Origin of the sequence: Variovorax endophyticus (genome assembly GCF_025376855.1) — a bacterium.
Taxonomy (GTDB): Bacteria; Pseudomonadota; Gammaproteobacteria; order Burkholderiales; family Burkholderiaceae_C; genus Variovorax.
Genome location: NZ_JAHUTH010000044.1, coordinates 1 through 54,454, shown reverse-complemented (window position 1 = coordinate 54,454; position 54,454 = coordinate 1). Strand labels below are relative to the sequence as shown.

Here is a 54,454-nt window from a genome sequence, read left to right as displayed (position 1 = left end):
GCGCCTTGCGCGTGCTCGCGCAGCGCCGCATCACGATGTGCCCCGACCGCCGTCTCGACGCCGCGACGCCCGTGGTCTGGTATGGCCGCGCGGGTGTGTTCGCCTGGAATCCCGAGGTCAAGGAAGCCGTGGCTCTGGTCGCGTCCAAAGTCGATGCGATGACGCGCAAGGACGAGTTCCCGGCCGACACGCTGGTGTGGAAGGCCGACGGCAGCGAGGCCCGGGGCGTGACGGTGCCGATGTTCGAGCGTCGGCCTCGGCCCGCGGGCGGCTGAGGCGCCGGACCACCTACGTCTGCACGTAGCCCGTGCCCTTCGCGTTGGGCATCGGCAGCGTCTCGCCCATCATCTCGCGCACGCTCGCCTCGATGGTGTGCGACATCGCATCGAGCGCGAGGTCGTTGGGCTCCATGCCGAAGGGCTCCTCGATCTCCGCGCCGAGCGCCTCGAGCGCGAAGAAGGTGTAGGCGATGAAGGCCACCACCACCGGCGTCATGGCGCCGATCGCATCGACCAGCCCGAAGGGCAACAGCACGCAGTAGAGGTAGATGGTGCGGTGGATGATGACTGCGTAGGTGAACGGGATCGGCGTGCCCGCGATGCGCTCGCAGCCGCCCAGCGCCTCGGTGAGCCGGCCCAGCGGCAGCTCGACGGCCGGTGCGAGTTCGGGCGCGAGCCGGCCCTGCAGGCGCTGCGCCTGCAGCCATTCGCCGACCATCAGCAGCAGCACCGCAGGCTTGAAGCGCACGGACCGAAGCCGCGCGCAGTCCTCGTCCGGCAGCAGGCGCGCGAGGTCGGCCGTGGCATCGGTGCCGCGCAGTTGATGCCGCAGCGCATGCACGAAGGCGATGAGCCGTGCGACCGGCAGTTCGGTGCCCTCGCGCGAGGGCAGCAGCGTGATCAGCTGGCGCACCAGCGTGCGCGTCTCGTTGAGCAGCGTGCCCCAGAGCGTGCGCGCCTCCCAGTAGCGCGCATAGCTCGTGCCGTTGCGAAAGCCCAGGAAGATCGCGAGCGTGAGGCCGATCAGCGAGAAGGGCACGAAGTTCAGCGGCACCTTCCACTGGAACAGCCGGCCATGCAGCACGGTCACGAGGATCGCGAAGCCGGTGGTCCACAACAGCTGCGGCACGATCGACGACAGCACCGAACCGTGCCAGACGAACAGCATGCGCAGCCAGTGGGGACGAGGGCGGACGATCATGGGGCGGCCATTATCCCTGGGGCCGCTCCGGCCCGCGGGCGCTTCGCGCGTGCTTTCCGGCCCGCGTGGCCAGCATGCGCATCCTCCTTTTGGAGGAGCCGAAACCGCCAGTCCGAGGGTTCGATCCTCTGTGTTGCGCTTTAGTATTACGAGGCAAGCGAAATGCGCTTGCACCCGCGAGCACGAACGAGCAAAGGAGACCGCGATGGCCCGATTCGACGAGGATCTCTACGCTGCCTGGGCTGCGTCCGAGACAGCCCTGTACGACACCTTGCGCGAGCTCGGGCCCGGTGCCCCGGTGAGCGCACTCGACGCGCTGGCTGAGCTCAAGCTCGAGGCGAATCGACGCTTCATGGACCTGTGGACCGCGGGCGCCGCGCCTCTTTCGGCGCCGGGCGCCTCGGCCCCCAGATAGTTTTCTCTCTCCGGCACATCGCCGCGAGTGCACGAGCTAGCGCGCGATCAGGTCGCGCCGCAGGCTCCAGATGCATGCGCCCAGCTTGAGCAGGCGCTCCACCTTCCGGTCATAGAAATCGGAGGCGGGATTTTCCTCGGCGATGAGTTCCGCGATGAACTCGAACGCATCGGACGGTTGGAGGGCAAGTCCTTCTCTTGCCAGGGCCATGGAAGTTGCCAGGACGTCAGTCTTTTTCATTAATTGCTAACGCAGCCTACCTTGGGGTTGGATGCACTCCGCGAGGCATGACCGGGCAAAAAGCGTGAAAAAAGTCCGAAAAAATGGGCGGCGATGCCCCGGTTTCGGCGCCGGGGCGTCCGCGCGGGCGCGCGCACGCCGGTCCAGGCGTTGACGTCGGCGCAGGCAGACATGTCGATGGAGGCCATCGACGCCGCCCCCGTGGTCACCCGCCGCGGATCCAGCCGCCGCAAGCGGGGTCGGGAGCAGCCACCTCACCATCGACCCACAACTGCTCGGCGTCGAGCCGCGCTGCCGTTTCGGGATCGACATCGAAGCGGATGTCCAGCACTCGGGCCAGCGCCTCGTGCTCGATCGGCAGTTCCCAGGTCAGGAACCACTGCGTGCTGTCGCGCTGCGTTTCGAAGTCCGCCGCATCGAAGCCTTCGGCCGTGCGCCGGATCACGGCATGGGGCTGGCAGGTGTCGAACAGCATGACCGTGCCGCGCGCGAGCGGAAGGCGCACGTTGGCCGATGGAAAGTGCACGTCGAGGCCGAGGTCCTCGCCGAGGAAGAGGTTGCAGAAGGCCGCGCCGCCGTATTGCGCGCCGTCGTGGTGGTAGCGCGCGCCGCGGCAGGCCATCAGCGCCACCTCGGCGTCGCCCGGCAGGCCGGGCAGTCCCTGCGCACGCGCCCAGTCGGCCACCGCCTGAACGCAGCGTCCGTAATCGGGCCAGCGCGTTCTCGCGCGCGCCAGCGACAGGGGCTCGACGTCGCCGGGCTCGAGCATCAGTTGCGTACTCGCATCGCGCCGCCAGTCGGCCACCAGGCGCGCCGGTGGTTCGGGGATCTCCAGCGTCGAAGAGAGCACGACCTCGCTCACGCTGCGGCTGCGCAGGGCATCGCCGTGCCAGAAGTATGAGGTCAGGCGCTCGGGCATGGCGATGCGTGAAAAGGGTCGGGAACCATCGGCTGGCAGTGTAGGGCTCGCGCAACTCGCGCTCGATGGAGTGCGGCGCTGGTGTATTCAAGGCCGCTCGGCGCGCCACCAGGCCAGCACGGCACCGAGCAGCACCAGCACGGCCAGCACCGCGGGCACGGCCGCGATCGCGCCGCGAAACGCCTCGGCCGCCGCCGCGCCGCCCGAGGCCAGCGCGCCGAACTGTCCGGCCGCCACGGCGTTGAGCATCTCGCGCGTCACGGGCTCGCCGCTGGCGGCCGCGAGCCGCGGCGCCAGGGCCTGCACCAGCACCGCGCCCGGCACGATGGCGCCGAGCGCATCGCCGAGCAGCCGCAGCACGTTGAAGGTGGCCGATCCGGTGCCGGCCAGCGCGTTCGGCAGGCTGGCCATCGCGAGATAGTCGAGCAGGCCGTAGAGGCAGCCGGCGCCGCTGCCGCAGAGCGCCAGTGCCAGCCATTCGAGCGCGGCGGGACGCGAAAGATCGGCCCACGCCAGATACAACAGGCCCAGGCCGGCCGCCATCGCGAGGCAGCCGCCGACCAGCACGGCCCGCGTGCCGATGCGCACGGCCAGGCGCGAGGCGAGTGCCGGCATCACCATCGCGGGCATCAGCAGCGCGAGCAGGGTGCGTCCCGCATGGTCCGCGTCGTGGCCGCGCGCGGCCTGCTGGTGCAGCGGCACGTAGATGAACATCGCGACCCACACCGTGGTGAACAGCAACGTGAGCAGGCAGGCGAACACGAAGCCGCGGTTGCGCAGCAGGGCGGGTGACAGCAGCGGTGCCGGGTGCCGACGCTGCGAGCGCGCGAACAGCGATCCCGCGACGAGCGCGATCGCCAGGCAGGCGAGCACGGCGCTCGCGCCCCAGCCACGCTCGGCGCCGAGGATGCCGAAGGCCATCGCGGCCGCGATGGTCACGAAGCCCAGCACGGCGCCCACGAGATCGAAGCGCGCGCCCGCCGGCCGGGCCGCATGGCCGCGGAAATTCCACAGCGCCAGCGCGAGCGCGGCCAGCACCAGCGGCAGGTGGATCGCGAGCGCCGCGCGCCAGCCGCCTTGCGCGGCCGCGGCGCCCGAGAACAGCGCGCCCAGCGTGAGCCCGACACCGCCGCAACTGCCGAGCCAGCCGAAGGCGCGCTTGCGTTCGGCCTCGCCATGGAACACGGCCGTGAGCGCGGCCGGACCGCTGGCCGCGAGCAGCGCACCGCCGGCACCCTGCAGGAAGCGCGCGGCCAGCAGCCATTCGGTGCGCGTGGCCAGCACGGCCATCAGCGTGAAGGCGCTGAAGATCGCGCAGCCAGCGATGAAGCTTCGGCGTTGTCCGATGCGGTCGGCGAGCGCGCCGGCCGGCAGCAGGAAGGCGGCGAAGCTCAGCACGAAGAGGTTGAGCACCCATTGCAGCGCGCCGAAGCCGATGCCGAATGCCGCGCCGATCGGCACCAGCGCCACGCCCGCGGCGGTGATCGACATCGCGATCGCGGCCATCGAGAGGCAGGCGGCGGCCAGGGTGGCGCCGCGCGTGGCGGCATCGGCCGGGGCCGGTGTCGGGGTGGTGAGAATGGAGGTCGGCATCGGCGGGCGGATCGTCAAGCCGCGCAGGCTACGCATTCGTGGCGGCAGCCGCGATACCGGCGCTGGCACGCCGCGTTGCAGCCGTGGAACGCGGCGCCGCGCCACGCTCGAGGGAAACGCAAGAAAGGCATCGACAGCATGGTGGAAGACCTCAACGACCTGCTCCTGTTCGCGCGCGTGGTCGAGGCGGGCGGCTTCTCGGCGGCCGAGCGCGAGACCGGCACGCCCAAGTCGCGGCTGAGCCGGCGCGTGGGCGCGCTCGAGAAGCAGCTCGGCGTGCGGCTGATCCAGCGCTCGGCGCACCGCTTCCAGGTCACCGACGTGGGCGAGCGCGTCTACCGCCACGCGCGCAGCATGGCCGATGAGGCGCAGGCGGTGCGCGCCACCGTCGACGAGACGCTGGGCGAACCCGCGGGGCCCGTGCGCATCAGCGCCTCCCCGGTGTCGGGCGAGCTGCTGCTCGGCGGCTGGCTCGGCGAATTCAGCCTGCGGCATCCGAAGGTGCGCATCACGCTCGACCTGTCGAACCGCTTCGTCGACCTGCTGGGCGAACGCATCGACCTCGCGATCCGCTATGCGAGCCAGCCGCTGGCCTCGGCCGACATCGTCGCGCGGCCGATCGGCGTGGGGCGCATGGAACTGGTGGGCGCGCCCGCGCTGCTGGCGGCGCATGGCGAACCCACCGAGCCGGCCGACCTGCATCGCTTTCCCGCGCTGGGCCAGGGCGGCGGGCCCGACAGCGTGCGACCGTGGGCGCTGGTCGATGGCGACGGCCGGACGCTGCTGCACCATCCGCAGCCGCTCTTGATCAGCGACAACTACCAGGCCCTGCGCGAGGCCGCATTGCGCGGCGCGGGCCTGGTGCAGCTGCCGCTCGAGGCCTGCCGCGATGCGCTGGCCGATGGCCGGCTGCGCCGCGTGCTGCCGGCCTGGCCCTCGCTGGCCACGCAGGCCTACGTGCTGTACCCGAGCCGCAAGGGCATGAGCTCCGCGGTGCGCGCGGTGCTGGCCCTGCTCGAGACCAGGTACCGCGAACTCGAGCCGCCCGGCGCGGGTTGACGAGGGCGCGCGCCGCCGCTGGCGTTGCAGCGGCGGCAACGCCCCGTTGCGCCCGCACGGCTCGTGCAATGCGCCGCGCGGCCCTACCTTCGAAGCTTCCTTGTCATCTCCTTTTTGCAGAGAAAGAAGCTTCCTCATGAACACACTGAACCAGAAGATCGCCGTCGTTTCCGGCGGCTCGCGCGGCATCGGCGCCGCCGTGGCGCGCCGCCTCGCGCGCGACGGCATCACCGTCGCGCTGCTGCACCGGAGCAACGCCGCCGCGGCCGAGGCCGTGGTGCGCGGCATCGTCGCCGAGGGCGGGCGCGCATCCGCGTTCCAGGCCGACGTCACCGACGAGGCCGCGGCGAACGCGGCCGTGGCCGCCATCGCCGAGGCCTACGGCCGCATCGACATCCTCGTGCATGCGGCCGGTACCTTCGTCGCGGCGCCGGTGGGCGAGCTCACGCGCGCGATGTTCGTCGAGCAGATGGACACCCATGCCTGGAGCACCATCGTGCTGACGCAGGCCGTGCTGCCGCACATCCCGAAGGCGGGCGGCGCCATCGTCAACGTGTCGACCGACCTAGTCCACATCCCCGGCGGCGGCACCGCGCTGTATTCCGCGGCCAAGGGCGCGGTCGAGGTGCTGACCAAGGGTTTCGCGATGGAGCTCGGCGCGCGCAACATCCGCGTCAACGCGGTGGCGCCCGCCATCACGCGCACCGACATGACCTCGGGCATCCCGGCCGATCACCTGCGCGAGGAGACCGCGCTCACGCCGCTGGGCCGGCTGGCCGAACCCGAGGACATCGCCGACGTGGTGGCGTTCCTCGCATCGAACGATGCGCGCTGGGTGACGGGGCGCACGGTGCTGACGGACGGCGGGCGGATCTAGGCTTCAGCGCTCCAGCAGCAACCGGTCGAGCCTGGGCGGCGGCGTGCTGTCCAGCGAGGCCGACCAGGCCTCGAGCTGGTCGAGCACGCGCTTGAGGCGCTGCCCCGCCTCGCTGAGGCCGTACAGCGCATGCGCACCGCCCGTCTCGTCGTCATGCCGCTGCACCAGCCGCGCCGCCGCGAGCTCGGCGAGCCGCTCGCCGAGCACCTTGGCGGACACGCCCGGCAGCCTGCGCGCGAGCTCGCCATGCCGCAGCGGCGCCGCGGCCAGGTGCCAGAGGACCAGCGCACTCCAGCGATGGCCCAGCAGCGCGAGCCAGTGCTCGACCGGGCATTCGGCGGGCAGGCGCGGCTGCGGTGGCGTCGGGGCGCGGGCGCCGTGGATCTCTTCGACGACGGGTGCGGTTTCCATTTGGTAAGTCTCGCCGGGCAATGCTCGAATGATGCCCGTCATCGAGGAGCATCGACATGCCTGCCGTCACCCATCCCGCCGAACTCAACCCGCGCTTCGCCGCGCTCTACAACGCACGCGACCTGGCGGGCCTGCTGTCGCTTTATGAGCGGGACGCCGCGCATCACAACGCGCAGACCGCCGCCACCGACCATGGCCTTGCGGCCATCGAGGCTTCGCTGCGGGCGCTGCTCGCGCTCGGCGGCACCATGACCTCGGTCAACAACTTCTGCGTGCTCAGCGGCGAGCTCGCGCTGCTGCGCGCGGACTGGACCCTTCGCGCGGCGGACGGCGACGTGATCGCGCAGGGCAGCTCGGCCGAGATCGCGCGGCGGCAGGACGATGGGGGCTGGAAGAGCGTGATCGACCACGCGATCGGCGCGAGCCTGGCGCGCGTGGCCTGAGCCGGCACCACCGCGCATCCTCGCATCGATGGCGCGGGCCGCGCATGCATGGCCCGTGCGGCGCAAGGCTGTCATCCCCGCTTCATCCGAGCTTCACACGATCCCGTTTTTCACAAGAGGGGATCAGTCTTGAAACGCATTCTGAGCGCGTCCGCATTGGCGGCCGCGATGTTGCTCGCTGCCTGCGGCGGCGGTGGTGGTGGTTCTTCGGTGGCCTTCATTCCGCCGCCCGCATCGGGTGGCGGTGGTGGCGATACGCCCGGCACGCCCACGGCCCAGCCGATGGATCTGACGATCCTGCACATCAACGACCACCACTCGAACCTCGACAGCAAGACCAGGACCCTGCAGCTGCGCAGCGCCAGCGGCGGCGCGCCCGGTCCGGTGCAGGTCGACGCGGGCGGCTTCCCGCGCGTCACGGCCGCCATCGAGGCACTGGCCGCGAAGTCCACCAACGTGCTCAAGCTGCACGCGGGCGACGCCCAGACCGGCACGCTCTACTTCAACCGCGCGGGCGCCGACGGCGAGGCCGATGCCGCGCTGATGAACACCGTCTGCTTCGATGCCTTCACGCTCGGCAACCACGAGTTCGACAAGGGCGACAGCGGCCTGAAGAAGTTCATCGACTTCCTGCACAAGGGTGCGTGCAAGACGCCGGTGCTGAGCGCCAACGTCAACTTCGGCGCGAGCTCCGCGCTCCACCCCTCGCGCGCGCCGGGCTACGTCAACAAGTCCATCGTCGTGCAGCGCGGCGGCCAGTCGATCGGCCTCGTGGGCCTGACGATCGCGGCCAAGACCAAGGCCTCGTCGAGCCCCGACCCCGACACCACCTTCGACGACGAAGCCGTCGCGGCCCAGCGCGAGATCGATGCGCTGAAGGCGCGCGGCGTGAACAAGATCATCGTGATGAGCCACATCGGCTACGAGTACGACAAGACCGTGATCGCCAAGCTCAGCGGCGTGGACGTCGTGGTCGGCGGCGATTCGCACACGCTGGTCGGCCCCACCGGGCTGAGCACCTATGGCGTGGGCTCGCCCGCGGGTGCCTATCCCACGCGCGCGACCGACAAGGACGGCAAGCCCGTCTGCCTGGTGCAGGCCTGGGAATACAGCCAGGTGGTGGGCGAGCTCAAGGTCTCCTTCGATGCGCAGGGCAACGTGACGAACTGCGCCGGCACGCCGCACGTGCTGATCGGCGACGAATTCAAGGTCGGCAGTGCTTCCAACGCGCCGGCCGCCACGCCCGAGCAGAAGACGGCGATCCTGGCGGACGTCGCGGCCAGCGGCTTCCTGCGCGTGACCACGCCCAGCGTGGCGGCGGCAGCGGTGCTCAAGCCCTTCAAGGACAAGGTGGACGCGTTCACGAAGAGCGAGGTGGCCCTGGTGCCGACCGAACTCTGCTCGCGCCGCGTGCCCGGCGGCGTGGGAACGGTCGACTACAGCCGCTCGAGCGTGGCCTGCAATGCGCTGGGCGAGGTCAGCCTGCGCGGCGGCGACATCCAGCAGCTCGTGGCCCAGGCCTATGTCGACGTGGCCAATGCCGAGTACGGTGGTGCCGACATCTCGCTGCAGAGCGGCGGCGGCGTGCGCGTGCCGCTCAACGGCCGCGTGACCGCCGCGAACGTGATCGAGGTGCTGCCCTTCGGCAACATGCTGTTTCGCCTCGACGTGACCGGCCAGGAGGTCAAGAACATGCTCGAGGACGGCATGCAGGCGGTCTACGGTCCCGGCGGCTCGACCGGCCCGTACCCCTACACCGGCAACCTGCGCTTCGACGTGGACGCGACCAAGGCCGAGGGCAGCCGCGTCACCAGCATCGAGGTGCGCAATGCCGCGGCCAACACCTGGGGCCCGCTGGACCTGACGAAGACCTACAAGCTCTTCGTGCTGAGCTTCAACGCCACCGGCGGCGACGGCTACAAGACCCTGGCCGCCGTGCCCGCCGCGCGCCGCCTCGACATCGGCGTGCTCGACGCGGACGTGTTCCAGACCTACATCGACCGCCAGGCCAAGGACGTGGGGACGGGGCTGCCGCTGCTGCGCAAGCTCGATGGGGCGCTGTACAGCACGAAGTCGTATGTGAAGCCCTGAGGGGCCGAACCGGCGGGTCGCGGGGCGCGGCTCGCCTCCCCAGCTTCGCCGCCAGCGGATGAACATCCGCTGGCGGCGAACTCGTTTTCAATCCAAGTTGGTGCGAATTCGAACCTTATCCCTACGAGTTTCATTACTTTGGTGCATAACCTTGAGCCATTCGTGCATGAGAATGCACGATTTTGGCCAGAACGCACCTTTTTGGAGATAGAGGAATGAAGCACGCCAGCGCTCAAGACTTCCTGGCCCACGTGGCCCAGCGCAATCCCGGGCAGCCCGAATACCTGCAGGCCGTGACGGAGGTCATCCAGAGCCTGTGGCCCTTCATCGCACAGCATCCGCGCTACCAGACGCAGGCGCTGCTGGAACGGCTGGTCGAGCCCGAGCGCGTGATCACCTTCCGTGTCTGCTGGACCGACGACCACGGCGACGTGCAGGTCAACCGCGGCTACCGCATCCAGCACAGCCTGGCCATCGGCCCGTACAAGGGCGGCCTGCGTTTCCATCCGTCGGTGAACCTGTCGATCCTCAAGTTCCTGGCCTTCGAGCAGACCTTCAAGAACGCGCTGACCACGCTGCCGATGGGCGGCGGCAAGGGCGGCTCCGACTTCGATCCCAAGGGCCGCAGCCAGGGCGAGGTCATGCGCTTCTGCCAGGCCTTCGCCACCGAGCTGTTCCGCCACGTGGGCGCCTACACCGACGTGCCCGCGGGCGACATCGGCGTGGGCGGCCGCGAGGTGGGCTACCTCACCGGCATGGTCAAGAAGCTCACCAACCGTGCCGACTGCGTGTTCACCGGCAAGGGCCTCTCGTTCGGCGGCTCGCTGATCCGGCCCGAGGCCACGGGCTACGGCAACGTCTATTTCGCGCAGGAGATGCTGCAGACGCGCGGGCTCGGCTTCGAGGGGCTGCGCGTGTCGGTCTCGGGTGCGGGCAACGTCGCCCAGTACACGATCGAGAAGGCCATGGCGCTCGGGGCCAAGGTGGTCACGGTGTCCGACTCCAGCGGCACGGTGGTCGACGAGTCGGGCTTCACCGCCGAGAAGCTCGCGGTGCTGATGGACGTGAAGAACCACCACTACGGCCGCGTGAGCGACTACGCCGAGCGCGTCGGTGCGAAGTTCGTCGCCGGTGCCACGCCGTGGCATGTGCCGGTCGACGTCGCGCTGCCCAGCGCGACCCAGAACGAGCTCGACGTCGAGGATGCGAAGACGCTGGTGAAGAACGGCGTGGTCTGCGTGGCCGAGGGCGCGAACATGCCGTCCACCATCGAGGCGGTCAAGGTGTTCGAGGCGGCCGACGTGCTCTATGCGCCGGGCAAGGCCAGCAATGCCGGCGGCGTCGCCACCTCGGGCCTGGAGATGAGCCAGAACGCCGCGCGCCTGTCGTGGCCGCGCGAGGAGGTCGATGCGCGCCTGCTGCAGATCATGCGCAGCATCCATGAGGCCTGTCTGGCCCACGGGCGCCGCGAGGGTGGGCGCGTGAGCTATGTCGATGGGGCGAACGTGGCGGGGTTCGTCAAGGTGGCGGATGCGATGTTGGCGCAGGGTGTGGTTTGAGCGACAGGGTCGAGAGACTTCATCCAGTTCAGAATGGATCCTTCGTGTTCATGGAAGGGCCACTCCGATGAAGTTGTCGACCCAAGTCAAACCCATCAGCTATCTCAAGGACCACGCGACGGATATCGTCAAGGACATCTCGGAGAGTCGCGAACCGCTGCTGATCACGCAAGACGGGGAAGCGAAGCTCGTGGTGATGGATGTCCGCAGCTATGAGGAGCGCGAAAAGACGATCGCGTTGCTGAAGCTCCTGGCATTGGGACATCGCGAGATCGAGCAAGGGCGGTTTCGCGATGCTGACGAAGTGTTCGCTGATCTGGCTGGAGACAACCAAGGACAAGGCCTCTTTTCGTGAGCCCTCGAAGTTTGGCCGTCCTTGTCGATCGGAACGCCGCGCCGCTTGACCATCAAGTCTTCAAAGCACCAGCGAACCTGTAGCTGCCGAGCACCAGCCCCGACGGCGTCGTCTTGCTTCTGACCAGCTCGAAGGCGCGCGCCGGCAATCCCTGCGCGAACAGGCGCTTGCCTGTGCCCAGCAGCACCGGATAGACGATCAGCATCATCTCGTCGACCAGCCCGTGCTCGAGCAGCGTCGATGTCAGCGTGGAGCTGCCCCAGAGCACGAGGTCCGGGCCGGCGCTCGACTTGAGGCGGCCGACGCTCTCGGCGATGTTCGGCCCGAGGCCTTCGAACGGACCCCAGGCCAGGCTGTCGGGGCGATGCGTCACGACGTACTTGGTCGCCGCATTCAGGCCGTCCGCCATCGGCCCGCCCGGCGCCTTGGGCCAGTAGTCCGACCACAGGTCGTAGGTGCGACGGCCCAGCAGCAGGTCGAAGCGTTCGCCATGCGCGGTGAGGACTTGATCGCGGCCCTCGGGCGTGCGGTAGGGCGCGGTCCAGTCGCCGTGCGGGAAGCCGTCCTCGCTGGAGGACTGGATCACGCCGTCTAGCGATACGTGCTCCATGATCTTGAGCTTTCTCATGCGGGTCTCCTTGCTGGTGTGGGTGGTTTGGGAGTGGCGGGATCGTTCGGGTGTGCGGTGCGGAGGCTCGTGATCGAGGAGGGATGCGCCGCCTTCCAGAACGCCTCGACCGCCGTGCCCATCGGCTCGCGCCCGCGATAAAGCCGCACTTGCAGCGGCACGACCCATTCCTCGCCACCGGCCGGCATCAGCGTCCCCGCCGCGATGTCCTCGTCGACCAGGGTCCTCGGCAGCCACGCAATCCCCCGCCCATCGAGCGCCATGGTCCGCAGCACCGAGGCCAGGTGCGCGGTGAACACCACCTTCGGCGCCAGCGCATCGAGCCGGCGGCCAAGCACCGCTTGCGCGATCCGTCCCAGCCCCGATTCCTGGCTGTAGGCGAGCAGCGGCACGGGCGCGGCGGCGCTCTTGCCCAGCACATGCCGCGCGCGGCCCCTGGCACCGCGCGCGCTTACTGGCACCAGCGCATCGGCGCCAACCTGCGTCGACAGCGCTCCCGAGTTATCGAGAGAGTTCGCGGCCTCGGGATGCGCATGGCTCAGCACGAACTGCACCTTGCCCTGCGACAGCAGCAGCTCGCAGCGCGGCAACAGGTCCGACATGAGCTGCACCGGGCCCAGTGCCACGCGCGATTCGAGCGTGCGCAGCCAGCGCGGCAGGAAGGTGAACGAGAGCGCATGCGTGGCGGCGAGCCGCAGGGTCGCGGCATCGGCTTCGTTGACGGCGCGCGCATCGGCGGGAATGCGGTCGACTCGCGCGCGCAGTTCACGCGCGACCGTGCCGAACCATTCGCCCGCGGGCGTGAGCGTGGCGGGCTGGCCGCTGCGGTCGAACAGCTCGGTGCCCAGCCATTCCTCGAGCGCGCGCACGCGGCGGCTGAAGGCCGGCTGGGTCAGGTGGCGCTCCTCGGCCGCGCGCGAGAAGTTGCCCGTTTCGGCCAGCACCAGGAAGTCGTCGAGCCAGAGGAAATTCATGGCGGTGCTTTCAAGGCATCGAAGTCTAGAAAAAGGGCATTGGCCGGATCGGCGCCGCGCGGCCACCATCGGGTCTTCCTCAGCTCCTGGAGACCTCCCGTGAAGATCGTCGAGATCCGCGAACAGACCCTTCCGATCAGTTCGCCCATCCGCAATGCGTACATCGACTTTAGCAAGATGACCCTGAGCCTCGTGGCGGTGATCACCGACGTGGTCCGCGACGGCAAGCCGGTGGTCGGCTACGGCTTCAATTCCAATGGCCGCTACGGCCAGGGCACGCTGATGCGCGAGCGCTTCATTCCGCGCATCCTCGAAGCCGAGCCCGACACGCTGCTCGACGCGAGCGGCCGCAACCTCGATCCGCACAAGGTGTGGGACGCGATGTTCAAGAACGAGAAGCCCGGCGGCCATGGCGAGCGCTCGGTCGCCATCGGCACCATCGACATGGCGGTGTGGGACGCGGTGGCGAAGATCGAGGGCAAGCCGCTGTTCCAGCTGCTGGCCGAGCGCTACGGCAACGGCACGCCGAACCCGAAGGTCTTCGTCTATGCGGCCGGCGGCTACTACTACCCGGGCCAGGACCACGGCAAGCTCAAGGACGAGATGCGCAGCTACATCGACCGCGGCTACACCGTGGTCAAGAAGAAGATCGGCGGCGACTCGCTCGACGAGGACCTGCGCCGCATCGACTCGATCTTGAGCGTGCTGCAGGACGGCCAGAAGCTGTGCGTGGACGCGAACGGCCGCTTCGACCTCGACACGGCGATCGCTTATGCCAAGGCGCTGTCGCAATACGACCTGTTCTGGTACGAGGAAGCCGGCGATCCGCTCGACTTCGAGCTGCAGGCCACGCTGCGCAACTACTACGCCAAGCCGATGGCCACGGGCGAGAACCTGTTCTCGATGCAGGACGCGCGCAACCTGATCCGCCACGGCGGCATGCGGCCCGACCGCGACTGGCTGCAGTTCGACTGCGCGCTCAGCTACGGCCTGGTCGAGTACCTGCGCACGCTCGACATGCTCAAGCAGCACGGCTGGTCCGCGAGCCGCTGCATCCCGCATGGCGGCCACCAGATGTCGCTCAACATCGCGGCCGGCCTGGGGCTCGGCGGCAACGAGTCCTACCCCGACCTGTTCCAGCCCTTTGGCGGCTTTCCCGACGGCGTGCAGGTGGAGAACGGCCACGTCACGCTGCCGCCGCTGCCGGGCATCGGCTTCGAGGGCAAGGCCGGCCTGTACGCGCGGATGCGGGCGCTGTCGGACTGAAGGGGCGATCGAGCGCGCGACCCGTGCGTCCGCTATATTCCGCCGGCCCCATCGTGGCCGGCGGGAGCGCAAGCCGTTGCGTCTCGCAACCCCTCAGGAGATCGAAGTGCATCCAAAGTTTTGCGGCCTCGTGGCCATCGTCGTGGCGCTGTCGGGCTGCAGCCTGTGGCCGAAGTCCGGCCCGTCCAAGGATGCGCCGAAGGCCGCGGCACCTAGCGAGACCTACCACTCGGACCGGCCCAAGTCCTTCACCAACGCGGCGGGCGTGTCGGTGCCCGAGAACCTGATGCTGCTGTGCCAGTACCGCGTGGGCAAGACGCTGGCGGAACAGGACGAGAAGAACCGGCAGTCGACCACGCCGCAGCGGCTCGAGTACGGCACGGGCGCGAGCGCGCCGCTGAAGGCTTGTTTGTCGGCCTACGGTTACCTCGAGCGCTGAGCGCGGGACTCATCCCGCGCCGGGGCGCAGTTCGGCCGGTGAATCGGACAGCTCGCCGACCAGGAAGTCCCTGAAGCTCTCGGCCGCCGGCGACAGTGCGCGGGCCCGCGCGCAGAACAGCGACAGGTGGCGATCCACCGTCGGTGAGGTCAGCGGCCGCGACACCAGGCCGAAGGATTCGAGCATCGGCAGCACGCGGCTGGGCTGGGCCGTGATGCCGAAGCCGCCGCGCACCATGCCGAGCGCGGTGGTGATGAACGACACCTCGTGCGCCGGATGCAGCGCCAGCGCATCCGAGTGCTTGAACAGATCGGCCTGCAGCCGGTTCGTGAAGTCGGGCGTGAGGCTCACGAACGGATGCTGCAGCGCCTGCGCCCAGCTCACGCGGGCGCGCGCGGCCAGCGCATGGTCGCCCGGGCACACCAGCCGGATGCGATCGCGCATCAGGCTTTGCTGCAGCAATTCGGGCGGCGTCGGGCGCTGCGGCGCGATGCAGAGGTCGGCCTCGCCGCTCACGACCCGCGCGGTCGCCTGCTGGTTCAGCGAATCGAGCACGTAGACCGCGATCGCGGGATACCGGCGGCGGTAGCGATGGATCATTTCGGGCAGCGTCGTCGCCGCATAGAGCGGCGTGCAGGCGATGCGCACTGTGCCGCGCTTCTTCTGCTCGAGGTCCTGCGTGCTCTCGAGCGCGCGCGAGAGATCGTCGAGCACCTGCCGCGCGAGCGGATAGAACTCGCTGCCCGCCAGCGCGAGGGCGGTCGACCGCGTCGTGCGGTCGAACAGTCGCACCCCCACGTTGCGTTCGAGATCGCGGATCAAGAGGCTCAGCGCAGAAGGCGTGAGATGGAGCCGGCGCGCCGCCGCGGCAAAGCTGCCGGCATCGGCGATGGCGACGAAGGCGCGCAACTGGCGCAGGGACACGTTTCCGATATTCATAAGACAAGCTCAACAGGGCCTAAAAAAGTCTAGCTTGTCTTAGCAATACCCGCTACCTACGATGCCCTTCATCCGAGACCAACACGAAGCGATTCCACGATGCTGCGATTCGATCCCAACCTGCGGTGGCTGTTCACCGAATACCCGATGCTCGAGCGTTACGAGGCAGCCGCCAGGGCCGGCTTCCGCGGCGTGGAGGTGGCCTTTCCCTACGAGTACCCGGCACGCGAGATCGCGGCCCGGCTCGAGGCCAACGGGCTTGCGCTGGTGCAGATCCTCTCGCCCTTCGACTGGGACGCCGGCGAGCGCGGCTACGCGGCGCTGCCGGGACTCGAGGCGCGCTTCCGGCAGAGCATCCACACCGCGATCGACTACGCGGCGCAGGTGGGCGGTCCGATGATCCACGTGATGCCCGGCAACATCGGGCCGGACATGGACCGCGCCCGCTGCATGGACCTGTTCGAGGAGAACATCGCCTGGGCCGCCGACCAGGCCCGCGCCAGCGGGCTCACGCTGATCCTCGAGCCCTGCTGCCGCGCGCGCTTTCCCGACTTCCTCTATCACCGCATCGAGGAGGGCGTGGCGGTGGTCGAGGCGCTGGGCCGCGGGAACGTGAAGCTGTGCTTCGACACCTTCCACATCCAGACGGAGCAAGGTGCCATCGCCGAACGTCTGAAGGCCGCATGGCCTCACATCGGTCACATCCAGGTCGGCAGCGTGCCGGGCCGCAACCAACCGGGCACCGGCGAGATCCGTTTCCCCTACCTGTTCGAACTGATCGAGCAGATGGGTTGGGAGGGATGGATCGGCTGCGAGTACGCGCCTTCGGGCCACACGCTCGACACGCTGCAATGGGCCGCCGATCACGGCATCCGCGATCCGCGCACGCCAGCGGCCGCGCACTGAACACAACCACGAGGAGACGACCGCGATGCTCAGCGCCGCCGACAACGACATGCTCACCCGCACCGGGGCCCAGACACCGATGGGCCAGTTCTTCCGCCGCTTCTGGCAGCCCGTGGCGCTGTCGCGCGAACTGCCGGAGCGCGACGGCGCGCCGATGCGCGTGAACATCATGGGCGAGAGGCTGGTGGCCTTCCGCAACAGCGAGGGCGTGGTCGGACTGGTCGACGCACGCTGCCCGCACCGCGGCGCGGACTTGTACTTCGGACGCAACGAGAACTGCGCGATCCGCTGCGTGTTCCATGGCTGGCAGTTCGACCTGCAGGGGCGCCCGGTGGAGCTGCCCAACGTGCCGCCCGGCGCGAGCTACCACCAGACGCTGCGGCTCAAGGCCTACCCGACGCGCGAGCACGGCGGCGTGGTCTGGGCCTACATGGGACCCGATCCTTGGGAGCGCGAACTGCCCGAACTGCCGCAGCTCGAGTTCGCGGCCTTGCCGGAGTCGCACCGCTACGTCACCAAGAAGCTGCAGGAATGCAATTGGGCGCAATCGATCGAGGGCGCGCTCGATACCTCGCACTTCTCGTTCCTGCACATGCCGGCGCCGGGCGTGCCCTCGAACGCGAACCCCGATGCGCCGGCCGACGAGAAGCGCCTGCGCTGGATCCGCGAGGATCCGTTGCCGCTGTTCTCGATCCTCGAGCACGAGGTCGGCTTCGTCGTGGGTGGCGCGCGCCGCGCCGACGATGGCGTGCGCTACTGGCGCAGCGCGCAGTTCGCGCTGCCCTCGCACAGCACCACGCCCTCCACGCTGCCCGGCGAGACCCACTTCGGCTACACCTGGGTGCCGATCGACGACGAGAACTGCTGGATCTACACCTATGCGTGGAACCCGGATCGCCCGCTCGGCGAGGAGGAGGTCGCGAAGTTCAAGGAAGGCCACGGCGTGATCGCGGAGGTGGACGCGGACTTCATTCCGATCCGCAACCGCTCCAACGAATACCTGATCGATCGCGTCCACCAGAAGCACATCAGCTTTACCGGCGTGCGCGGCGTGGCCGAGCAGGACGCGATGATCCAGGACAGCCAGGGCCGCATCGCGGATCGCACGCAGGAGCACCTCTCGGCCTCCGATGCCGCCGTGGTGCGCTTTCGCCGCACCGTGCTCACGGGTGCGAAGGCACTGGCGCGCGGCATCGAGCCCAAGGCGCCGCTGCGGCACGAGGCCTACCGGCTGCGCTCGGGAAGCTGGTTCGCTTCCGAGGGCGTGTCCTTCGAGCAGGTGATGCTCGAGCGCTTCGGCGACACCGTCGGCCGCATCGCGGCGGCGCCGGGCGCATCGAGCGCCGAGGAGGCCGCCAGCGCTCGCTAGCTTTTTCCGCTTCCCCGTTCCCGACAAGAAATCCTGGAGACAAGACACGATGAACCCCCTGAAGAAGTTCCGCTGGTCCGCCGCGCTGGCGTTCGCGGCCTGCGCGCTGGTCGGTGCCGCCACCGTCCATGCGAGCACCTACCCGTCCAAACCCATCAAGCTGATCATTCCCTACGCGGTCGGCGGCTCGACCGACCAGACGGGGCGGCTCATGGCCAAGTCGCTGTCCGAACGGCTCGGGCAGGCCGTGGTGGTCGAGAACCGCGCGGGCGCCGGGGGCACCCTGGGCCAGGACTTCGTGGCCAAGGCATCGGCCGATGGCTACACGCTGCTGTTCAGCGCCGCGGGTCCGCTCACGGTGACGCCGCACACCTATGCGAAGCTGAGCTACGACCCGGTTAAGTCCTTCGAGCCGATCGCGCTGGTGGCCACGCAACCGCTGCTGCTGGCCGTGAAGCCGGGCCTCAAGGCCGACAGCGTGGCCGAGTTGATCGCGCAGGCCAAGGCCAACCCCGGCAAGCTGTCGTACGGATCCTTCGGCAACGGCAGTGCCGCGCACCTGGCCGGCGAATACTTCAAGACGCTGGCCGGCGTGGACATGGTGCACGTGCCCTACAAGGGCAGCGGGCCCGCGCTGGTCGACCTGGTGGCGGGGCAGATCGACCTGATGTTCGACGTCTTCAGCACCTCGGCGCCGCTGGTCAAGGCCGGCAAGCTGCGCGCGCTCGCGATCACTTCCACCGAGCGCTCGCCGCAGTTCCCGCAGGTGCCGACCATGCAGCAGGCCGGCGTCGCGGGCTTCGAGGCCGGCACCTGGTTCGGGCTGCTGGCGCCGGCCGGCACGCCGCGGCCCGTCATCGACAAGCTCTCGGCCGCGGTCAACGCGGCGCTCGGCGAGAAGGAGCTGCAGGAGACGCTGGCCTCGCAGGGCGCGAGCGTGCGCGGCGGCACGCCCGAGCAGTTCAGGAGCTACTTCCTGGCCGAGTACGACAAGTGGGGGCGCATCGTGAAGTCGGCCGGCGTCACGGCCGACTGAGCGCGACGCCTCTTCCGTTTTTTCTTCCACCCGCCCCTCGTCAGGGGGCCGTCTTCCGTCATGAAACTTCTGAGCTATTCCCACCAGGGACGGGCGCGCTGGGGCGCGCTCGTCGATGAACGCATCGTCGACCTGCAGGCCGCGTCGCAGGGGCGCTGTCCCACGCTGCGCAGCGCGCTCGCCCAACTGGACCTGCCCGCGATCGAGGCCTTGGCCAGGAGCGCCGTCCCCGGCGTCGCGCTCGGCGAGGTGACGCTGCTGCCGGTCGTGCCCGACGCGCCGCGCATCTTCTGCATCGGCCTCAACTACGAGGAGCACCGCGTCGAGGCGCGGCGCGAGAAGACCGGCCAGCCGACCGTGTTCCTGCGCGTGGCGTCCTCCCAGGTCGGCCACGGCCAGCCGATCGTGCTGCCGCGCGAATCCACCTGCCTCGACTACGAGGGCGAGATCGCGATCGTCATCGGCCGCGGCGGCCGGCGCATCCGCGAGCAGGATGCCTGGACGCACGTGGCCGGCTATGCGCCCTACAACGATGCCTCGGTGCGCGACTGGCAGGCCCACACCACGCAGTGGACGCCGGGCAAGAACTTTCCCGCCACGGGAGGCTTCGGGCCCTGGATGGTCACGCGCGGCGAGATCGCCGATGGGCAGGAACTGGGACTGGCCACGCGGCTCAACGGCGAGGTGGTGCAGCAGGCGACGACCGCGCAGCTGATCTTCCCGATGCCCACCCTGATCGCCTACATCTCGACCTTCACCGCGCTCGAGCCGGGCGACGTGATCGTGACCGGCACGCCCGGCGGCGTGGGCTTCAAGCGCCAGCCGCCGCTGTACCTGCGCGCCGGCGACGTGGTGGAGATCGAGGTGGACGGCGTGGGCATCCTGTCGAACGCCGTGCAAGCCGAATGACCGGCACGCGGCCGATCGAGGCGCGCATCGCCGCGCGCGCGAGCGTGGCGCCGGACATCTGCGCCCTCGAGATCGAGGCGCGCGACGGCACGCCGCTGCCGGCCTTCGATGCCGGGGCCCACATCGACGTGCATGTCGATGGCTTCGTGCGGCAGTACTCGCTGCTCGGCGCGCCGTGCGCGGCGCCCGCGCGCTATCGCATCGCGGTGCTGAAGACCGCCGCCTCGCGCGGCGGCTCCGAGGCGGTGCACGCGCGGCTGCAGGCGGGCAGCGCGCTGCGGATCTCGGTACCGAGGAACCTGTTCCCGCTGCAGCCGCAAAGCCCATGGTCGCTGCTCGTCGCGGGCGGCATCGGCATCACGCCGCTGCTGAGCATGGCGGCGGCACTGCATGCGGCCGGCTCGCCATTCGAGCTGCACTACTGCGCGCGCTCGCGCGGCGCCATGGCCTTCGTCGACGAGCTGCTGCGTTCGCCGTTCGCGCACGCAGTGCACTTGCATCCGGACGACGAGAGGGCGTTCGATGCCGCGCGGCTGCTGGCCGGCCGGCCCGGCGACGCGCGGCTCTATGTCTGCGGCCCGCGGGGCTTCATGGATCATGTGCTGCGTACCGCGAAGGCCGCGGGCTGGGACGAGCGCAGGTTGCACCACGAGTCCTTCCAGCCCGTGGCGGCAGCCCAAGGCGATCGCGGCTTCGAACTGGTCGCGGCACGCAGCGGCAGGCGCATCGCCGTCGCGGCCAACGAGACGGCGCTGCAGGCGCTGCGGCGCGAGGGCATCGGGATCGCATCGTCCTGCGAGCAAGGGGTCTGCGGAAGCTGCCTCACACCGGTGCTCGAGGGCCGGGTCGAGCACCGCGATGCCTTTCTCACGGCGCAGGAGCAGGCGCTGCACGACCAGTTCCTGCCGTGCTGTTCGCGCGCGCTCGGCGAGGTGTTGACGCTCGATCTCTGAGGCCGTCGCGGGCCGGGCTGCGAGGGGCGGCGCGTCGGCACGCCATCCTAGAATCGCCGCATGGCATCTCCAGCGGCTTCTTCATGATCGGTTCCGGCGGCAGGCCCACCAGCAGGGACGTCGCGCGGCTCGCGGGGGTGTCGCAGGCGACGGTGTCGCGCGTGCTGCAGAACTCGCCGCTGGTGCAGCCGGCCACGCGCCAGGCGGTGCTCGATGCGATCGCGCAATCGGGCTATGCGCCCAACGCGGCCGCGCGCTGGATGCGCACCAGGCGCACCGGCATCATCGCGCTGGTGGTCGCCAATCTCGCGGTCAATCCGCTCTACCCGGCGATGCTGCAGCTGCTCTCGGCGGCGCTGCGCAAGCGCGGCCTCTCGGCCTCGGTCTACGAGGAAGAAGACTTCAGCGACGCGACCATGCGCGTGATGGTCGAGAGCGGCGTGGACGGCGTCATCACCACCACGGCCACCGAGGCCTCGCTGCCGCTGCTCGAGCGCATCGCGCAGAAGGTGCCGCTGGTGCTGCTGCACCGCACCGTGGGCTCGGATGCCTTCGACCAGTTCTCGAGCGACAACCGCGCGAGCGGCGCCTCGACCGCGGGCTTCTTCGTGGACCATGGGCGCACGCGTATCGGCCTGATCTCGGGCCACGACCTGCCGAGCACCTTGCGCGAGCGCGAGCAGGGCTTCGTCGAGGAGCTCGCGCGGCGCGGCGTCGCGTTGAGCCCGGGCGCGGTGGCGCGGGTGCCGAAGTTCTCCTATGCCGCGGGCCAGGATGCGGCGCGTGCGATCCTGCAGTCGGGCCGCGTCGATGCGATCTTCGGCGTCAACGACATCGTGGCGATCGGCGCGCTCGACGGCGTGCGCTCGCGGGGGCTCGCGGTGCCGCGCGACGTCTGGGTGGTGGGCCACGACGACGTGCCGATGGCCGCCTGGGACAGCATCGCGCTCACGACGGTCTCGCAGTCGCGCGAGGCGATGGTGGAGGCCGCCGTCGCGCGGCTGTGCGCGCGGCTCGACAACCAGCAGATGGAGCCAGCACGCGTGGTGCTGCCGCACGCGTTCATCGTGCGGGGCACGGCCGGCTGATCGACGCCTCGCGGCTCAGTCCAACGTGATGTTGTTCTCGTGGGCCACCTTGCCCCACTTCGCGACCTCGTTCTTCAGGTAGCTCGCGAACTCCTCGGGCGTCGAGCCGACGATGTCGGCGCCCATCGACGTGAGCTTGGCGGCCGTCTCGGGCTGCTTGAGGATCTTCACGATCTCGGTGTTGAGCCGCGCGACGATCTCGGGCGGCAGGTTGGCCGGACCCATCACGCCGCCCCACGAGTTGGCCTCGAAGTTCGGGATGCCGCCTTCGGCCACCGTGGGCACGGAGCTCAGCGCCGACGAGCGCTTGGCGCCGGTCACCGCGATCGGCTTGAGCAGCCCGCTCTTGATCTGCGACATGCCGCCGATCACGGTCGGGAAGATCACGCTCACGTTGCCCGCGATGGTGTCTTGCAGGCCGGGCGCATCGCCCTTGTAGGGCACGTGGACCATCTTGAAGTTCGCCATCGACTTCATCATCTCGCCCGCGAGATGGTTGGCCGATCCGTTGCCGGCCGAGGCATAGGTCAGCTTGTCGGGATGCGCCTTGGCATAGGCGATCAGCTCCTTCATCGAGTTCACCGGCATCGAGGGCTGCACCAGCACCACCAGCGGCACCACCGAGGTCAGCGTGATCGGCGTGAAGTCCTTGATCGCGTCGTAGGGCAGCTTGCGGTAGACGGCCGGGTTGATCGCGTTGGGTCCGAGGTTGGCCATCAGGATGGTGTAGCCGTCGGGCGCCGACTTGGCGACGTACTCGAGCGCGATCAGGCCGTTGGCACCGGGCCGGTTCTCGACCACGAAGGCCTGGCCCAGCGCCTCGGTGAGCTTCACGCTGAGCAGGCGCGCGGTCACGTCGGAGGCGCCGCCGGGCGGGTAGGGCACGACGAAGCGCACGGGCTGCTTGGCCGGCCAGGCCTGGGCCAGCGCGGCGGCCGAGAACGCGAGCGAGGCCACGCACAGGCCCGCGGCGCGCCACAGGGAGCGGGCCTTCATGCGGCCACCGCCGAGGGCGAGGCCGCGGGCAGCGGCAGGTCCAGCGTCGTGGTGCGCCGCAGCTCGCGCCGGTACTTCTTGTCGTCGAAGGGCCGCGCGCGGTGCATGGTGGTGCGGTTGTCCCAGATCACGAAGTCGTGCACCCGCCATTCGTGTCGGTAGATGAACTGCGGTTGCGTCGCATGCTCGCTGAGGTCGCGCAGGATCAGCCGGCCCTCGGGCACGGCCATGTCGACGATGTGCGAGGCATGCGAGGCGAGGTAGAGCGAGCGTCGCCCGGTGCGCGGCAGGGTGCGCGCCAGCGGATGCACCGCGCCCTTGAGCCGCTGCTTCTCTTCCTCGGAGAACTCGAAGCCCATGATCTGGCGCGAGTAGGCGATCGAATGGAAGACCTGCAGCCCTTCGATGGCGGCCTTCGTCGCGTCGTCGAGCGCGTCGTAGGCGGCGCGCATGTCGGCGAACTCGGTGTCGGCCCGCACCGGCGGCACCACGCGCGCCGACAGCATCGAGTAGCGCCCGGGCGGGTTCTCGAACGAGGCGTCGGTGTGCCACAGCCGATTGCTGATGGTGCTCATGCGCAGCCGGTGGTCGGCCGGCAGGATCTGGCCGTCGGCGCCGACGTTGGAGATGTCGGTCAGGGCCTCGTTGCCGAAGCGGTTCTTGGCGAGCACGGCGACCGAGGTCTTGCTGTGCAGCGTGCCGTCGAAGCGCTCGGCGAAGGCGAGCTGCTCCTCGTTCTCGAGCGGCTGGTCGCGAAAGACCAGCACCGCGTGTTCGTCCATGCCGGCGCGCAGCTGCGCGAGCGTGTCGGGGTCGGTCAGGGTGCGCAGGCTGATGCCGGTCACCTCGGCGCCCAGCACCGAAGGGAGTTTCTGGATGTGTAGTGTCATGGTGGAGTCGTCTTTGGGTACGTATTCATGAATACGTAGTCATTTTTGGCCGCATGGCCGCCGCGGCGCATCGGGGAAAGCCCGCGGCCCGGTCGGAACCCTTGTTTCAGCCTTCGGCGGCCGCCACTTCCTCGGCCATCCAGTGCTCGAAGTCGCGCACCCGCTGCGGCACCGGCCGGTCGGCGCGCCAGGCCATGAAGTAGCCGCCCTCGGTCGGCAGCCGCAGCGCGAGCGGCGCCACCAGCCGGCCGCTCGCGAGGTCGTCGCGCACGAAGGCCAGCAGACCCATCATCACGCCCAGCCCCTCGGCCGCCGCCTGGTAGGCCATTGCGGCGTTCTCGAACTTGAGGCCGCGGTGGGTATCGACGCCGCTCAGGCCCGCGGCCTCGAGCCAGGCCGGCCAGTCCTGCGGCCGGTTCAGCGAACTCAGCAGCGCGTGCTGCGCGAGGTCGGCCGGTTGCGCCAGCGGCGGATCGCGCTGCAGCAGAGCCGGCGCGCACACCGGCAGCAGCGTCTCGCGAAACAGCAGCCGGTAGCCCGGCCCCTCGGGCGGGCTGGGCTCGGAGTGGATGCTCACGTCCACGTCGTCGCGCTCGAAGTCGGTGGGCTTGTGCGAGGTGGTGATCTGCACGTCGATGCGCGGATGCCTGGCGTGGAAGCGCGCCAGCCGCGGAATCAGCCAGCGGATCGCGAAGGTGGGCGGCAGCTTGATGCGCAGCAGCCATTCGTCGGGGCTCTGCTGAAGCTGCCGCGTGCCGAGCTCGATCTGGTCGAAGGCCACCCGCATGCTCGCGTGGTAGCTCTGGCCCGCGGGCGTGAGCCGGATGCCGTGGCGCCCGCGCTCGAACAGCTGCACCTTGAGCCAGTCCTCCAGCGTGGCGATGTGCCGGCTCACCGCGCCCTGGGTCACGCAGAGCTCGTGCGCGGCGCGCGTGAAGTTGCCGCAGCGCGCGGCGGCCTCGAAGGCGCGCAAGGCATTGAGCGGTGGCAGGCGGCGTGTCATGGGGTCTGACTTTAGCTCATGCCTGCATGCGTTAATTGTGATTGCGGCGCCTTCCTCTGCGGGCCTAGGATGCGGCCACTACAAGACAGGAGACGCGCAATGATGAAGAAACTGCATGCCTGCACGATGGCCGCGGTGCTGTTCGCGGGTTTCGGCCCCACGCTGGCGCCGGCCCAGGACGCGGCCGCCAACTACCCCAGCCAGCCGATCAAGCTCATGGTGCCCTGGCCCGCGGGCGGCGGCGTCGACACCACGGCACGCATCGTGTCCGACATGCTCGGCCACCGGCTCGGCCATCCCTTCGTGATCGACAACCGCGCGGGCGCCGGCGGCAACATCGGCACCGAGCTCGCGGCGCGGCAGAAACCCGATGGCTACAACCTGCTGATGTCCTCGATCAGCCCGAACGCGGTCAATGCCAGCCTCTACAGCAAGCTCGGTTTCGATCCGGTCAAGGACTTCGAACCGGTGATCTACGTGTCGGCGGTGCCGAACATCCTGGTGGTGCCCGGCGACTCGCCGTTCAAGACCGCCAAGGACGTGATCGACGCCGCGCGCGCCAATCCCGGCAAGCTCAACTACGCCTCGGGCGGCATCGGTTCCTCGCAGCACCTGGCGGCGGTGCAGTTCGCCAGCGCGGCCAAGATCGACATCGTGCACGTGCCCTACAAGGGCACGGCGCCGGCCGAGGCCGACCTCGCGGCGGGCCATGTCTCGCTGATGCTCGACACCACCACCTGCCTGCCCTTCGTCGCCAGCGGCAAGATGCGCGCGCTCGCGGTGGCCTCGAAGAAGCGCAACCCCGCGCTGCCCGACGTGCCCACCTTCGACGAGGTGGGGCTGCCCGGCGTCTATGCCTCCTCGTGGTATGGCCTGTCGGCGCCGGCCGGCACGCCCAAGGCCATCATCGCCAAGCTCAATGCCGAGGCCAACGCGGTGCTCAAGTCGCCCGAGTTCCAGAAGCGCATGCTGGCCTTCGGCGCCGAGGTCGGCGGCGGCACGCCCGAGGAGTACGGCCGCTTCATGGCCAGCGAGACCAGGCGGTATGCCGAGATCGTGCGCATCTCGGGCGTGAAGCTCGATTGAACCCTGGCCCTGTCCTCTCTTCTTCCCACCCTTCCGACGATCCCATGTCCGCTTCCTCCGCTCCCCGCACCCTGTTCGACAAGATCTGGGAGCCGCATGTCGTGATGCAGCGCGACGACGGCCAGAGCCTGCTGTACGTCGACCGCCACCTGGTGCAGGACGGCTCCGCGCCGGCCTTCGAGATGCTGCGCCAGCGGCAGCTGCCGGTGCGCCGGCCCGAGCGCGCCTTCGCCACGCCCGACCACTACGTGCCCACCGGCTCGCGCGTGCTGGCCGACATCGCCGATGCCGAGAAGCGCGCGATGGCGCAGGCGCTGCACGACGACAGCGCGGCCGCGGGCATCCGCTTCTTCGGCCTCGAAGACATCCGCCAGGGCATCGTGCACGTGGTCGGCCCGGAGCAAGGCCTGAGCCTGCCGGGCAGCGTGATCGTCTGCGGCGACAGCCACACGGCCACGCACGGGGCGCTCGGCGCGCTGGCCTTCGGCATCGGCGCCTCGGAAGTGGCGCACGTGTTGGCCACGCAGACGCTGTGGCAGCGCAGGCCGCGCACGCTGCGCGTGAGCATCGACGGCCGGCTCGGCGAAGGCATGTCGGCCAAGGACGTCATCCTGGCCGTGATCGCGCGCATCGGCGCCGCCGGCGGTACCGGCCACGTGATCGAGTACGCGGGCGAGGCGATCCGCGCGCTCTCGATGGCGGGCCGCATGACGGTGTGCAACATGTCGATCGAGGCCGGCGCGCGCGCGGGCATGGTCGCGCCCGACGACACCACCTTCGAATGGCTGGCCGGCCGTCCCGAGGCGCCGCGCGGTGCTGCCTGGGACGCGGCATTGGCCGCCTGGCGCCGGCTGCCGAGCGACGAGGGCGCGGCCTTCGACAGCGAGGTGCGCCTGTCGGCGGCCGACATCGCCCCCATGGTCACCTGGGGCAACAGCCCCGAGGACGCGTTGCCGATCACCGGCCGCGTGCCCGATCCCGCGCAGGCGGCCAGCGCCGAACGGCGCGAGGCGATGCAGCGCACGCTCGCCTACATGGGCTTGGCACCGGGCCAGGCGCTGACCGATCTCGCGGTCGACCGGGTCTTCATCGGCTCGTGCACCAACGGCCGCATCGAGGACATGCGCAGCGCCGCCGAGGTGGTGCGCGGCCGGCGCGTGGCCGAAGGCGTCGAAGCCTGGGTCGTGCCCGGTTCGGGGCTCGTCAAGCAGCAGGCCGAGGCCGAGGGGCTCGACGCGGTGTTCCGCGACGCCGGCCTGCAATGGCGCCATGCCGGTTGCTCGATGTGCCTGGGCACCAATGGCGACCAGGTGGCCGCGGGCCAGCGCTGCGCCTCGACCTCGAACCGCAACTTCGTCGGCCGCCAGGGGCCGGGCTCGCGCACCCACCTGATGAGCCCGGCGATGGCCGCGGCCGCCGCCATCACCGGCCGGCTGACCGACGTGCGCGCGATCCCGCCGGCGCGCTGAAGCGCCGCTGCCACGAACCCACGCCCCGAACCCATGGAAGCCTTCACCTCCCTCGACGCGGTCGCCGCGCCGCTCGCGCGCATCAATGTCGACACCGACCAGATCGTGCCCGCGCTCTACCTGCAGAAGCCGCGCTCGGACGACTTCGGCGACTACCTGTTCCACGACGTGCGCCACGATGCCGCGGGCGCGCGCCGCGGCGACTTCGTGCTCAACGATCCGGTGTACGCGCGGGCGCGCATCCTGGTCGCGGGCCGCAACTTCGGCTGCGGTTCCTCGCGCGAGCATGCGGTGTGGGCGTTGCACGACGGCGGCTTTCGCACCGTGATCGCGCCGAGCTTCGGCGACATCTTCTTCTCGAACGCGCTCAAGAACGGCCTGTTGCCCGTGCGCCTGCCCGAAGACACGGTGCAGTCGATGCTGGCCGAACTCGCCGCAGCGCCCGGCGCGCGCCTGCGCGTGGACCTGCGCGCGCAGACCGTCACGCGGCCCGGTGGAGAGGTCGAGTCCTTCGCCGTCGATCCCTTCGCGCGGCATTGCCTGCTCGAGGGCCTCGACGAGATCGACTACACGCTGACCCAGCGCGCGCGCATCGAGGACTTCGAGCGGCGCCGCGCCGCCGAGGCCGCGCTGTCCCATTCCTCCCTCTGAACAGCTAGAAAAGGTTCCCAGACATGAAGATCGCAGTGATGCCGGGCGACGGCATTGGCCCCGAGGTGACCGCCCAGGCATTGAAGGTGCTGAAGGCCGTGGTGGGCACGGGCCAGCCGCTGGAACTCGCGCATGCCGCCATTGGCCAGGCCGGCATCGACAGCGCGGGCGACCCGCTGCCCGCGGCCACCAGCGAGATCGCGCGCAAGGCCGACGCCATCCTGTTCGGCTCGGCCGGCATGCCCGGCGACGAGGCCATCCCGTTCATGATGCGGCCCGGCGCGAGCCTGCTGCGCCTGCGCAAGGAACTGGGCCTGTTCGCGAACTTCAGGCCGGCCTTCCTGTTCCCCGAACTGATCGGCGCCTCCACGCTCAAGCCCGAGGTGGTCGAGGGGCTCGATATCCTGATCCTGCGCGAGCTCACGGGCGACGTGTACTTCGGCGAGCCGCGCGGCAGCGGCGTCAATGCCGCGGGCGAGCGCGAGGCCTTCAACACCATGCGCTATTCCGAGCCCGAGGTCGAGCGCATCGCGCACGTGGCCTTCCGCACGGCGCGCGCGCGCAAGGGCCGGCTGTGCTCGGTCGACAAGGCCAACGTGCTCGAGGTGATGCAGTTGTGGCGCGAGGTGGTCACGCGCGTGGGCGCCGAGTATCCCGACGTGGAGCTCACGCACCTGTTCGTCGACGCGGCGGCCATGCAGCTGATGCGCGCGCCCAGGCAGTTCGACGTGATCGTCACCGGCAACATCTTCGGCGACATCCTGTCCGACGCGGCCGCGATGCTCACGGGCTCGATCGGCATGCTGCCCTCGGCCTCGATGGCGGCCGGCAGCTTCGGCCTGTACGAGCCGGTGCACGGCACCGCGCCCGACATCGCCGGGCGCAACCTCGCGAACCCGCTGGCCGCGATCCTGTCGATGGCGATGATGCTGCGCTTCTCGTTCGGCCAGGCGGCGAACGCCGATCGCGTGGAGCAGGCGGTGCGCCGCGTGCTGGCCGATGGCCTGCGCACCGGCGACATCTACCAGGCTGGCAGCACGCGCGTGGGCACCGAGGAAATGGGCGACGCGGTGGTCGCGGCCCTGGGAAAGAACTGAAGGAGCCCGATGGACGGCAGGGCGCGCGCCCTGCCTACCAGAGCTTCCACCAGCGCGGTGGCGGCTTGCGGAGTTCGAGCGGGCGGGTGTCGAGCTCCAGGCCCGCCACCGGCATCGAGGGCAGGTGACGGCGCAACGTGCGCTCGAGTTCATGCGCCATGCCGCGTGCGCGCGCGTCGCCGCGCAGGGCGCGACGGCGCCATTCCGCAGCCTCTGCGGCCAGTGCATCCATGTCCATGTTGCTGATCTCCACCATGGCGCGATTGTCTCGTGCCCGGGCGTCGCTCATGTAGGCGCAAGCAGTACGTCGGCGTACGAATGGATACGCAGCGCGGCCTGGATCCCACACCGTGGCAACAAGAAGCCCGCCGCTATGTCAAAAGACATTGCGCGCCGGCGCGAAACCGGGCCCAGTCGAAGATCGCCTCACCCATCCTATATGTGGGATACGACCTACACGAGGATGCGGCATCGCTTGACTGATGCAGCTTCGTCGGCGCGGTCCGCCGACGGCTACGATCCCCGACGCGAACCAAATACTCAAATTAGGGAAGGGAGCCGCCGCGTGCATGATCGAATGCACGGGCGGTCGGTGGTGGGACCGCGAACCGTGCAAATACCGAGAGGAAATCCATGAAGAACGACCATGAAGCGTTGCGCGCGACGCTGCGCGAGGAAGAGAACGACGTCCTCGAGGGCTGGCTGGACGAAGCCCGCGTGAGCGAACCGGGGGCGCGTCGCTCCGCCAAGGCCGAGGGCGGCGAGCTGCTGCGCCAGCTCGACGGCGTTCTGGCCGCGGGCGGCGACGCCGCGCGCTTCGAGGCGGCCGAATGGGCACCGCTGCGCGACACGCTGGCCAACCTCTCGCGTACGCGCGCGGCCAAGGGCGAGTCGGCCGGCGACACCAGCCTGTTCGTGCTGGCGCTCAAGAAGCCGCTGTTCGATGCGCTGCAGCGCCGGCTGGCGAAGGATCCCGCCGCGCTGGCCAGCGCGCTGTGGACCCTGTCGGCCTCGGTCGACAAGCTCGCGCAGCACACGGTGACCACTTTCCAGCAGGCTCGCGAGGACATCATCCGCCGCCAGCAGGAGGAACTGCTCGAACTCTCGACCCCGGTCGTGAAGCTGTGGGAAGGCGTGCTGGCCGTGCCGATGATCGGCGTGCTCGACAGCGGCCGCACGCAGATGGTGATGGAGGCGCTGCTGCAGCGCATCGTCGAGACCGGCTCCGGCATCGCGATCATCGACATCACGGGCGTGCCCACGGTCGACACCCTGGTCGCCCAGCATCTGCTCAAGACCGTGACCGCGATCCGCCTGATGGGCGCCGACTGCATCATCAGTGGCATCCGGCCGCAGATCGCCCAGACCATCGTGCACCTGGGCATCGACCTGCAGGGCGTGCAGACCAAGGCCACGCTGGCCGATGCGCTCGCGCTGGCCCTGAGGCAGACCGGCTGGCGCATCGAGCGCATGGCCTGAGCGGAGCCGCCATGGACCGCATTCCCATCCTGCGCATGGGCGACATCCTTCTGGTGACGATCCAGGTCGACATGCAGGACCAGACCGCGTTGCAGCTGCAGGACGACCTGGCCGGCCAGATCGCCAAGACCGGCGCCTCGGGCGTGATGATCGACATCTCGGCGCTCGAGATCGTCGACTCCTTCGTCGGCCGCATGCTGACCAGCATCTCGGGCATCGCCCGCATCCTCTCGGCCACCACGGTGGTGGTGGGCATGCAGCCGGCGGTGGCGATCACCCTGGTCGAGCTCGGGCTCTCGCTTGAGGGCGTGAAGACGGCGCTCAATGTCGAGCGCGGCATGGAAATGCTGCGCCGCGCGCGCCTGGAGAACACCCTTGGCCGCTGACCCCACGGGCACGCTGCCGCTGCTCTCGGAGCAGAACATCGTGGCCAGCCGCCAGATGGTGCGCACGCTGTGCCAGGAGCTCAAGCTGTCGCTGGTCGACCAGACCAAGATGATCACGGCCGCCAGCGAGTTGTCGCGCAACGCGCTGATCCACGGCGGCGGCGGGCGCATGCGCTGGGAGTTCGTCGAGCGCAACGGCCGGCGCGGGCTGCAGCTGCACTTCGAGGACGAAGGCCGCGGCATCGAGGACATCGCCTTGGCGCTGACCGACGGCTGGACCAGCGGCAGCGGCATGGGCCTGGGCCTGCCGGGCAGCAAGCGGCTGGTGAACGACTTCGAGATCCAGTCGGCACCCGGTGCCGGCACGCGCGTGAGCATCACCAAGTGGAAGTGATCGCGGGCTGGACCCATCGAGCGTTTCCGATCGACGATGCCAGCCGCATCGGCGAGGCCCGGCGCCATGCGGCACTGGCCGTGGCCGAGATGGCCTGGAACGAAGTCGACGCGGGCCGGGTCGCGCTGGTGATCACCGAGCTCGGCACCAACCTGCTGCGGCATGCGCGCAAGGGCCGGCTGCTGATCGCTTCGCGGCCGCAGATGCACGAGCTCGAGATCGTCTCGATCGACGAGGGACCGGGCATCGAGAACCTCGCGCTGTCGATGCAGGACGGCCATTCCTCGGGCAGCACGCCCGGCACCGGCCTGGGTGCGGTGCGGCGGCTGGCCGACGAGTTCGACATCCATTCGTCGGTGCCCGAGGGCACGGTCTGCGTGGCGCGCGTGCGCGAGGCGCGCGGCCGCGGCGCGGCCGAGGTACCGGGCGCGCAGCGGGTGCAGATCGGTGCGCTGTGCCTTCCGGCGCCCTACGAATCCGTCAGCGGCGACGCGTGGGCGGCTTCGGTGTCGCCCGAGGGTGACCACTTCAACCTACTGCTCGTCGACGGGCTGGGCCACGGGCCCGAGGCGGCCAAGGCCGCGCAGGCCGCGACCGAGGCTTTCGCCGAGGCGCCCGGGCGCGAGGTCCGCGACGCGGTGCAGCAACTGCACCAGCGCCTGCAGACCACGCGCGGCGCGGCCGTGTGCGTGCTGAAGCTCGATACCGAGGGCGAGTCCATCGCCTGGTCGGGCGCCGGCAATATCGTCGGGCGCGTGCTCTCGGGCATCTTCGACAAGGGCATCCTGACCCAGCACGGCACCGCCGGCATGCAGATCCGCAAGCCCGAGGCCGCCACCATGGAACTTCCGCCGCATGCGCTGGTGGTGCTGCACAGCGACGGCATCGAGACGCGCTGGCAGGCCGACCGCATCCGGCCATTGCTGCAAAAGGACCCCACGCTGGTGGCGGCCGTGCTTTTGCGCGACCATACGCGTCACCGCGACGATGCGACGGTCGTGGTTCTGCGGCGAAAGGAATGGCGATGAGCAGCAGCGAACTCGACACCGCGCACGACACCGAGGCCTCGGCGCTAGCGCGCCAGCTGGCCGAGAGCCGCCAGGAGAGCGACGAGCTGCGCGCCGAACTCGAGGAAACCAACCGCGGCGTGGTGGCGCTCTATGCCGAGCTCGATGCGCAGGCCGAGCAGCTCAAGAAGGCGACCGAACTCAAGAGCCGCTTCCTCGCCTACATGAGCCACGAGTTCCGCACGCCGATCAATGCGATCCGCAGCATTACGCGCATCCTCAACGACCGCATGGACGGCCCGCTCACGCCCGAGCAGGAGAAGCAGGTCGGTTTCGTCGAGACCATGGCCTCGGAACTCGCCGAGATGGTCGACGACCTGCTCGACCTGGCCAAGATCGAGGCCGGCCGCGTGGAGATCTCGCCGGCCTGGTTTGAGATGGTCGACCTGTTCTCGGCGCTGCGCGGCATGTTCCGCCCGGTGCTCGGCAACCCGGCCACCGCGTTGATCTTCGAGGAGCCCGAGGGCCTGCCCAAGCTCTACACCGACGACCGCAAGCTGTCGCAGATCCTGCGCAACTTCATCTCGAACGCGCTCAAGTTCACGCCCGAGGGTGAGGTGCGCGTGACCGCGATGCGCGTGGGCGAGGATCGCGTGCGCTTCTCGGTGGCCGACACCGGCATCGGCATCGCGCCCGAGCACCATGCGGCCGTGTTCGACGACTACTCGCAGGTCGACTCGCCGGTGCAGAAGCGGCTGCGCGGCACCGGCCTGGGCCTGTCGCTGAGCAAGCAGCTCGCCACGCTGCTTGGTGGCCATGTCGAACTCGAGAGCGAACTCGGCAAGGGCTCGACCTTCTCGGTTACGCTGCCGGTGCAACTGCGGCGCCAGTCTGGCGCCGAGGCGCAGGACGGGGAGCGCGACTGGGGCTGGAACGGGGCGGGCGGCGCCGCGAACGAACAGCACGCGGGGCAGGCATGAACATCGACCCCGTCATCAACATCACCATCGACCGCTCGCAGCACACGGTGCTGGTGGTCGACGACAACCCCACCACCCGCTACGCCACCGCGCGCGTGGTGCGCGCGGCCGGCTTCCAGACCCAGGAAGCGGGCACCGGCGGCGAGGCCGTGCGGCTGGCGCCGAAGAACATCTCGGCCGTCGTGCTCGACGTGCACCTGCCCGATTTCAGCGGTTTCGAGGTCTGCCAGCAACTGCGGCTGCGCCCCGAGACCTCGACCCTGCCGGTGGTGCACCTGTCGGCGACCTTCGTGCGCAACGAGCACAAGGTGGCCGGACTCAACGCGGGCGCCGATGCCTACCTGGTGCATCCGGTCGAGCCGCCGGTGCTGATCGCCACGCTGCAGGCGCTGATCCGCGCGCGCATGGCCGAGGAGCGGCAGCGCGCGAGCGAGGCGCGCTTTCGCGCCATCTACGACCAGGCGCCGCTGGGCATCGCGCTGGTCGATGCGCGGGGGCGCATCGCCGACGTCAATCCCGCGATGGTCGGCATGCTCGGCCGCGCTCGCGAGATGCTGGTCGGCCAGGCGGTCAGCGCCTTCGCCCCGCCGGACTGGACCGAGTTCGTGCACCAACACACCGCGGAGAGCGGCGACCCGCTGCAGCCGGCGGCGACCTGGACCGGCGAGTTCCCGCTGCTGCGGCAGGACGGCACATGGGTCCGCCTCGAATGGACCCTGTCGACGCCGATCGAACCCGGCCTGCGCGTGGGCATCGCGCTCGACGTCTCCGAGCGCTTCGAACTCGAGGCGCGCCGCAGCGAGGTGCTCGAGCGCGAACAGGCGGCGCGCGCCTCGGCCGAGCGCCTGAGCCGCACCAAGGACGACTTCGTGGCCGTGCTCTCGCACGAGCTGCGCAACCCGCTCAATGCCATCGGTGGCTGGGTGCACCTGCTGAAGGTCGGCAACCGCGCGCCCGAGCAGATGGAGAAGGGCCTCAACGCCATCGACCGCAGCGTGAAGGCGCAGGCGCGCCTGATCTCCGACATCCTCGACGTCTCGCGCATCAGCTCGGGCAAGCTGCGGCTGCACCGCGAATGGGTGGACCCGGCCGCGCTGGTGACCGCCTCGATCGAGGCTTCGAACGCCGCCGCGGCCGCGAAGAAACTGGCGATCCGCTTCAACCAGGAAGGCGCCGAGCAGGCGGCCTGGCTCGACGGCACGCGCTTCCAGCAGATCGTGTGGAACCTGCTGTCGAATGCCATCAAGTTCTCCGACGAGGGCGGGCGCATCGTGGTCGACCTGGTGCGCAGCGGCGACCGGCTGCACCTGTCGGTGCAGGACTTCGGCCGCGGTATCGCGAGCGATTTCGTGCCGCACCTGTTCGACCGCTTCTCGCAGAGCGATTCGCCCGACAACCGTTTCCATGGCGGCCTCGGCCTCGGGCTGTCGATCGTGAAGAACCTCGCCGAACTGCATGGCGGGCAGGTCTCGGCGCACAGCGAAGGCGAGGGCAAGGGCGCGACCCTGCGCGTGTCGCTCGGCGTGGTGCCCGACGGCGACGGCGGGATCATCCTGCTCGATGCGCGCCAGGCCGCTGGCGATTCGCTTTCCGAGCATCTGCTCGCGGGGCTCGAGGTGCTGGTGGTCGAGGACAACGTGGATGCCAGCGAGATCCTCGCCGTGGTGCTTTCCGACGCGGGCGCGCTGGTGCGCATCGCGCCCGACTTCGACGGCGCGCTGCAGCTGCTCGACCAGAAGTGGCCCGACGTGCTGGTGAGCGACATCGGCCTGCCGGGGCGCGACGGCTACGACCTGATCCGCGAACTGCGCCAGCTCGAGGTCGCGCGCGGCAAGCCGCGGATCTTCGCGATCGCCCACACGGCCTTCACCCGGCCGCAGGACCACAGCAAAGCGACCGAGGCCGGCTTCGACGCGCACCTGGGCAAGCCGCTGCAGCCGCATGCGCTGATCGCGCTGATCAACCAGCGCCACGGCTGAGCGCGAGCGCCTAGGCGGCCGGGCCCTCCACGAACACGTCGGAGTGGAAGTCGGCGGCGTCGAGGCCGCAACGCGCGAGCGCGGCCTCGCGCACCGCCGCCACCATCGCTGGCGAGCCGCAGCAGTACAGCGCGTGCCCGCGCAGGTCGGGGCAGGCCCGTGCCAGCGCCTCGTCGGCCCGGCCGCGGATGTACTCGGCGCGCAGGCTTTCGTCCACTGTCGCTTCCTCGTCGCTCAAGGCCGCGACGAAGCGCAGCGACGGCCACTGCCGCTGCCAGCGCGCGACCGCCGCGGGCAGATAGATGTCCTGTGCGCGGCGCGCGCCCCACAGCAGCGTGATCGGCCGATCGGCGCGGCGCTTCATCAGGTCGTCGAGGATGGACTTGACCGGCGCGAAGCCGGTGCCGCCGACCACGAAGACCAGCGGCGCGGTGTCGTCGGCTTCACCGGCCAGCGAGAAGGCGCCGAAGGGCAGTTCCACCTCGAGCAGCTCGCCGCTTTCGAGCCGCGGCACGCGCGCGCTAAACGCGCCGCCGGGCACATGGCGCACATGCAGCGTCAGCGTGTCGCTCTCGTGGGGCGGATTGGCCATCGAATAGCAGCGCGTGCTGCCGTCGTCGAGCTTGAGCTGCAGGTACTGGCCGGCCTGGAAGCGCGCGCGCTGGCCCGCGGGCAGCCGAAGCTGCAGCAGCGAGACGTCGGGCGCGACGAGCTGGTGGCGAAACACCTTGGCAGCGAAGCGCTTGCGTGCCGCCGGATCAATGCGCCGCCACGACACCGGCCGGATCTCGAGCGCGGGGCTCGCGGCCATGCACATGCACAACAGCACCTGGCCCGGCAGGCAGGTCTCGTTGACCATCGGGCCGCGGCCCGCGGGTGCGACCTCGCCGTGCGCGACCGTGCCCGCGCAGTTGCCGCACACGCCCTTGCGGCACGAGTGGGGCAGCTCGATGCCGGCGCGCAATGCGGCGTCGAGCACAGTCTCGCCGTCGTTGCCGTCGAAGGCCAGGTCGCTGTCGGCGATGGCGATGCGGTGGCTCATGGCACCACCTCGCCGGACACGTTCGGCAGACCCGACAACAGCGCGATGGTGCGCAGCACGGCCTCGGGGCTCGCGATGCCGCGGCCCGCGATGTCCATCGCGCTGCCATGGCCCACGCTCGACAGCAGCGCATCGGCGCCGATGCTCAGGGCGCTCGCCGCGCGCGGCGCCAGCAGCTTGACGGGGATGTGGCCCTGGTCGTGGAACATCGCCACGTAGAGATCGTGCGTGCGCTCCGCGAGCAGCAGGTCGGCACCGACGGGGCCGTCCACGCGCAGGCCCTCGGCGCGCGCGGCCTCGACCGCCGGGGCGACGATCGTCGCATCCTCGGGCCCGAACAGCCCGCCCTCGGAGGCATGCGGGTTGATGCCGAATACGCCGATCGAGGGCCGGTCCACGCCCAGCAGCGCGCAGGCCCGCGCGCCGGCACGGATCGCCTCGGCCACCAGCGCGGGCGTCATGCGCTCGAGCGCGATGCGCACGCTCTCGTGCAGCGTCGCATGCACGATGCGCAGCCCGCCGCCCACGAGCAGCAGGAACACGCGCTCCTCGGCCATGCCGCACACGCGCGCCACCAGCGAGGGATAGCCGCTGAAGGCGATGCCGGCGCGGTGGATCGCGGTCTCGTGATGCGGGCAGGCGACCACCGCATCGACTTCGCCGCGTCGGCAGGCCTGCAGCGCGGCCGTGGCCGATGCGACGGCGGAGGCGCCCGCTGCGGCGTCGATACGTCCGGGTTGCGCTTCGAGGTCGCCGGTGGCGACCAGCGCCGCATCGCGCAGCAGCGCGTCGAGGCCGAGCTGCGCCTCCGTGCGTTCGAACACGTTGGACGGTCCGTACAACACGATGCGTTCGCGGTCTTCGCGCGGCAGCGCGGCCAGGGCCTTCAGCGCGATCTCGGGCCCGATGCCGTTGGGATCGCCCGCCGTGAGCGCGAGCCGGCGTGGCGTTCGAAGAGAAGACTCGGCGTTCACAGCGGCAGCGCGAGCAGGGTATCGGTCACCGTGCTGTCGCACACGGCCACGCGCGACTGCAGCAGCAGGCGGCCCTCGCGCTGCACGAAGCGGTCCTCGTAGCTGCCGGTGGCGAACATCTCGGTCTGTCCCGTGGCCATGATGCGCGCCACCATGAAGGGCGTGCGCGCGCGTGCCGTGTCGTCCTCGGCCTCGAGCAGCAGCGGCATGCCCAGCAGGTGGCGGTAGCGCTGCCGCTCGTAGATGTTGGCCTCGCGCAGCGCGGCGATGCGGTCCTCGAGCATCGCGCGCGAGTCGGCGTAGACGATGCCCGCAGGCAGTCCCTCGCGCTCGTTCTCGACGTGGGTGATGCGGTAGTGGCAGTCGTCGGCGAAGAAATCGGGCCAGCGCTCGAGCGCATCGCTGTCGATGGCATCGGCATAGGCCGCGTTGAAGGCGCACAGCGCCAGCAGGTCGATCATGGGTGTTCTTTCCTCGTCGGGTGCTCAAGCGCCCATGTGCTGCCGATACGCCTTCCAGAAGCCGCGCACCGAGGCCTCGGTGGCACGGCCCTCGCTCGAGACGGCGCCGTCGCCGCCCATCTCGACGATGGCCTCGTGGTCGGCCGCGCCCGCGATGCCGCGCTGCACGAAGCCGCCGACCGCGCCGTCCTCCATCGAGATGAAGCCCGCGGGACCGACCAGGTTCGACTGCTTGAGCCGCACGCGGCGCTGCGCGGGCGTGTCGTCGACGTAGCCGATGTAGGTCCAGTTGAGCTCGGTGCGCGCGCTGCCCTTGGGCAGCACCTGGCGCACCGCGAGGCAGTTCTGGATCTGCTGCAGCACGAAGCCAGGGAACACCGAGAGGATCTGCAAGGTCACGCCGTCGTCGTACTCCGCAAAGCCCGCGAGCACGCTCGGGTCCTTGAGGCGATAGCGGTCGTTGTCGGAACGCAGCGCCTGCTCCTTGTAAGAGGCATCCTTTTCCGCGGCCGCGTCGATCATCGAGTAGCTCACGTGGTGGCCGCCGCTCTCGTCGACGATCACGCCGCCTTTCTGCGACAGGCGGTTGAGCTCGAAGGTGGTGAAGAACAGGTGCAGCAGGCTCGCGTGGTAGCTGTCCTTCACGTTCTCGACGTAGAGCTTCCAGTTGTTGGGCAGCGCCTGCGTGAAGCGGCCGATCACCTCCACCGGCTTGTGCAGCACGCGCTCGACGCGCGCGCAGATCTCGTCGCCGAGGTATTCCTCGATCGAGGGCACGTCCTCCGAGAAGCTGCCGAACACCAGGCCGCAGAAGCGCGCGATGCGCAGCTTGCGCGGCCCGTGCGCTTCCTTGCAGAAGCTCGCGGGCATGCCGCCCTGGCCCTTCACGCCCTTCTCGAAGGCCACGCCCGTGAGGTCGCCCTGGCGGTTGTAGCTCCAGGCGTGGTAGACGCACTGGAAGTTCTCGCTGCGGCCCGACTTCTCGAGCGCGATCAGCGCGCCGCGGTGTGCGCAGCGGTTCTCGAAGGCGTAGATCTCGTCGTCGTCGTCGCGCACCACCACCACCGGCGTCTCGCCCGCGAAGGTGGTGCGGTAGCTGCCGCCTTCGGGCAGCTCGGCCTCGAGGCACAGGTAGTTCCAGGTCTGGCCGCGGAAGATGCGCGCCTGCTCGTCGGCGGCCAGTTGCGCGTCGCTGTAGACGCCGAAGGGAATGCGCGTGAGGCCGGGCCCGGACCAGTGGACCGGTTGCGCGGACGCGGTGGATGAAGCGATGGACATGGCGGGCTTATTCGAGGGTGACGTTGGCGCTCTGGATGACCTTGTGCCACTTGGCGGACTCGGCCTGGATGAACTGGCCGGTGCGGGCACTGTCCCAGCCGCGCGGCTCGGCGCCCTGCTCGGCGAACTTCTGCTTCACGTCGGGCAGCGCGAGCGCGGTGGCGATGGCCTTCTGCGTCGAGGCCACGACCGGTGCCGGCGTGCCCGGCGGCGCGACCACCGCGAACCAGGTCACGGCATTCATCGCGGGCAACTTCTGCTCGGCGAAGGTCGGCGCCTCGGGCAGCGCGGGACTGCGGTGCTCGTCGGCCACCGCGAGGATGCGGACCTTGCCGGTGCGCGCGAACTGCAGCGAGGAGGAGATGTTGTCGAAGAACACGTCGACCTGGCCGCCGATCAGGTCCACCAGCGCGGGCGCCGTGCCCTTGTACGGCACATGCGTCATCTCGGTGCCCGTGAGCTGCATGAACAGGCTGGCCGTGAGGTGCGAGGTGGTGCCGTTGCCCTGCGAGGCGAAGCTCACCTTGCCGGGGTTGGCCTTGAGGTAGGCGATGAACTCGGCCACGTTGTGCACCGGCAGCTTCGGGTTCACCACCAGCACGTTGGGCACCGTCGCGAGCACCGTCACCGGCACCCAGCGCGTGGGATCGAAGCCCAGCTTCTTGTAGAGGTGCTGGTTGATCGCGATCGGCGCGGGTGGCGAGGCCAGCAGGGTCTTGCCGTCGGGCTCGGCGCGGTAGACCACGTCGGCGCCGATGTTGCCGCCGGCGCCCGTGCGGTTCTCGATCACCAGGCCGCCGGGGAACTGGTCGCGCAGCTTGTCGGCCACCACGCGCGGCAGGATGTCGGCGGTGCCGCCAGCGGGGAAGGGCACGATCATGCGCGCGACCTTGTCGTTGGCGGTCTGCGCCCGCGCGGCGGGCGGCAGCGCGGGCAACATCAGCGCGGCCAGGGCCGCCAGGCCGAGCGTGCGCGCGGCGAGTCTGTGGAACATCGTGTGTCTCCGTCTTGTTCGTGCATCGAGGGGTTTTCAGTGTCCTTGCGGGCCGGTGCGCAAACAAGCTAGATTTGCGCTATGCGCAAAACTCGGACCGACGCCCCGAGCGAGGAAGAGCCCGCTCCCGACAAGAACTTCGTCGCCTCGCTCGAGAAGGGGCTGGCCGTGCTGACCTGCTTCGGTCGCCAGCACAGCCGGCTCAACTTGTCGGAGGTCGCGCGGCTCACGCGCAGCACGCCGGCCTCGGCGCGGCGCTCGCTGCTGACCTTGCGCGCGCTCGGCTATCTCGACAGCGACGGCAAGCGCTTCTGGCTGCTGCCGAAGGCGCTGCTGGTGGCGCATGCCTATCTGGCGTCGCGGCCCGAGCCTTCGGTGGCGCAGCCGCTGCTCGACGCGCTGTCGGAACGCACGCGCGAATCGGCTTCGCTCGCGCTGCTGCAGGACGACGACGCGATCATCATCGCGCGCTCCACCGCGCGGCGCAGCCTCAGCACCGGCCTGGGCATCGGCTCGCGCCTGCCGGCCTACTGCGCGGCGCTGGGCCGCGTGCTGCTCGCGAGCCTGCCGCCCGAGGAGGCCGAGCGCCGCATCCGCGCCATGCTGCGGCCACGGCTCTCGCCGCGCACCGTCACCGACGCGGCCGAGGTGCTGGCCATCGTCGCGCGCTGCCGGCGCGAGGGCTATGCCAGCAACGACGGCGAGCTCGAACTCGGCGTGCGCTCCATGGCCGTGCCGGTGCGCGACCGCGCGCAGCAGGTGGTGGCGGCGATGAGCATCGCGGTGCGAACAGAGCGCATGACGCTGGCGGAGTTTCGCGAGGCCTTCCTGCCGGCGCTGCAGAAGGCGAGTGCGAGCCTGAGCGCGCGCCTGTATCCGGGATGACGCGCAGCCGCCAGCAGGAGAGGGCGATGCAGAATGCCCCCGTCGCCAGCGACCACAACCACGACAACAGCCTCATGAACCTCCGTTCCTCTCTTGCCCGCACACTCGTGGCGAGCGCGATCCTCGCCCTGCTGGCCGCCTGCGCCTCGAACCCACCCGCCGACCCCGGCGAATGGAAGCCCAACCCGCCCAATCCCAATGCGCCGTATCCCGCCGAGTCGCGCACGAATGGCGAGCAGGGCATGGTGATGCTGCGCGTGCGCACCACGCCGGCGGGCAAGCCGGCCGCGATCGAGGTGCAGAAGTCGAGCGGTTATCCGCGGCTGGACCGCTCGGCGGTCGAGACGGTGTGGAAGTGGCAGTTCAAGCCCACGCCCGACGACGGCACCGTGGTCTGGCGCGAGGTGCCGATCCGCTTCTTCATCACCTCGCTGCCGCAGCAGCAGAAGCTGGATTGAGACCCACCGCCCTCACGCGGTAACCGGCGCATCGTCCGTGAGCTGGCGCAGCGCCTCGCGCAGCTTGCCGAGGTCGGCCGGCTTCGAGAAGTGCGCATCGAAACCGGCCTCCAGCGCCTGGCGCCGATCCGATTCCTGGCCATAGCCGGTCAGCGCGAGCAGGGCGATCCGCCGCGTGCCCGATTCGCGCTCACGCTCGCGCACGCGCCGCGCGAGTTCATGCCCGCTCATGCCGGGCAGGCCGATGTCGAAGATGCCCGCGTCCACCGGCCCGGCCTCGAGCAGCTGCAGCGCCTCCTCGGCGCTGCCGGCCTTGCGGACATCGTGCCCTTCGAGCGCGAACCACTCGGCGAGCACATCGAGCGCATCGAGGTTGTCGTCCACCAGCAGCAGGCGCAGCGTGGGCGCGCCGATGGCGGCCGCATCGGCGGGCGCCTCGGCTTCGGTGGCCGCGGCACCGGCCAGCGGCAGGCGCACGATGAAGCGGCTGCCCTGTCCTTCGCCGGCGCTCTGTGCCTCGATCAACCCGCCATGCAGCTTCGCGAGGCTTTGCGCGATGGCCAGGCCCAGGCCCAGGCCGCCGGCCGCGCGCTGCAGCTGCTGCGCACCCTGCACGAAGCGGTCGAACACATGCGGCAGCAGCTCGGGCGCGATGCCGATTCCCTCGTCGCTGATCGACAGCTCGGCCTGGCCATCGGCCATGCGCAGGTCCAGCACGATCTCGTCGGTGGGCTGGGTGAACTTGGCGGCGTTGTTCAGCAGGTTGCACACGATCTGCACCAGCCGCAGCGGATCGCCGAGCACCGGCACCGGCTGATCGGGCAGGCCCAGGCGCGGCATGCGCGCGCGCGGCTGCAGCGCGGGCTGCGTGAGCTCGATCGCCTTGGCGGCCACGTCGCGCAGGTCGACGGGCTCGGGCCGCAGCACGATCTTGCCCGACACGATGCGCGAGATGTCGAGCAGGTCGTCGACCAGCCGTGAGAGGTGGCGCACCTGCCGCTCGATGATCTGGCGCTCGCGCGGGAAGGCTTTTTCGTCCTTCCGTTCGATCAGCGTGAGCGCGAGCGAGATCGGCGCCAGCGGATTGCGCAGCTCGTGGCCCAGCATGGCGAGGAACTCGTCCTTGGCCTGGCTCGCCACCTCGGCCTGGGTCTGCGCCTTGCGGGCGCGCGCGAGCAGGCGCACGTTGTCCAGGGCCAGCGCGGCGCGCTGCGCGAGCTCGCCGATCAGGGCGCCGTCGGCCGGCGAGAAGCGCCGCTTCGAGCGGTCCTGCAGGATCGCCATCGCGCCGATGGTGCGCCCGCGCGCCACCAGCGGCACCACGCAGCCGGCCGTGATGCCCAGCATCTGCACGAAGGCGCGCAGCTGCGGGTCGAGCAGCTCGAAGTCGCCGGGGCTGTCGAGGTTGCCGATGAAGGTCTGGCCGCTGGCGATGGCCCAGGGGAACGAGCCAGGGCCGGTGGTCGGCGCGGCGCTGTTGTCCACGAACCGCGCGATCTCGGCGCTGCGCGCGGGGTCGGCATGGTGGGTGAGCTTGCGCTCGAGCACGTCGTGCTCGTCGAGCAGGTCGATGCGGCAGAGGTCGGCCACATGCGGCACGATGATGCCGGCGATGGCCTGCAGGGTCGATTCTTCCTCGAGCGAGCGCGACAGCACCGCGCTCGCGCTCACCAGCCGCTCGAGCTGGGTCTGCGCCGCCTGCGCCACGGTGCGGGCCTCGCGCTCTGCGTTCAGCAGGCTGTCGCGCTCGGCTTCGTGCTCGGTGCGCTGCGTGGCGGCATCGGCCAGCGCATGTGCCACGGCGTCGATCTCGGCGATGCCCGAGGCATGGGTCGAGACCGGCAGGCCGTGCCCGAGCGCGTCGGCACTGCGGCGCAGGCGCGCCATCGGCCGCGTGATCGAGCGCGACATCCACCAGGCCACGAGCGCGCCGAGCAGCAGCGACACCAGCAGGCCGCCGCCATAGGCGAGCAGGGTGCGGCGCAGTGCGTCGTCGGCCACCGCGGTGGGCGCGCCGAGCGCGACGATCCAGGGTGCGACATCGATGCGCGCCACCGCCGTCTGCACCTCGGTGCCGTCGACGTTGTGCGTGGTGCCGACGTACTCGCGCCGGTCCTTCATCGTCTGCAGCAGCGCGCGCAGGCTGTCGCTGGGCGGCCGGCCGCGGAAGCGCTCGTCATCGCGCGAGCGCGCCACGCGCGTCAGCGCCGAATCGAAGACCGAGACCGCCCAGCCCTCGGGCACGCGCTGGCGCGCCAGCACGGCACCGATCGCCTCGGGGCGCACGATGGCGGTGAGCACGTAGCGCACCGTGTCGTCGCGCACCACCGGCACCCGCACCGCGAAGGCCAGGTTGCCGCGCGGCCCCGGCGCCAGCACGCCGATGCCGGGCTGGCGCGTGCGGATCACCTCGGCCAGGCTGGCGGCCTCGACCACCTCGCCGTCGGCCCCGGCCACCGAGCCCTCGCTGCTGAAGACCACTTTGCCCGAGGGCGCGATCAGCAGCACGCCGCGCCATTCGGGATGGGTGGCGCGCAGCGCCTTGGCGAGCACCAGTGCGTCGATCAGGCCGCTGTCCTCGCTGGCGCCCAGCGGTTCGGCCAGCGCCAGCGCCTGCAGCGCGGAGATCGTGAGCCGCAGCTCGCTGTCGACCGAGGTGGCGAGCGCGCGCGCCACGCCCGTGGTGGAGGTCTGGGTCTGCGCGCGCTGGGCCTGCAGCAGCCCGTTGAGCGCGAAGCCGCAGACGACGGCGAGCGGCAGCAGGGCCGCCGAGGCCACCAGCAGGAGCCGGACCGAGAGGGAGGGAGCGCGCATTCGCCTGAGGTGATCCACCGCAAAAGCATCGATTGTTGCTCAGCCGGCATGGGCGGCCATCCCTGGTTTTCGGTAGCTGCCGGCACGGCGCCTGCCGCGCTGCGCTTTCGCTCGCCGCGAAAGCTACGCGCCTCGAAGCTAAACCAAGCGCGGGCTCGCGTTCCTAAAGTTGCGCCACGGGCCACAGCCGATGGCCGCGAACAGGAAAAAGATGCCTTCCCGAGACAAAGAAACCATCGACCCGATCACCCTCGAAATCTGGTGGAGCCGGCTCGTCGCCATCGCCGACGAGGCGGCCACCGCGCTGCTTCGCACCGCCTTCTCGACCATCGTGCGCGAATCGAACGACTTCGCCACGGTGCTGATGAACCGGCATGGCCAGTCGATCGCCGAGAGCACCGGCGGGATTCCCGCCTTCGCCGGCATCGTGCCGCGCACCACCAAGGCGATGCTCGAAACCTACCCCGCGTCCGGCTGGCGCGAGGGCGATTGCCTGATCACCAACAACCCCTGGCTGGCGACCGGCCACCTGCCCGACATCGCGATCGTCACGCCGATCTTCTTCGCGGGCGAGTTGGCCGGCTTCGCGGGATCGGTGGCCCACGCGCCCGACATCGGCGGCAATCCGGGCGCCGGGGCGCAGGAGCTCTACGAGGAGGGCGTGTGCATCCCGCCGATGCACCTCTACCGCGCCGGGCGTCGCAACGACGACATGCTCAAGCTGTTCCTCAACAACGTGCGCCTGCCCGAGCAGGTGCTCGGCGACATCGAAGCGCAGGTCACGGCCAACGAGGTGTGCCGCCGCCGCACCGTGGACTTCATGACCGACGCCGGGCTGCGCTCGCTCGACGCCCTCTCGGAGGCGGTGCACGAGCGCTCGGAGATGGCGGTGCGCAAGGCGATCGCAGCGATCCCGGACGGCCGCTACGAATCCGCCATCGATGCCGACGGCTTCGCCCACCGGCCCACGCACATCCGGTGCGCGATCACCATCAGCGGCGACTCCATGACGGTCGACTACGAAGGCAGTTCGCCCCAGGTGGACCGCGGCACCAACTGCACGATGAACTACACGCAGGCCTACTCGGTCTATCCGATCAAGTGCGTGCTCGATCCCGCGACGCGCAGGAACGAGGGCTCGTACCGGCCGATCCTGGTCAAGGCGCCCGAAGGCAGCATCCTCAACGCGCGCCATCCGGCGGCGGTGGCGGCGCGCCACCTCACCGGCCACATGCTGTGCTGCGCGATCTACCAGGCGCTGGCGCGCGTGATCCCGGACCAGGTGCTGGCCGACAGCGGCGGCACGCCGGCGATGCGGGTGCGCTTCAGCGGCGCCACCGGCTCGGGCTCGCGCTTCGCGCAGATTCTGTTCGCCAGCGGCGGCATGGGGGCGTCGGCGCGGGGCGACGGGCTGTCGACCACGGCCTTCCCCACCAACTCGGGCGCCGGCAGCATCGAGGCGCTCGAAGCGGTGGCGCCGGTGCTTGTGCGCCGCAAGGAATACCGGGCCGACTCCGGCGGCGCGGGCCGGCACCGTGGCGGGCTGGGGCAGCGCTGCGAGGTCGAGAACATCACCGGGCGGCCCATGCAGCTGGCGCTGCTCGCCGACCGCGAGCGCCATCCCGCGCTCGGCATCCTCGGCGGCCAGCCCGGCGCGCCCACGGCCGCCTTGCTCTCGAACGGCGCGGTGCTGTCGCTGAAGTCGAAGGTCGAGTTCCCGCCCGGCGAATGCGTGACCTTGCTGTTCGCGGGCGGCGGAGGCTACGGCCCGCCGCGAGAGCGCGATCCGGCGCGCTTGCGCCGCGATGTGTCGGACGGCTTCGTGTCGCCGGCGGCGGCCCTGGCCAGCTACGGGCAGGACGAGGGAGCGATGCAATGAGAAAGACCACCCGCATCGGCGTCGACATCGGCGGTACCTTCACCGACTTCGTGCTGCACGACGAGGCACGCGGCATCACGCGCACCGGCAAGCGGCTGACCACGCCGGCGCAACCGAGCCAGGCCATCGTCGAGGGCATCGAGCGGCTGCTGGCCGAGACCGGCACGCGAGCCGGCCAGATCGCCAGCATCGTGCATGGCACGACGTTGATCACCAACACCGTGCTCGAGCGCACCGGCGCCAAGGTCGGGCTGCTGGCCACCGAGGGCTTCCGCGACGTGCTCGAGATGGGGCGGGAGAGCCGCTACGACGTCGACGACCTGTTCCTGCAGCCGGCGCCGCTGATCGTGCCGCGCTCGCTGCGCCTGGGCGTGGGCGGCCGGTTGCTCGCCGACGGCAGCGAACGCACCCCGCTCGACGAAGAGGGCGTGGCGCGTTCGGTGCGCACGCTGGTGGAGGAACATCGCATCGAAGCGCTGGCGATCGCCTTCTTCCATGCCTACCGCAATCCAGCGCACGAGCGGCGCGCGCGGCAGATCGTGCACGGGCTGTACCCCGGCCTGCTCGTGAGCCTGTCGGCCGAGGTCGCGCCCGAGATTCGCGAGTTCGAGCGCACCACCACCGCCTGCGTCAATGCCTACGTGCAGCCGCGCGTGCACGGCTACCTCGACCGGCTCGGCGCCGACCTGGCGGCGCTGGGCTTCGAGGGCGACCTGCGGATCATGCTGTCCGGCGGCGGCATCACCACCGTCGACGAGGCCAAGCGCTATCCGGTGCGCCTGATCGAGTCGGGCCCGGCGGCTGGCGCGATGGCGGCTGCCTTCGTGGCGCGCACCGCCGGCGAGCCGCGCATGGTGTCGTTCGACGTCGGCGGGACCACCGCCAAGATGTGCCTCATCGAGCAGGGGCAGCCGCACCTGAAGCACGACTTCGAGGCCGGGCGCCTGCGCAAGTTCAAGCAGGGTTCGGGCCTGCCGCTCAAGGTCACGGTCATCGACATGATCGAGATCGGCTCGGGCGGCGGCTCGATCGCCGCGGTGGACGCGGTGGGCCTGATGAAGGTCGGCCCGCGCAGCGCGAGCTCCGTGCCAGGGCCGGTCTGCTACAACCGCGGCGGCACCGAGCCGACGGTGACCGACGCCGACCTGCTGCTCGGTTGCCTCGACCCCGCGTTCTTCCTCGGCGGCGAGATGGCGCTGTCGATCGACAAGGTCCGCTCGGCCGTGAGCGAGAAGCTGGCCGGCCCGCTGGGCATCGGCAGCGAGGAGGCGGCGCGCGGGATCCGCAGCATCGTCGACGAGAGCATGGCCGCGGCCACGCGCATGCACCTGGCCGAGAAGGGCAAGGACCCGCGCGCCTACACGCTGTTCGCCTTCGGTGGCGCCGGTCCGGTCCACGCCTATGCGCTCGCCCGGCTGCTGAAGATGCGCAGGATCATCGTGCCGATGGGGGCCGGCGTGATCTCGGCGCTCGGGTTCCTGGTGGCGGCACCTGCGGTCGACGAGGTGCGTGGCTACGTGACCAGCCTGGAGCAGGTCGACTGGGACCACGTCAACCGCATCTATGCCGAGATGGAGGCCTCGGCCAGCGCGCTGCTGCTGGGGGCCGGCGGCGACGCGGGCCAGATCTCGCTGCGCTGGTCGGTGGACATGCGCTACCTGGGCCAGGGCTTCGAGATCACCGTGGACATTCCGCGCGGCCCCCTGGGCGCGGCCGATCGCGGCGCGATCCGCGATGCTTTCGTGGCCACCTACGCGGCGCGGTTCGACCGCACGGTGCGCGACGTCGGCATCGAGGCGATCAACTGGCGCCTGTCGGCGAGCCTGCCCGCGCAGGACATCAGCCTCGCGCATGCACCGGTGCAAAGCGATCCGCTGCGTGGCGTGCGGGTGGTAAATTTCGCCGAATTCGGCGACCTGCCGGCGCGGGTCTATGACCGCTATGCGCTCAAGCCCGGCGACCGTTTCCAGGGGCCGGCCGTGGTCGAGGAGCGCGAATCGAGCTGCAGCTTCGGTCCCGATTGCGTGTTCTCCATCGACCGGCACTTCAACCTGGTCATCGAGCTCGGTGCCGCGCCCGAAGTGGCGGCGAGCCGGGGCGCCGTGGCCGAGGAGGCTGCCGCGCCATGAGCACGCTCTTGTCGGCGCGGCGCGTGGTCGTCACGCAGCGCTTCTTCGATGCGCAGGCCCGCGCCTTTCTCGAACAGCACGGGTGCACGGTGAGCGAGGTCGAGCTTCCGGCTGGCGTGGCCGACGGGGATCTCGGCGTCGACGTCCTGCGGCGCCATCTCGAGGGCGCGCAGGGCTGGATCGTCGGCCATGCGCGCGTCGACGATGAGTTGCTGCGTGCGCTGCCCGCGCTGCGGGTCATCGCGCGGCGCGGCGTGGGGCACGAGCGGGTGGACCAGGATGCGGTGCGCCGCCACGGCAAGGTGGCGACCATCGCAGCGGGTGGCAACGACGCCGCGGTGGCCGACCATGCGATCGCGCTGATGCTGGCGGTGGGCCGCCGCCTGCACGAAGCGCGGGCACAACTCGTCGTCGGCGACTGGTCTATTCCGCTGGCCACCGAGCTCTACCGCAAGACCGTCGGTGTGGTGGGGCTCGGGCGCATCGGCCGCGGCGTGGTGAGGCGCCTGCGCGGCTTCGAGGCCCGGGTGCTGATCGCCACGCCCGAGCGCGACGAAGCCTTCGCCGCCGAGCAGGGCGCGCGCTTCGCCAGCCTCGACGAACTGCTGGCCTGCGCCGACATCGTCAGCCTGCACGCGCCGCTGACGCCGGCGACCCACAGCTTGATCGACGCCGCGGCGCTCACGCGCATGAAGCGCGGCGCCATCCTGGTCAACACCGCGCGTGGCGGCCTGGTCGACGATGCCGCGCTGCTGGCCGCGCTCGAGGAGGGGCGGCTCGGCGGCGCCGGGCTCGACGTGTTCGAAAGCGAGGCCGATCCCGGCTTGCAGGCGGTGACGCACGCGCTGCTGCGGCTTCCGCAGGTGGTCGCCACGCCGCATGCGGGGGCGTCGACGGCCGAGAGCCTCGCACGCACGAACCTGATCGCGGCGCGCTGCGTGGTGCAGGTCCTCGATGGTCAGACGCCCGCCGCCGAATGTCTTCTGGCCGATGGCCGCTCTCCCAACCTCTCCCGATGAAAGAAGAACGATGCAGACAAGCGTGAAAGTCCTGGTCCCCTCGGGCTCGATCGGCGCCGGCGCGCGATCGCAGCAGCCATTCGAGCGCGGCATGCGCGAGCGTCCCGACGTGATCGCCGTGGACGGCGGCTCCACCGATTCCGGTCCGCACTACCTGGGATCGGGCCAGGCCAAGTGCTCGGTGGGCGCGTTGCGCTACGAGCTGCGGCAACTGATGGTCGCGCGTGCCGAGCTCGGCATTCCGCTCATCGTGGGCAGTTGCGGTACCTGCGGCTCCGATGCGGGCGTGAACCTCATGCGCGATCTGTGCCGCGAGATCGCGATCGAGCTCGGGCAGACCGTGCGCGTGGCCTGCATCTACAGCGAGCAATCGGCCGCGGCGGTGAAGACGGCGCTCGCGCAGGGCCGCATCTCCGGTCTGCAGCCACTGCTGCCGATCGACGACGCGCTGATCGAACGCTGCTCGCATATCGTCGCGGCCATGGGCGTGGAGCCGATCATCCATGCGCTCGGGCAGGGCGTGGACATCGTGCTCGCCGGGCGAGCGACGGACACAGCGCTGATGGCGGCCGTGCCGCTGATGCGCGGCGTCCATGCCGGGGCCGCCTGGCATGCGGGCAAGATCCTGGAGTGCGGCGCGCACTGCACCACCAAGCCGATGGCCGGCGCCGTGATGGCGACCATCGACCAGACCGGCTTCACCGTGCAGGCCCTGGCCGAGGGCGCGCGCGCCACGCCGCGGACCGTGCTGGCGCACATGCTCTACGAGAACTCGAACCCGCACGTGCTGGTCGAGCCGGGCGGCACGCTCGAGGTCGAGCGGGCCCGCTACGAATCGATCGACGACCAGCGCGTGCGTGTCGAGGGCTCGACCTGGACGCCGGCCGATGCCTACACCGTCAAGCTCGAGGGCGCCGCGCCGGCCGGACATCAGGCGCTGATCATGTGCCTGCTGCGCGCGTCGCGCTACAAGGACCGCTTCGACGAATGGATCGGGAATCTCGAGCGGCGCTCGCGCGAACTGATCGCGCTGCAGCTCAAGCTGGAGAGCGGCGACTACCATCTGCAGTTCCGCGCCATCGGCCGCGACGCGACGCTCGGGGCGCTGGAATCGCTCCCGGGCAACCCGACCGAGATCGGGGTGATGGCGATCGTCACCTCGCCCACGCAGGAGCGCACCCGGGAACTGCTGGCGATCCTGAACTCGCCGATGCTGCACTTCCCGCTGCCGGACGACGAGGAGCTGCCCACGCACTGCTTCCCGCTGTCGCCCGCCTCGATGAACCGGGGCGTGGTCTACGAGTTCGTGCTCAACCACGTGATGACGGTGTCCGATCCGCTGTCGCCGTTCCGTTTCGACTACGCCACCTTCGGAGAACCGCTGTGACCCGTCCCGATCCTTCCAGCTACGACGTACGCTCCAAGAATGCCGGGCCGTTCTGGCTCACCATCGACATCTTCTGCCACGATGCCGGGGCCTTCCGGGCGCTGTGCGACGAGCCTCGGGTGCAGGCCGACGAGATCGCCCGGCTGCTGCGCGGCGATGCCGCCAGCGTGAAGGTGTTTCGCATCGGGGCGCTCAACGTCATCAAGATCAGCCTGCCGAGGCCGGTGGTGCAGGGCTCGCTCGAGGACCGCGACCTGCACGGCGCGCAGTGGGCCCATCTCGTGCAGGAATCGCTGGCGCGCGATTGAGGCGCGCGCCGACCTGCCTTTCGAACAACGACAAGAGGCCGCGTCCGATGCGGCCTGCCGGAGACACGACATGCCAACGACGACCATCCCTTTCAACCCGCGGCGCCGTCGCGCGCTGGCCATCGGTGCCGCCGCGTTCCTGCCCGTCCCCTTCGCCTGGGCGCAGGGCTATCCGACGAAGCCGATCCGGCTGATCCTGCCCAATGCGCCGGGCTCCTCGGTCGACAACATGGCGCGCCAGCTCGCGGTCGGACTCGGCACCGCGCTCGGCCAGTCGATCGTGGTCGAGAACGTGCCCGGCTCGGGCGGGCTGATCGGCATCAGCCAGATGCTGCGCGCGCCGCGCGACGGCTACACCATCGGCATGGTGGCCAACAACTATGCGATCGGTCCCAGCCTCTATCGGCTGCCCTACGACCCCGCCAGGGACATCGTTCCGGTGTCGCTGCTGGTGACGGGGCCGATGGTGCTGGTCACGCATCCCGCGCTGCCGGCCCGCACGCTGGCGGATTTCATCGCGCTCGCGAAGTCGCGGCCGGCCGAGAAGTCGCTGAGCTTCGGCAGCGCGGGCGTGGGCACCGTCGGCCATCTCGCGGGCGAGCTGATGGCGACGTCGGCCGACGTGAAGCTGCTGCATGTGCCCTACAAGGGCAACAACAACTTCACCACCGACCTCGTCGGCGGGCAGCTCGATGCCGGCTTCATCGCGGCGGGCGTCGCGATGCCGCTGATCAGGCAGGGCAGCCTGCGCGCGCTGGCGCTCACCACGCCGAGGCGGCTGGCGCTGTTGCCCGAGGTTCCGCCGATGGCCGAGGCCGGGTTGCCCGGGTTCGATCTCGGCGGCTGGCAGGCGATGATCGCGCCGGCCGGCATTCCGGCGCCGGCGCTCGAGCGGCTCAACGCCGAGATCGTCCGCGTGCTGAAGTCGAAGGAGGTCTCGCGCTTCGTCGAGGAGCAGGGCAGCCAGGTGGTGGCGAGTTCGCCGACGGAGGCCGCGAAGCTGATCTCGCGCGACATCGCGCGCTATGCGGACTTGTCGCGTCGCATCGGCCTGAAGCCCGAGAATTGAGGCGCCGCCCGCGCCGAAGGGCCGGCAGCCGCCGGTTGCGATGCGCCACCGGCGAACCCTTCACCCAGCCGACGAGGCGGCCGCCATGAAGCAACTCGAGTTCACCACCCTCCGGCTCTTCGCCGCCGTCGCGGAGGCGGGCAGCCTTTCGGCGGCCGCGGAGAAAAGCAATATCGCGGTGGCGGCGGTCAGCAAGCGCATCAGCGATCTCGAGAGCTCGACGGGCAGCCAGTTCTTCCATCGCCATGCGCGCGGCATGACGCTCACGCCCGCGGGGCGCGCCTTGCTGCAGCACGCCAGGCAGATCCTGTTCGGCGTCGATCGCATGCACATGGACCTGAGCCAGTACGCGCTCGGCGCGAAGGGGCTGGTGCGCGTGGCGGCGACGGGTTCGGCGGTCACGCAATTCCTGCCGGGCGAGCTCAAGCGCTTCGGCGACCTGCATCCGAACATCGCCATCGACCTGTCGGAATGGACGAGCGAGCAGATCGTCGACGCCGTGCTCGACGGACGCGTGGACATGGGCATCTTCATCGGGCCCAGCGGCAACGATGCGATCGCCACCTATCCGTACCACACCGATCGGCTGTGCCTGGTGGTGCCCAAGGGCCACCCGCTGGCCGCGCGCCCCAGCGTGCGCTTCGCCGACACGCTGGACGAGGACTTCATCGGCCTGTCGCCGAGCAGCTCGATCGCGCAGCACCTGATGGCGGCGAGCGGCGGCAAGCTCAAGGTGCGCATCAACGTGCGCGGTTGCGATGCGCTGTGCCGCATGGTGGCCGAGGGCCTGGGCATCGGCGTGAGTCCCTACCTGATCGTGCGGCACTACGTGTCGGCCACGCCTGTCGAGCTGGTGGCGCTCGAGGACGATTGGGCGCGGCGCCAGCTGCTGATCGGCATCCGTTCGGGCGACGACGGCTTGTCGGGAGCCGCGCAGTCCTTTCTCGCGCACTGCATCGAGGCGGCCGCGCGCCCGCCCGGCTGAGGCTTTCTCCAGCGGCGAAGGGCGTCCGCCCTCGAAGCTAAACCGCGCCGCCGCCCTTCTTTCTAAATTCCAGTGGCCCTCGCACCGGCGGTGCGAGCAGGCAGACAAGAACCACTGGAGACAACCCATGAAACCAAGCCTTGCCGCGACCGCGGCAGTCGCTGCGGCCTGCGCCGCTTCCGCCGCTTCGGCGCAGTCGTCGATCCTCATGTTCGGCGTGGTCGACACGGCCATCGGCACGTTCTCGAGCCGCGCCGAGCCTTCCTTGCGCACGCTCGCCAGCGATCCCGCGGCGGCCGCGCGCGGCGCCATCGGCCTGCGCCGCAACGCGATGATCAACTCGGGCCACAACTCGAGCCGCTTCGGCTTTCGGGGCACGGAAGACCTCGGCGGCGGCCTGGCCGCGAGCTTCTGGCTCGAGGCACCGATCTCGAACGACGACGGCCAGACCGGCATCGCCTCGTTCTCGCGCCGCTCCACCGTCAGCCTGTCGGGCGGCTTCGGCGAGATCCGCCTGGGCCGCGACTACACGCCCACCTTCTGGAACGACTCGGTGATGGACCCCTTCGGCCAGGTCGGGCCGGGAACGAACCTGCTGCTCGCGGCCAGCACGAGCGAGCCGGGCTTCGGTGCCAACGGCAACTACGCGCGCGTCGGCAATTCGGTGGGCTATTTCCTGCCGAAGGATCTCGGCGGCTTCTATGGGCAGCTGATGTACGGCTTTCACGAGAACACGCGCTACACGCCGGGCGACAGCACGCCGCCGGGCATCGGGCCTTCCGGCCGGCTCAACGCCGGCGCGGTGCCGGCGGTGCGTGCCGGCCGCTATCTCGGCGGGCGCTTCGGCTATGCGAGCGGCCCGCTCGACATCGCCCTGGCCTACAGCACCAACACCGTGGCCGACAGCTTCTATGCGGGAACCACGGACAGCGTGCGCACGGCCAATCTCGGCGTGGCCTACGACTTCGAGGTGGCCAAGCTCACGGCGGAGCTCTCGCGCGTGGAGCGCGTGCGCAGGTACGCGCAGCCGCCAGCCGTGGGCGCGGTGCCGGACACGGAGCTTTCGGGCTATCTGCTCGGCGTGCAGGTGCCGATCGGGCCGGGCCTGTTCCGCGCGTCCTATGCGCGGGTGCGCTACGACCTGAACGCGGCGTTCCCCGCGGCCGACCCCTCGGCGTCGAAGCTCGCGATCGGCTATGTGCACAACCTCTCGAAGCGCACGGCGCTGTATGTCACGGCGGCGCGGGTGCGCAATCGCAACGGAGCTGCGTTGATCGTCGGCGGGGCGCCCGCGTTCACGGCGACCGCGGGCTATGTGCCCGCGACCTCGACTGGCTACGTGATGGGCGTGCGGCACGCCTTCTGAGCCGGGCGCGAGGGGAGGGCGCGCCGGCCCAGGGCGTTGAGCGGGGCTGCGAATCCGGGGTTTGTACTACATCAAACATGATATATCATGTGTCAAACTTCGAGAAAAGCAGCCAAGGATCCCGCATGCCGTCCGTGTCTTCCGCCGCCTCGTCTCCCCTGTCGAACCGTCACGATCTCCAGCTTCGGCAACGCGCCGCCAAGGTCGTGCCCGGCGGCATGACGGGGCACCTGAACGCGGCCTCGCTGCCCGCGGGCTACCCGCAGTTCTTCGAGCGCGGCCAGGGCTGCCGCGTCTGGGACGTCGACGGCAACGAATAC

At 70.1% G+C, this 54,454-nt stretch carries 54 protein-coding genes and 1 pseudogene (1 of these 55 cut by a window edge); 37 read left to right on the top strand and 18 right to left on the bottom strand.

All coding sequences use genetic code 11. The features are described 5' to 3' along the window. Positions 1 to 275 carry the 3' portion of a hypothetical protein gene (locus KV106_RS36930; protein WP_261216924.1) on the top strand. The gene continues 181 nt to the left of window position 1, outside the view, so the window shows 275 of its 456 coding nt (coding positions 182-456); its start codon lies off the left edge, out of view; the stop codon is at positions 273 to 275. 13 nt (positions 276 to 288) lie between these two features. Here the strand turns inward: KV106_RS36930 and KV106_RS36925 are convergent, their stop codons facing one another. Beyond that, complete coding sequence (locus KV106_RS36925; protein ID WP_261216922.1) at positions 289 to 1,200, bottom strand: bestrophin family protein; 912 nt, start codon at positions 1,198 to 1,200, stop codon at positions 289 to 291. A 205-nt stretch (positions 1,201 to 1,405) separates the two neighbouring features. On the opposite strand from KV106_RS36925, the gene KV106_RS36920 reads away from it, so the two are divergent. Then, positions 1,406 to 1,615 carry a hypothetical protein gene (locus KV106_RS36920; protein ID WP_057589808.1) on the top strand — a complete coding sequence of 70 codons (210 nt, stop codon included), beginning with the start codon at positions 1,406 to 1,408 and terminating at the stop codon, positions 1,613 to 1,615. A 36-nt stretch (positions 1,616 to 1,651) separates the two neighbouring features. Here KV106_RS36920 and KV106_RS36915 read toward each other — a convergent pair whose 3' ends face one another. The 3 genes from KV106_RS36915 to KV106_RS36905 all read right to left on the bottom strand — a co-directional run bounded on the left by KV106_RS36915 (position 1,652) and on the right by KV106_RS36905 (position 4,367). Then, on the bottom strand, positions 1,652 to 1,825 hold the full coding sequence (locus KV106_RS36915; protein WP_261216920.1) for a hypothetical protein: 174 nt from the start codon (positions 1,823 to 1,825) through the stop codon (positions 1,652 to 1,654). Between the two features lie 235 nt (positions 1,826 to 2,060). After that, positions 2,061 to 2,774, bottom strand: coding sequence for a hypothetical protein (locus tag KV106_RS36910; protein WP_261216918.1), 714 nt, complete (start codon positions 2,772 to 2,774; stop codon positions 2,061 to 2,063). 87 nt (positions 2,775 to 2,861) lie between these two features. Continuing rightward, a complete protein-coding gene (locus KV106_RS36905) occupies positions 2,862 to 4,367 on the bottom strand; it encodes an MFS transporter (protein WP_261216916.1) in 1,506 nt (501 codons plus the stop codon). Between the two features lie 138 nt (positions 4,368 to 4,505). Here KV106_RS36905 and KV106_RS36900 point away from each other — a divergent pair, with 138 nt between their 5' ends. Next, the gene (locus KV106_RS36900; protein ID WP_314733666.1) at positions 4,506 to 5,426 is read left to right on the top strand and encodes a LysR substrate-binding domain-containing protein; all 921 of its coding nucleotides are present in this window, start codon (positions 4,506 to 4,508) and stop codon (positions 5,424 to 5,426) included. Between the two features lie 136 nt (positions 5,427 to 5,562). Then, complete coding sequence (locus tag KV106_RS36895) at positions 5,563 to 6,303, top strand: SDR family NAD(P)-dependent oxidoreductase (protein ID WP_261216914.1); 741 nt, start codon at positions 5,563 to 5,565, stop codon at positions 6,301 to 6,303. Positions 6,304 to 6,306: 3 nt separating this feature from the next. On the opposite strand, the gene KV106_RS36890 is transcribed toward KV106_RS36895, so the two are convergent. Next, entirely contained in the window at positions 6,307 to 6,714 is a 408-nt protein-coding gene (locus tag KV106_RS36890; protein WP_261216912.1) for a winged helix-turn-helix transcriptional regulator, read from the bottom strand. Positions 6,715 to 6,770: 56 nt separating this feature from the next. On the opposite strand from KV106_RS36890, the gene KV106_RS36885 reads away from it, so the two are divergent. From KV106_RS36885 to KV106_RS36870, 4 genes are all read left to right on the top strand, one after another. Next, complete coding sequence (locus KV106_RS36885) at positions 6,771 to 7,157, top strand: YybH family protein (RefSeq protein WP_261216910.1); 387 nt, start codon at positions 6,771 to 6,773, stop codon at positions 7,155 to 7,157. A gap of 168 nt (positions 7,158 to 7,325) precedes the next feature. After that, a complete protein-coding gene (locus tag KV106_RS36880) occupies positions 7,326 to 9,248 on the top strand; it encodes a bifunctional metallophosphatase/5'-nucleotidase (RefSeq protein ID WP_261216935.1) in 1,923 nt (640 codons plus the stop codon). Between the two features lie 215 nt (positions 9,249 to 9,463). Further along, positions 9,464 to 10,807 carry an NADP-specific glutamate dehydrogenase gene (gdhA, locus tag KV106_RS36875; RefSeq protein ID WP_057593871.1) on the top strand — a complete coding sequence of 448 codons (1,344 nt, stop codon included), beginning with the start codon at positions 9,464 to 9,466 and terminating at the stop codon, positions 10,805 to 10,807. A gap of 67 nt (positions 10,808 to 10,874) precedes the next feature. After that, positions 10,875 to 11,162: a type II toxin-antitoxin system Phd/YefM family antitoxin gene (locus tag KV106_RS36870; protein WP_057593872.1), complete on the top strand. Its 288-nt coding sequence runs from the start codon at positions 10,875 to 10,877 to the stop codon at positions 11,160 to 11,162. A 52-nt stretch (positions 11,163 to 11,214) separates the two neighbouring features. Here KV106_RS36870 and KV106_RS36865 read toward each other — a convergent pair whose 3' ends face one another. Then, positions 11,215 to 11,790: a dihydrofolate reductase family protein gene (locus tag KV106_RS36865; protein WP_261216907.1), complete on the bottom strand. Its 576-nt coding sequence runs from the start codon at positions 11,788 to 11,790 to the stop codon at positions 11,215 to 11,217. After that, a complete protein-coding gene (locus KV106_RS36860; protein ID WP_261216905.1) occupies positions 11,787 to 12,764 on the bottom strand; it encodes a LysR family transcriptional regulator in 978 nt (325 codons plus the stop codon). Before KV106_RS36860 ends, KV106_RS36865 begins: the two co-directional genes overlap by 4 nt. Before the next feature lie 99 nt (positions 12,765 to 12,863). Between KV106_RS36860 and KV106_RS36855 the strand changes: the two genes are divergently transcribed. Both KV106_RS36855 and KV106_RS36850 read left to right on the top strand, forming a co-directional pair. Then, on the top strand, positions 12,864 to 14,030 hold the full coding sequence (locus tag KV106_RS36855) for a mandelate racemase/muconate lactonizing enzyme family protein (RefSeq protein ID WP_261216903.1): 1,167 nt from the start codon (positions 12,864 to 12,866) through the stop codon (positions 14,028 to 14,030). Between the two features lie 106 nt (positions 14,031 to 14,136). Then, positions 14,137 to 14,469, top strand: a complete 333-nt coding sequence (locus KV106_RS36850; RefSeq protein ID WP_261216902.1) for a hypothetical protein — start codon at positions 14,137 to 14,139, stop codon at positions 14,467 to 14,469. A gap of 9 nt (positions 14,470 to 14,478) precedes the next feature. Here the strand turns inward: KV106_RS36850 and KV106_RS36845 are convergent, their stop codons facing one another. Next, positions 14,479 to 15,408 carry a LysR family transcriptional regulator gene (locus tag KV106_RS36845; RefSeq protein ID WP_261216901.1) on the bottom strand — a complete coding sequence of 310 codons (930 nt, stop codon included), beginning with the start codon at positions 15,406 to 15,408 and terminating at the stop codon, positions 14,479 to 14,481. Between the two features lie 99 nt (positions 15,409 to 15,507). Between KV106_RS36845 and KV106_RS36840 the strand changes: the two genes are divergently transcribed. From KV106_RS36840 to KV106_RS36815, 6 genes are all read left to right on the top strand, one after another. Next, entirely contained in the window at positions 15,508 to 16,314 is an 807-nt protein-coding gene (locus tag KV106_RS36840) for a hydroxypyruvate isomerase family protein (protein ID WP_261216900.1), read from the top strand. 25 nt (positions 16,315 to 16,339) lie between these two features. Then, positions 16,340 to 17,683, top strand: a complete 1,344-nt coding sequence (locus KV106_RS36835) for a Rieske 2Fe-2S domain-containing protein (protein WP_261216899.1) — start codon at positions 16,340 to 16,342, stop codon at positions 17,681 to 17,683. Positions 17,684 to 17,732: 49 nt separating this feature from the next. Next, positions 17,733 to 18,719, top strand: coding sequence for a Bug family tripartite tricarboxylate transporter substrate binding protein (locus KV106_RS36830; protein WP_261216897.1), 987 nt, complete (start codon positions 17,733 to 17,735; stop codon positions 18,717 to 18,719). A 60-nt stretch (positions 18,720 to 18,779) separates the two neighbouring features. After that, on the top strand, positions 18,780 to 19,628 hold the full coding sequence (locus KV106_RS36825; protein WP_261216895.1) for a fumarylacetoacetate hydrolase family protein: 849 nt from the start codon (positions 18,780 to 18,782) through the stop codon (positions 19,626 to 19,628). Continuing rightward, positions 19,625 to 20,581, top strand: coding sequence for a PDR/VanB family oxidoreductase (locus tag KV106_RS36820; RefSeq protein ID WP_261216893.1), 957 nt, complete (start codon positions 19,625 to 19,627; stop codon positions 20,579 to 20,581). The genes KV106_RS36825 and KV106_RS36820 overlap by 4 nt, the downstream gene beginning before the upstream one ends. 83 nt (positions 20,582 to 20,664) lie before the next feature. Beyond that, the gene (locus KV106_RS36815; protein WP_261216891.1) at positions 20,665 to 21,669 is read left to right on the top strand and encodes a LacI family DNA-binding transcriptional regulator; all 1,005 of its coding nucleotides are present in this window, start codon (positions 20,665 to 20,667) and stop codon (positions 21,667 to 21,669) included. Positions 21,670 to 21,684: 15 nt separating this feature from the next. Here the strand turns inward: KV106_RS36815 and KV106_RS36810 are convergent, their stop codons facing one another. The 3 genes from KV106_RS36810 to gcvA form a co-directional block, all read right to left on the bottom strand. Then, the gene (locus tag KV106_RS36810) at positions 21,685 to 22,665 is read right to left on the bottom strand and encodes a tripartite tricarboxylate transporter substrate binding protein (protein WP_261216890.1); all 981 of its coding nucleotides are present in this window, start codon (positions 22,663 to 22,665) and stop codon (positions 21,685 to 21,687) included. Beyond that, on the bottom strand, positions 22,662 to 23,555 hold the full coding sequence (locus KV106_RS36805) for a TauD/TfdA dioxygenase family protein (protein WP_261216888.1): 894 nt from the start codon (positions 23,553 to 23,555) through the stop codon (positions 22,662 to 22,664). Before KV106_RS36805 ends, KV106_RS36810 begins: the two co-directional genes overlap by 4 nt. Positions 23,556 to 23,661: 106 nt before the next feature. Further along, the gene (gene gcvA, locus KV106_RS36800; RefSeq protein ID WP_261216887.1) at positions 23,662 to 24,558 is read right to left on the bottom strand and encodes a transcriptional regulator GcvA; all 897 of its coding nucleotides are present in this window, start codon (positions 24,556 to 24,558) and stop codon (positions 23,662 to 23,664) included. 99 nt (positions 24,559 to 24,657) lie between these two features. On the opposite strand from gcvA, the gene KV106_RS36795 reads away from it, so the two are divergent. From KV106_RS36795 to leuB, 4 genes are read left to right on the top strand one after another with little or no spacing between them, the layout of a single operon-like run. Beyond that, entirely contained in the window at positions 24,658 to 25,644 is a 987-nt protein-coding gene (locus tag KV106_RS36795) for a Bug family tripartite tricarboxylate transporter substrate binding protein (protein WP_057593886.1), read from the top strand. A gap of 44 nt (positions 25,645 to 25,688) precedes the next feature. After that, positions 25,689 to 27,113 (top strand): 3-isopropylmalate dehydratase large subunit, encoded by a 1,425-nt coding sequence (leuC, locus tag KV106_RS36790; RefSeq protein WP_057593887.1) that lies wholly within the window; start codon positions 25,689 to 25,691, stop codon positions 27,111 to 27,113. Between the two features lie 33 nt (positions 27,114 to 27,146). Next, positions 27,147 to 27,764 carry a 3-isopropylmalate dehydratase small subunit gene (gene leuD, locus KV106_RS36785; RefSeq protein ID WP_261216875.1) on the top strand — a complete coding sequence of 206 codons (618 nt, stop codon included), beginning with the start codon at positions 27,147 to 27,149 and terminating at the stop codon, positions 27,762 to 27,764. A gap of 23 nt (positions 27,765 to 27,787) precedes the next feature. Beyond that, entirely contained in the window at positions 27,788 to 28,861 is a 1,074-nt protein-coding gene (leuB, locus tag KV106_RS36780) for a 3-isopropylmalate dehydrogenase (RefSeq protein WP_261216867.1), read from the top strand. Positions 28,862 to 28,895: 34 nt separating this feature from the next. Here leuB and KV106_RS36775 read toward each other — a convergent pair whose 3' ends face one another. Then, complete coding sequence (locus KV106_RS36775) at positions 28,896 to 29,117, bottom strand: hypothetical protein (protein ID WP_208513274.1); 222 nt, start codon at positions 29,115 to 29,117, stop codon at positions 28,896 to 28,898. A gap of 377 nt (positions 29,118 to 29,494) precedes the next feature. Here KV106_RS36775 and KV106_RS36770 point away from each other — a divergent pair, with 377 nt between their 5' ends. The 6 genes from KV106_RS36770 to KV106_RS36745 are packed head-to-tail and all read left to right on the top strand — an operon-like array spanning position 29,495 to position 35,086. Beyond that, positions 29,495 to 30,340 carry an STAS domain-containing protein gene (locus KV106_RS36770; RefSeq protein ID WP_057593891.1) on the top strand — a complete coding sequence of 282 codons (846 nt, stop codon included), beginning with the start codon at positions 29,495 to 29,497 and terminating at the stop codon, positions 30,338 to 30,340. Positions 30,341 to 30,351: 11 nt separating this feature from the next. Continuing rightward, complete coding sequence (locus KV106_RS36765; protein WP_057593892.1) at positions 30,352 to 30,726, top strand: STAS domain-containing protein; 375 nt, start codon at positions 30,352 to 30,354, stop codon at positions 30,724 to 30,726. Next, positions 30,716 to 31,120 carry an anti-sigma regulatory factor gene (locus KV106_RS36760; RefSeq protein WP_057593893.1) on the top strand — a complete coding sequence of 135 codons (405 nt, stop codon included), beginning with the start codon at positions 30,716 to 30,718 and terminating at the stop codon, positions 31,118 to 31,120. Before KV106_RS36765 ends, KV106_RS36760 begins: the two co-directional genes overlap by 11 nt. Continuing rightward, positions 31,111 to 32,148, top strand: coding sequence for an ATP-binding SpoIIE family protein phosphatase (locus KV106_RS36755; RefSeq protein WP_057593894.1), 1,038 nt, complete (start codon positions 31,111 to 31,113; stop codon positions 32,146 to 32,148). The genes KV106_RS36760 and KV106_RS36755 overlap by 10 nt, the downstream gene beginning before the upstream one ends. Continuing rightward, on the top strand, positions 32,145 to 33,107 hold the full coding sequence (locus KV106_RS36750) for a sensor histidine kinase (RefSeq protein WP_082321685.1): 963 nt from the start codon (positions 32,145 to 32,147) through the stop codon (positions 33,105 to 33,107). Before KV106_RS36755 ends, KV106_RS36750 begins: the two co-directional genes overlap by 4 nt. Then, positions 33,104 to 35,086, top strand: coding sequence for a hybrid sensor histidine kinase/response regulator (locus tag KV106_RS36745; protein ID WP_261216862.1), 1,983 nt, complete (start codon positions 33,104 to 33,106; stop codon positions 35,084 to 35,086). Before KV106_RS36750 ends, KV106_RS36745 begins: the two co-directional genes overlap by 4 nt. 10 nt (positions 35,087 to 35,096) lie before the next feature. On the opposite strand, the gene KV106_RS36740 is transcribed toward KV106_RS36745, so the two are convergent. Genes KV106_RS36740 through KV106_RS36720 form a run of 5 tightly spaced genes read right to left on the bottom strand, consistent with a single transcriptional unit; the run spans position 35,097 to position 39,835 of the window. Further along, entirely contained in the window at positions 35,097 to 36,128 is a 1,032-nt protein-coding gene (locus tag KV106_RS36740; protein WP_261216860.1) for a 2Fe-2S iron-sulfur cluster-binding protein, read from the bottom strand. Further along, positions 36,125 to 37,102 carry a PdxA family dehydrogenase gene (locus tag KV106_RS36735; protein ID WP_261216858.1) on the bottom strand — a complete coding sequence of 326 codons (978 nt, stop codon included), beginning with the start codon at positions 37,100 to 37,102 and terminating at the stop codon, positions 36,125 to 36,127. Before KV106_RS36735 ends, KV106_RS36740 begins: the two co-directional genes overlap by 4 nt. Next, positions 37,099 to 37,563: an aromatic-ring-hydroxylating dioxygenase subunit beta gene (locus KV106_RS36730; protein WP_261216855.1), complete on the bottom strand. Its 465-nt coding sequence runs from the start codon at positions 37,561 to 37,563 to the stop codon at positions 37,099 to 37,101. The genes KV106_RS36735 and KV106_RS36730 overlap by 4 nt, the downstream gene beginning before the upstream one ends. Positions 37,564 to 37,587: 24 nt before the next feature. Then, the gene (locus tag KV106_RS36725) at positions 37,588 to 38,841 is read right to left on the bottom strand and encodes an aromatic ring-hydroxylating dioxygenase subunit alpha (RefSeq protein ID WP_261216853.1); all 1,254 of its coding nucleotides are present in this window, start codon (positions 38,839 to 38,841) and stop codon (positions 37,588 to 37,590) included. Positions 38,842 to 38,848: 7 nt separating this feature from the next. Next, positions 38,849 to 39,835, bottom strand: a complete 987-nt coding sequence (locus KV106_RS36720; RefSeq protein WP_261216852.1) for a Bug family tripartite tricarboxylate transporter substrate binding protein — start codon at positions 39,833 to 39,835, stop codon at positions 38,849 to 38,851. An 81-nt stretch (positions 39,836 to 39,916) separates the two neighbouring features. On the opposite strand from KV106_RS36720, the gene KV106_RS36715 reads away from it, so the two are divergent. Then, positions 39,917 to 40,720 (top strand): IclR family transcriptional regulator domain-containing protein, encoded by an 804-nt coding sequence (locus tag KV106_RS36715; protein WP_261216850.1) that lies wholly within the window; start codon positions 39,917 to 39,919, stop codon positions 40,718 to 40,720. 26 nt (positions 40,721 to 40,746) lie between these two features. Beyond that, on the top strand, positions 40,747 to 41,178 hold the full coding sequence (locus KV106_RS36710; protein ID WP_261216848.1) for an energy transducer TonB: 432 nt from the start codon (positions 40,747 to 40,749) through the stop codon (positions 41,176 to 41,178). A gap of 12 nt (positions 41,179 to 41,190) precedes the next feature. Here the strand turns inward: KV106_RS36710 and KV106_RS36705 are convergent, their stop codons facing one another. Then, the gene (locus KV106_RS36705; RefSeq protein ID WP_261216846.1) at positions 41,191 to 43,992 is read right to left on the bottom strand and encodes a hybrid sensor histidine kinase/response regulator; all 2,802 of its coding nucleotides are present in this window, start codon (positions 43,990 to 43,992) and stop codon (positions 41,191 to 41,193) included. Positions 43,993 to 44,203: 211 nt separating this feature from the next. Here KV106_RS36705 and KV106_RS36700 point away from each other — a divergent pair, with 211 nt between their 5' ends. The 9 genes and pseudogenes from KV106_RS36700 to KV106_RS36660 form a co-directional block, all read left to right on the top strand. After that, the gene (locus tag KV106_RS36700; protein WP_261216844.1) at positions 44,204 to 45,871 is read left to right on the top strand and encodes a hydantoinase B/oxoprolinase family protein; all 1,668 of its coding nucleotides are present in this window, start codon (positions 44,204 to 44,206) and stop codon (positions 45,869 to 45,871) included. Continuing rightward, positions 45,868 to 48,000, top strand: a complete 2,133-nt coding sequence (locus tag KV106_RS36695; protein ID WP_261216842.1) for a hydantoinase/oxoprolinase family protein — start codon at positions 45,868 to 45,870, stop codon at positions 47,998 to 48,000. The genes KV106_RS36700 and KV106_RS36695 overlap by 4 nt, the downstream gene beginning before the upstream one ends. Further along, positions 47,997 to 49,019: a phosphoglycerate dehydrogenase gene (locus KV106_RS36690; protein WP_261216840.1), complete on the top strand. Its 1,023-nt coding sequence runs from the start codon at positions 47,997 to 47,999 to the stop codon at positions 49,017 to 49,019. The genes KV106_RS36695 and KV106_RS36690 overlap by 4 nt, the downstream gene beginning before the upstream one ends. A 22-nt stretch (positions 49,020 to 49,041) precedes the next feature. Continuing rightward, positions 49,042 to 50,406: a DUF1446 domain-containing protein gene (locus KV106_RS36685; RefSeq protein ID WP_261216832.1), complete on the top strand. Its 1,365-nt coding sequence runs from the start codon at positions 49,042 to 49,044 to the stop codon at positions 50,404 to 50,406. Then, positions 50,403 to 50,714, top strand: coding sequence for a DUF4387 domain-containing protein (locus KV106_RS36680; RefSeq protein WP_261216828.1), 312 nt, complete (start codon positions 50,403 to 50,405; stop codon positions 50,712 to 50,714). Before KV106_RS36685 ends, KV106_RS36680 begins: the two co-directional genes overlap by 4 nt. A gap of 70 nt (positions 50,715 to 50,784) precedes the next feature. After that, the gene (locus KV106_RS36675; RefSeq protein WP_261216826.1) at positions 50,785 to 51,783 is read left to right on the top strand and encodes a Bug family tripartite tricarboxylate transporter substrate binding protein; all 999 of its coding nucleotides are present in this window, start codon (positions 50,785 to 50,787) and stop codon (positions 51,781 to 51,783) included. Between the two features lie 85 nt (positions 51,784 to 51,868). Continuing rightward, positions 51,869 to 52,768 (top strand): LysR family transcriptional regulator, encoded by a 900-nt coding sequence (locus KV106_RS36670; RefSeq protein WP_261216824.1) that lies wholly within the window; start codon positions 51,869 to 51,871, stop codon positions 52,766 to 52,768. A gap of 127 nt (positions 52,769 to 52,895) precedes the next feature. Next, complete coding sequence (locus KV106_RS36665) at positions 52,896 to 54,134, top strand: porin (protein WP_261216823.1); 1,239 nt, start codon at positions 52,896 to 52,898, stop codon at positions 54,132 to 54,134. A 125-nt stretch (positions 54,135 to 54,259) separates the two neighbouring features. After that, a pseudogene (locus KV106_RS36660) lies at positions 54,260 to 54,454 on the top strand (hypothetical protein); the annotation flags it as partial.

What these genes read in the sequence shown, in the direction of transcription:
- KV106_RS36925 (WP_261216922.1), bottom strand. Translation starts at nt 1,200, where the DNA reads ATGATCGTCCGCCCTCGTCCCCACTGGCTGCGCATGCTGTTCGTCTGG.
- KV106_RS36920 (WP_057589808.1), top strand. Translation starts at nt 1,406, where the DNA reads ATGGCCCGATTCGACGAGGATCTCTACGCTGCCTGGGCTGCGTCCGAG.
- KV106_RS36915 (WP_261216920.1), bottom strand. Translation starts at nt 1,825, where the DNA reads ATGGCCCTGGCAAGAGAAGGACTTGCCCTCCAACCGTCCGATGCGTTC.
- KV106_RS36910 (WP_261216918.1), bottom strand. Translation starts at nt 2,774, where the DNA reads ATGCCCGAGCGCCTGACCTCATACTTCTGGCACGGCGATGCCCTGCGC.
- KV106_RS36905 (WP_261216916.1), bottom strand. Translation starts at nt 4,367, where the DNA reads ATGCCGACCTCCATTCTCACCACCCCGACACCGGCCCCGGCCGATGCC.
- KV106_RS36900 (WP_314733666.1), top strand. Translation starts at nt 4,506, where the DNA reads ATGGTGGAAGACCTCAACGACCTGCTCCTGTTCGCGCGCGTGGTCGAG.
- KV106_RS36895 (WP_261216914.1), top strand. Translation starts at nt 5,563, where the DNA reads ATGAACACACTGAACCAGAAGATCGCCGTCGTTTCCGGCGGCTCGCGC.
- KV106_RS36890 (WP_261216912.1), bottom strand. Translation starts at nt 6,714, where the DNA reads ATGGAAACCGCACCCGTCGTCGAAGAGATCCACGGCGCCCGCGCCCCG.
- KV106_RS36885 (WP_261216910.1), top strand. Translation starts at nt 6,771, where the DNA reads ATGCCTGCCGTCACCCATCCCGCCGAACTCAACCCGCGCTTCGCCGCG.
- KV106_RS36880 (WP_261216935.1), top strand. Translation starts at nt 7,326, where the DNA reads ATGTTGCTCGCTGCCTGCGGCGGCGGTGGTGGTGGTTCTTCGGTGGCC.
- gdhA (WP_057593871.1), top strand. Translation starts at nt 9,464, where the DNA reads ATGAAGCACGCCAGCGCTCAAGACTTCCTGGCCCACGTGGCCCAGCGC.
- KV106_RS36870 (WP_057593872.1), top strand. Translation starts at nt 10,875, where the DNA reads ATGAAGTTGTCGACCCAAGTCAAACCCATCAGCTATCTCAAGGACCAC.
- KV106_RS36865 (WP_261216907.1), bottom strand. Translation starts at nt 11,790, where the DNA reads ATGAGAAAGCTCAAGATCATGGAGCACGTATCGCTAGACGGCGTGATC.
- KV106_RS36860 (WP_261216905.1), bottom strand. Translation starts at nt 12,764, where the DNA reads ATGAATTTCCTCTGGCTCGACGACTTCCTGGTGCTGGCCGAAACGGGC.
- KV106_RS36845 (WP_261216901.1), bottom strand. Translation starts at nt 15,408, where the DNA reads ATGAATATCGGAAACGTGTCCCTGCGCCAGTTGCGCGCCTTCGTCGCC.
- KV106_RS36840 (WP_261216900.1), top strand. Translation starts at nt 15,508, where the DNA reads ATGCTGCGATTCGATCCCAACCTGCGGTGGCTGTTCACCGAATACCCG.
- KV106_RS36835 (WP_261216899.1), top strand. Translation starts at nt 16,340, where the DNA reads ATGCTCAGCGCCGCCGACAACGACATGCTCACCCGCACCGGGGCCCAG.
- KV106_RS36830 (WP_261216897.1), top strand. Translation starts at nt 17,733, where the DNA reads ATGAACCCCCTGAAGAAGTTCCGCTGGTCCGCCGCGCTGGCGTTCGCG.
- KV106_RS36825 (WP_261216895.1), top strand. Translation starts at nt 18,780, where the DNA reads ATGAAACTTCTGAGCTATTCCCACCAGGGACGGGCGCGCTGGGGCGCG.
- KV106_RS36820 (WP_261216893.1), top strand. Translation starts at nt 19,625, where the DNA reads ATGACCGGCACGCGGCCGATCGAGGCGCGCATCGCCGCGCGCGCGAGC.
- KV106_RS36815 (WP_261216891.1), top strand. Translation starts at nt 20,665, where the DNA reads ATGATCGGTTCCGGCGGCAGGCCCACCAGCAGGGACGTCGCGCGGCTC.
- KV106_RS36810 (WP_261216890.1), bottom strand. Translation starts at nt 22,665, where the DNA reads ATGAAGGCCCGCTCCCTGTGGCGCGCCGCGGGCCTGTGCGTGGCCTCG.
- KV106_RS36805 (WP_261216888.1), bottom strand. Translation starts at nt 23,555, where the DNA reads ATGACACTACACATCCAGAAACTCCCTTCGGTGCTGGGCGCCGAGGTG.
- gcvA (WP_261216887.1), bottom strand. Translation starts at nt 24,558, where the DNA reads ATGACACGCCGCCTGCCACCGCTCAATGCCTTGCGCGCCTTCGAGGCC.
- KV106_RS36795 (WP_057593886.1), top strand. Translation starts at nt 24,658, where the DNA reads ATGATGAAGAAACTGCATGCCTGCACGATGGCCGCGGTGCTGTTCGCG.
- leuC (WP_057593887.1), top strand. Translation starts at nt 25,689, where the DNA reads ATGTCCGCTTCCTCCGCTCCCCGCACCCTGTTCGACAAGATCTGGGAG.
- leuD (WP_261216875.1), top strand. Translation starts at nt 27,147, where the DNA reads ATGGAAGCCTTCACCTCCCTCGACGCGGTCGCCGCGCCGCTCGCGCGC.
- leuB (WP_261216867.1), top strand. Translation starts at nt 27,788, where the DNA reads ATGAAGATCGCAGTGATGCCGGGCGACGGCATTGGCCCCGAGGTGACC.
- KV106_RS36775 (WP_208513274.1), bottom strand. Translation starts at nt 29,117, where the DNA reads ATGGTGGAGATCAGCAACATGGACATGGATGCACTGGCCGCAGAGGCT.
- KV106_RS36770 (WP_057593891.1), top strand. Translation starts at nt 29,495, where the DNA reads ATGAAGAACGACCATGAAGCGTTGCGCGCGACGCTGCGCGAGGAAGAG.
- KV106_RS36765 (WP_057593892.1), top strand. Translation starts at nt 30,352, where the DNA reads ATGGACCGCATTCCCATCCTGCGCATGGGCGACATCCTTCTGGTGACG.
- KV106_RS36750 (WP_082321685.1), top strand. Translation starts at nt 32,145, where the DNA reads ATGAGCAGCAGCGAACTCGACACCGCGCACGACACCGAGGCCTCGGCG.
- KV106_RS36745 (WP_261216862.1), top strand. Translation starts at nt 33,104, where the DNA reads ATGAACATCGACCCCGTCATCAACATCACCATCGACCGCTCGCAGCAC.
- KV106_RS36740 (WP_261216860.1), bottom strand. Translation starts at nt 36,128, where the DNA reads ATGAGCCACCGCATCGCCATCGCCGACAGCGACCTGGCCTTCGACGGC.
- KV106_RS36730 (WP_261216855.1), bottom strand. Translation starts at nt 37,563, where the DNA reads ATGATCGACCTGCTGGCGCTGTGCGCCTTCAACGCGGCCTATGCCGAT.
- KV106_RS36725 (WP_261216853.1), bottom strand. Translation starts at nt 38,841, where the DNA reads ATGTCCATCGCTTCATCCACCGCGTCCGCGCAACCGGTCCACTGGTCC.
- KV106_RS36720 (WP_261216852.1), bottom strand. Translation starts at nt 39,835, where the DNA reads ATGTTCCACAGACTCGCCGCGCGCACGCTCGGCCTGGCGGCCCTGGCC.
- KV106_RS36715 (WP_261216850.1), top strand. Translation starts at nt 39,917, where the DNA reads ATGCGCAAAACTCGGACCGACGCCCCGAGCGAGGAAGAGCCCGCTCCC.
- KV106_RS36710 (WP_261216848.1), top strand. Translation starts at nt 40,747, where the DNA reads ATGCAGAATGCCCCCGTCGCCAGCGACCACAACCACGACAACAGCCTC.
- KV106_RS36705 (WP_261216846.1), bottom strand. Translation starts at nt 43,992, where the DNA reads ATGCGCGCTCCCTCCCTCTCGGTCCGGCTCCTGCTGGTGGCCTCGGCG.
- KV106_RS36700 (WP_261216844.1), top strand. Translation starts at nt 44,204, where the DNA reads ATGCCTTCCCGAGACAAAGAAACCATCGACCCGATCACCCTCGAAATC.
- KV106_RS36695 (WP_261216842.1), top strand. Translation starts at nt 45,868, where the DNA reads ATGAGAAAGACCACCCGCATCGGCGTCGACATCGGCGGTACCTTCACC.
- KV106_RS36690 (WP_261216840.1), top strand. Translation starts at nt 47,997, where the DNA reads ATGAGCACGCTCTTGTCGGCGCGGCGCGTGGTCGTCACGCAGCGCTTC.
- KV106_RS36675 (WP_261216826.1), top strand. Translation starts at nt 50,785, where the DNA reads ATGCCAACGACGACCATCCCTTTCAACCCGCGGCGCCGTCGCGCGCTG.
- KV106_RS36670 (WP_261216824.1), top strand. Translation starts at nt 51,869, where the DNA reads ATGAAGCAACTCGAGTTCACCACCCTCCGGCTCTTCGCCGCCGTCGCG.
- KV106_RS36665 (WP_261216823.1), top strand. Translation starts at nt 52,896, where the DNA reads ATGAAACCAAGCCTTGCCGCGACCGCGGCAGTCGCTGCGGCCTGCGCC.